At 59.2% G+C, this 57,671-nt stretch carries 45 protein-coding genes, 1 tRNA gene and 1 pseudogene (1 of these 47 running past the window's edge); 22 read left to right on the plus strand and 25 right to left on the minus strand.

The features are described from left to right. The 6 genes and pseudogenes from QBL02_RS13405 to QBL02_RS13430 all read right to left on the minus strand — a co-directional run. Nucleotides 1-826: pseudogene (locus QBL02_RS13405) on the minus strand (hypothetical protein); the annotation flags it as partial. Next, a complete protein-coding gene (locus QBL02_RS13410; protein ID WP_282726943.1) occupies nucleotides 823-1,575 on the minus strand; it encodes a hypothetical protein in 753 nt (250 codons plus the stop codon). The pseudogene QBL02_RS13405 and the gene QBL02_RS13410, both read right to left, overlap by 4 nt. Before the next feature lie 315 nt (nucleotides 1,576-1,890). Next, nucleotides 1,891-4,002, minus strand: coding sequence for a hypothetical protein (locus QBL02_RS13415; protein ID WP_282726944.1), 2,112 nt, complete (start codon nucleotides 4,000-4,002; stop codon nucleotides 1,891-1,893). Nucleotides 4,003-4,008: 6 nt separating this feature from the next. Further along, nucleotides 4,009-5,202, minus strand: a complete 1,194-nt coding sequence (metK, locus tag QBL02_RS13420) for a methionine adenosyltransferase (RefSeq protein WP_282726945.1) — start codon at nucleotides 5,200-5,202, stop codon at nucleotides 4,009-4,011. 174 nt (nucleotides 5,203-5,376) lie between these two features. Beyond that, on the minus strand, nucleotides 5,377-5,694 hold the full coding sequence (rpoZ, locus tag QBL02_RS13425; protein WP_282726946.1) for a DNA-directed RNA polymerase subunit omega: 318 nt from the start codon (nucleotides 5,692-5,694) through the stop codon (nucleotides 5,377-5,379). 106 nt (nucleotides 5,695-5,800) lie between these two features. After that, on the minus strand, nucleotides 5,801-6,448 hold the full coding sequence (locus tag QBL02_RS13430; protein ID WP_282726947.1) for a hypothetical protein: 648 nt from the start codon (nucleotides 6,446-6,448) through the stop codon (nucleotides 5,801-5,803). Nucleotides 6,449-6,555: 107 nt separating this feature from the next. Here QBL02_RS13430 and QBL02_RS13435 point away from each other — a divergent pair, with 107 nt between their 5' ends. The 4 genes from QBL02_RS13435 (at nucleotide 6,556) to holA (ending at nucleotide 11,959) form a co-directional block, all read left to right on the plus strand. After that, nucleotides 6,556-7,416, plus strand: a complete 861-nt coding sequence (locus QBL02_RS13435; protein WP_282726948.1) for an acyl-CoA thioesterase II — start codon at nucleotides 6,556-6,558, stop codon at nucleotides 7,414-7,416. Nucleotides 7,417-7,557: 141 nt separating this feature from the next. Continuing rightward, nucleotides 7,558-8,427: a ComEA family DNA-binding protein gene (locus QBL02_RS13440; RefSeq protein WP_282726949.1), complete on the plus strand. Its 870-nt coding sequence runs from the start codon at nucleotides 7,558-7,560 to the stop codon at nucleotides 8,425-8,427. Beyond that, entirely contained in the window at nucleotides 8,424-11,015 is a 2,592-nt protein-coding gene (locus QBL02_RS13445; RefSeq protein WP_282726950.1) for a ComEC/Rec2 family competence protein, read from the plus strand. The genes QBL02_RS13440 and QBL02_RS13445 overlap by 4 nt, the downstream gene beginning before the upstream one ends. After that, a complete protein-coding gene (gene holA, locus QBL02_RS13450) occupies nucleotides 10,940-11,959 on the plus strand; it encodes a DNA polymerase III subunit delta (protein ID WP_282726952.1) in 1,020 nt (339 codons plus the stop codon). Before QBL02_RS13445 ends, holA begins: the two co-directional genes overlap by 76 nt. 179 nt (nucleotides 11,960-12,138) lie before the next feature. Here the strand turns inward: holA and leuS are convergent, their stop codons facing one another. Further along, nucleotides 12,139-14,676: a leucine--tRNA ligase gene (gene leuS / locus QBL02_RS13455; RefSeq protein ID WP_282726953.1), complete on the minus strand. Its 2,538-nt coding sequence runs from the start codon at nucleotides 14,674-14,676 to the stop codon at nucleotides 12,139-12,141. A gap of 53 nt (nucleotides 14,677-14,729) precedes the next feature. After that, on the minus strand, nucleotides 14,730-16,049 hold the full coding sequence (locus QBL02_RS13460; RefSeq protein ID WP_282726954.1) for an anthranilate synthase component I family protein: 1,320 nt from the start codon (nucleotides 16,047-16,049) through the stop codon (nucleotides 14,730-14,732). Between the two features lie 102 nt (nucleotides 16,050-16,151). On the opposite strand from QBL02_RS13460, the gene QBL02_RS13465 reads away from it, so the two are divergent. From QBL02_RS13465 to QBL02_RS13475, 3 genes are all read left to right on the plus strand, one after another. After that, nucleotides 16,152-16,934, plus strand: coding sequence for an aminotransferase class IV (locus QBL02_RS13465; RefSeq protein ID WP_282726955.1), 783 nt, complete (start codon nucleotides 16,152-16,154; stop codon nucleotides 16,932-16,934). Nucleotides 16,935-17,022: 88 nt separating this feature from the next. Then, entirely contained in the window at nucleotides 17,023-18,012 is a 990-nt protein-coding gene (locus QBL02_RS13470; protein ID WP_282726956.1) for an SPFH domain-containing protein, read from the plus strand. 17 nt (nucleotides 18,013-18,029) lie between these two features. Beyond that, nucleotides 18,030-18,257, plus strand: a complete 228-nt coding sequence (locus QBL02_RS13475) for a hypothetical protein (protein ID WP_282726957.1) — start codon at nucleotides 18,030-18,032, stop codon at nucleotides 18,255-18,257. Between the two features lie 107 nt (nucleotides 18,258-18,364). Here QBL02_RS13475 and cydC read toward each other — a convergent pair whose 3' ends face one another. The 4 genes from cydC to QBL02_RS13495 are packed head-to-tail and all read right to left on the minus strand — an operon-like array spanning nucleotide 18,365 to nucleotide 24,216. Further along, nucleotides 18,365-20,026 carry a thiol reductant ABC exporter subunit CydC gene (cydC, locus tag QBL02_RS13480; protein ID WP_282726958.1) on the minus strand — a complete coding sequence of 554 codons (1,662 nt, stop codon included), beginning with the start codon at nucleotides 20,024-20,026 and terminating at the stop codon, nucleotides 18,365-18,367. Then, nucleotides 20,023-21,696, minus strand: coding sequence for a thiol reductant ABC exporter subunit CydD (gene cydD, locus QBL02_RS13485; RefSeq protein WP_282726959.1), 1,674 nt, complete (start codon nucleotides 21,694-21,696; stop codon nucleotides 20,023-20,025). The genes cydC and cydD overlap by 4 nt, the downstream gene beginning before the upstream one ends. Before the next feature lie 10 nt (nucleotides 21,697-21,706). Next, on the minus strand, nucleotides 21,707-22,753 hold the full coding sequence (gene cydB / locus QBL02_RS13490) for a cytochrome d ubiquinol oxidase subunit II (RefSeq protein ID WP_282726960.1): 1,047 nt from the start codon (nucleotides 22,751-22,753) through the stop codon (nucleotides 21,707-21,709). 11 nt (nucleotides 22,754-22,764) lie between these two features. Further along, entirely contained in the window at nucleotides 22,765-24,216 is a 1,452-nt protein-coding gene (locus tag QBL02_RS13495) for a cytochrome ubiquinol oxidase subunit I (RefSeq protein WP_282726961.1), read from the minus strand. A gap of 315 nt (nucleotides 24,217-24,531) precedes the next feature. Here QBL02_RS13495 and QBL02_RS13500 point away from each other — a divergent pair, with 315 nt between their 5' ends. Beyond that, on the plus strand, nucleotides 24,532-25,614 hold the full coding sequence (locus tag QBL02_RS13500) for a phosphatase domain-containing protein (protein WP_282726962.1): 1,083 nt from the start codon (nucleotides 24,532-24,534) through the stop codon (nucleotides 25,612-25,614). Between the two features lie 103 nt (nucleotides 25,615-25,717). On the opposite strand, the gene QBL02_RS13505 is transcribed toward QBL02_RS13500, so the two are convergent. After that, entirely contained in the window at nucleotides 25,718-26,278 is a 561-nt protein-coding gene (locus QBL02_RS13505) for a YceI family protein (protein ID WP_282726963.1), read from the minus strand. A gap of 253 nt (nucleotides 26,279-26,531) precedes the next feature. On the opposite strand from QBL02_RS13505, the gene QBL02_RS13510 reads away from it, so the two are divergent. The 7 genes from QBL02_RS13510 (at nucleotide 26,532) to QBL02_RS13540 (ending at nucleotide 33,875) form a co-directional block, all read left to right on the plus strand. Beyond that, the gene (locus QBL02_RS13510; protein WP_282726964.1) at nucleotides 26,532-27,395 is read left to right on the plus strand and encodes a MurR/RpiR family transcriptional regulator; all 864 of its coding nucleotides are present in this window, start codon (nucleotides 26,532-26,534) and stop codon (nucleotides 27,393-27,395) included. A gap of 152 nt (nucleotides 27,396-27,547) precedes the next feature. After that, the gene (locus tag QBL02_RS13515; protein WP_282726965.1) at nucleotides 27,548-28,726 is read left to right on the plus strand and encodes an ABC transporter ATP-binding protein; all 1,179 of its coding nucleotides are present in this window, start codon (nucleotides 27,548-27,550) and stop codon (nucleotides 28,724-28,726) included. Nucleotides 28,727-28,778: 52 nt separating this feature from the next. Next, nucleotides 28,779-30,131, plus strand: a complete 1,353-nt coding sequence (locus tag QBL02_RS13520) for an ABC transporter substrate-binding protein (protein ID WP_282726966.1) — start codon at nucleotides 28,779-28,781, stop codon at nucleotides 30,129-30,131. After that, a complete protein-coding gene (locus QBL02_RS13525) occupies nucleotides 30,131-30,871 on the plus strand; it encodes a tyrosine-protein phosphatase (protein WP_282726967.1) in 741 nt (246 codons plus the stop codon). The genes QBL02_RS13520 and QBL02_RS13525 overlap by 1 nt, the downstream gene beginning before the upstream one ends. A 120-nt stretch (nucleotides 30,872-30,991) precedes the next feature. Continuing rightward, nucleotides 30,992-31,906 (plus strand): metallophosphoesterase, encoded by a 915-nt coding sequence (locus QBL02_RS13530; protein WP_282726969.1) that lies wholly within the window; start codon nucleotides 30,992-30,994, stop codon nucleotides 31,904-31,906. A gap of 82 nt (nucleotides 31,907-31,988) precedes the next feature. Continuing rightward, the gene (locus QBL02_RS13535; RefSeq protein ID WP_282726970.1) at nucleotides 31,989-32,963 is read left to right on the plus strand and encodes a sugar ABC transporter permease; all 975 of its coding nucleotides are present in this window, start codon (nucleotides 31,989-31,991) and stop codon (nucleotides 32,961-32,963) included. Between the two features lie 9 nt (nucleotides 32,964-32,972). Further along, nucleotides 32,973-33,875, plus strand: coding sequence for a carbohydrate ABC transporter permease (locus QBL02_RS13540; protein ID WP_282726971.1), 903 nt, complete (start codon nucleotides 32,973-32,975; stop codon nucleotides 33,873-33,875). Between the two features lie 100 nt (nucleotides 33,876-33,975). Here QBL02_RS13540 and QBL02_RS13545 read toward each other — a convergent pair whose 3' ends face one another. The 3 genes from QBL02_RS13545 to QBL02_RS13555 all read right to left on the minus strand — a co-directional run bounded on the left by QBL02_RS13545 (nucleotide 33,976) and on the right by QBL02_RS13555 (nucleotide 36,182). Further along, nucleotides 33,976-34,980 (minus strand): DNA-formamidopyrimidine glycosylase family protein, encoded by a 1,005-nt coding sequence (locus QBL02_RS13545; RefSeq protein WP_282726972.1) that lies wholly within the window; start codon nucleotides 34,978-34,980, stop codon nucleotides 33,976-33,978. 2 nt (nucleotides 34,981-34,982) lie between these two features. Then, nucleotides 34,983-35,477, minus strand: a complete 495-nt coding sequence (locus QBL02_RS13550; RefSeq protein WP_282726973.1) for a ribose-5-phosphate isomerase — start codon at nucleotides 35,475-35,477, stop codon at nucleotides 34,983-34,985. A gap of 102 nt (nucleotides 35,478-35,579) precedes the next feature. Then, a complete protein-coding gene (locus tag QBL02_RS13555) occupies nucleotides 35,580-36,182 on the minus strand; it encodes a DsbA family protein (RefSeq protein WP_282726974.1) in 603 nt (200 codons plus the stop codon). Between the two features lie 204 nt (nucleotides 36,183-36,386). Between QBL02_RS13555 and pepN the strand changes: the two genes are divergently transcribed. From pepN to QBL02_RS13570, 3 genes are read left to right on the plus strand one after another with little or no spacing between them, the layout of a single operon-like run. Then, the gene (gene pepN / locus QBL02_RS13560) at nucleotides 36,387-38,969 is read left to right on the plus strand and encodes an aminopeptidase N (RefSeq protein WP_282726975.1); all 2,583 of its coding nucleotides are present in this window, start codon (nucleotides 36,387-36,389) and stop codon (nucleotides 38,967-38,969) included. Nucleotides 38,970-38,971: 2 nt separating this feature from the next. After that, complete coding sequence (locus tag QBL02_RS13565) at nucleotides 38,972-39,865, plus strand: mechanosensitive ion channel family protein (protein ID WP_282726976.1); 894 nt, start codon at nucleotides 38,972-38,974, stop codon at nucleotides 39,863-39,865. Beyond that, nucleotides 39,862-40,386, plus strand: a complete 525-nt coding sequence (locus QBL02_RS13570) for a globin (protein WP_349238646.1) — start codon at nucleotides 39,862-39,864, stop codon at nucleotides 40,384-40,386. Before QBL02_RS13565 ends, QBL02_RS13570 begins: the two co-directional genes overlap by 4 nt. Before the next feature lie 236 nt (nucleotides 40,387-40,622). Here QBL02_RS13570 and QBL02_RS13575 read toward each other — a convergent pair whose 3' ends face one another. From QBL02_RS13575 to QBL02_RS13590, 4 genes are all read right to left on the minus strand, one after another. After that, nucleotides 40,623-41,183 carry a pyridoxamine 5'-phosphate oxidase family protein gene (locus QBL02_RS13575; protein WP_282726977.1) on the minus strand — a complete coding sequence of 187 codons (561 nt, stop codon included), beginning with the start codon at nucleotides 41,181-41,183 and terminating at the stop codon, nucleotides 40,623-40,625. Nucleotides 41,184-41,228: 45 nt separating this feature from the next. Next, nucleotides 41,229-42,452, minus strand: coding sequence for an amidohydrolase family protein (locus QBL02_RS13580; protein WP_282726978.1), 1,224 nt, complete (start codon nucleotides 42,450-42,452; stop codon nucleotides 41,229-41,231). 136 nt (nucleotides 42,453-42,588) lie between these two features. Next, a complete protein-coding gene (locus QBL02_RS13585; protein WP_282726979.1) occupies nucleotides 42,589-45,807 on the minus strand; it encodes a hypothetical protein in 3,219 nt (1,072 codons plus the stop codon). Beyond that, entirely contained in the window at nucleotides 45,804-47,237 is a 1,434-nt protein-coding gene (locus tag QBL02_RS13590; protein ID WP_282726980.1) for an SWIM zinc finger family protein, read from the minus strand. The genes QBL02_RS13585 and QBL02_RS13590 overlap by 4 nt, the downstream gene beginning before the upstream one ends. 231 nt (nucleotides 47,238-47,468) lie before the next feature. On the opposite strand from QBL02_RS13590, the gene QBL02_RS13595 reads away from it, so the two are divergent. Further along, nucleotides 47,469-47,541 (plus strand) — tRNA-Arg (locus QBL02_RS13595). A gap of 33 nt (nucleotides 47,542-47,574) precedes the next feature. Here the strand turns inward: QBL02_RS13595 and QBL02_RS13600 are convergent. From QBL02_RS13600 to QBL02_RS13610, 3 genes are all read right to left on the minus strand, one after another. Continuing rightward, entirely contained in the window at nucleotides 47,575-50,043 is a 2,469-nt protein-coding gene (locus tag QBL02_RS13600) for a helix-turn-helix transcriptional regulator (RefSeq protein WP_282726981.1), read from the minus strand. A gap of 177 nt (nucleotides 50,044-50,220) precedes the next feature. Next, nucleotides 50,221-51,801 (minus strand): leucine-rich repeat domain-containing protein, encoded by a 1,581-nt coding sequence (locus QBL02_RS13605; protein ID WP_282726983.1) that lies wholly within the window; start codon nucleotides 51,799-51,801, stop codon nucleotides 50,221-50,223. 255 nt (nucleotides 51,802-52,056) lie between these two features. Beyond that, complete coding sequence (locus tag QBL02_RS13610; RefSeq protein WP_282726984.1) at nucleotides 52,057-53,619, minus strand: MFS transporter; 1,563 nt, start codon at nucleotides 53,617-53,619, stop codon at nucleotides 52,057-52,059. A 48-nt stretch (nucleotides 53,620-53,667) separates the two neighbouring features. On the opposite strand from QBL02_RS13610, the gene QBL02_RS13615 reads away from it, so the two are divergent. After that, a complete protein-coding gene (locus QBL02_RS13615) occupies nucleotides 53,668-54,279 on the plus strand; it encodes a TetR family transcriptional regulator (RefSeq protein WP_282726985.1) in 612 nt (203 codons plus the stop codon). A 64-nt stretch (nucleotides 54,280-54,343) separates the two neighbouring features. Further along, the gene (locus QBL02_RS13620; protein WP_282726986.1) at nucleotides 54,344-55,564 is read left to right on the plus strand and encodes an MFS transporter; all 1,221 of its coding nucleotides are present in this window, start codon (nucleotides 54,344-54,346) and stop codon (nucleotides 55,562-55,564) included. 123 nt (nucleotides 55,565-55,687) lie between these two features. Here QBL02_RS13620 and def read toward each other — a convergent pair whose 3' ends face one another. Both def and QBL02_RS13630 read right to left on the minus strand, forming a co-directional pair. Next, nucleotides 55,688-56,251 carry a peptide deformylase gene (gene def, locus QBL02_RS13625; protein WP_282726987.1) on the minus strand — a complete coding sequence of 188 codons (564 nt, stop codon included), beginning with the start codon at nucleotides 56,249-56,251 and terminating at the stop codon, nucleotides 55,688-55,690. A 5-nt stretch (nucleotides 56,252-56,256) separates the two neighbouring features. Then, a complete protein-coding gene (locus QBL02_RS13630; protein WP_282726988.1) occupies nucleotides 56,257-56,826 on the minus strand; it encodes a TetR/AcrR family transcriptional regulator in 570 nt (189 codons plus the stop codon). A 71-nt stretch (nucleotides 56,827-56,897) separates the two neighbouring features. Here QBL02_RS13630 and QBL02_RS13635 point away from each other — a divergent pair, with 71 nt between their 5' ends. After that, nucleotides 56,898-57,671, plus strand: the 5' end (the start) of a protein-coding gene (locus QBL02_RS13635; RefSeq protein ID WP_282726989.1) for an ABC transporter substrate-binding protein. 861 nt of this gene lie beyond the right edge of the window; 774 of the gene's 1,635 nt are visible here — the first part of the coding sequence; its start codon is at nucleotides 56,898-56,900; its stop codon lies beyond the right edge, outside the window.

The following is a 57,671-nucleotide window of genomic DNA, read 5'->3' on the forward strand; positions in this document are numbered from 1 at the left end:
TCACAATGAACTCAGAGAGGTGGTCTGATTCGGCACGCACCTTGCCGGTTGCTTCGTCGTAGTACGAGGGCAGCTCGACCCAGTCTTCTGCCGAGGACTCCCGGGTATACAGCTTCAGCGAAGTGAGCTCGATACCCGCGGCCGTCACTTCGTCTTCGTCGACGGCGAACCCGAGCGTGATACCCGGCGTCACCGAGGCCGCCTTCTCGACACCGTGTGGGTCTTTCTCGGTGACCACCTCGGCGGGGAATGCCGTCACTTCATTGCCGTCGGATGCCTGCGCGTCGATACTTATCGCGTCGCTGAAGGCGATGCCGTCAAGCTGCGCCTCGGCAGACGCCACCGCGTCGGGGCTCGCCTCACTCAATGTCAGCTGCAACTCGTCGCTGATCTTGTAGCCAGAGAACTCGGCACTGACGCCAACACTTCCGGCCTCGATATTGCCCCCGGTCGCTGGCGTCAGTGTGGCTTCGGCAAACGTTTCAGGCACGTCTTGATGCTCGATTACACGCCCGTGTTCGGCAAGGCCACGCCCCTGACTGTTGGCCAACGCCAACACGAGCGACCTGGTCGAACGTTTCGTACCTGCCACCTGCGCACTTTGCGCCACCGACACCGCTGCCACCTGTGGTCGTGATTCCAGCCGCCTCGGTTTCGAAGCGGCCTGCCTCGCCTCACGCACCACCCGCACGGAACGACTCTGCGCCGATGCCTGCTGTAACGCCTGCGCATTCGGCGGAGCCGCCGTCACCGCAACAGCCGTCACGAACAGCAGGGTGAGCACTCTTGCGGCAACACCCGCGGCCGCGGTCCTTCCCGGCCTCACGAGACCGGCATCTCTACAGAACGGGCAGCCCCCGTCATGTGCTCAACGATCCTACGCCGCCACAACAACCAGCCACCCGTGCCAAGCCCCGCAAATCCGAGCAGCAGCATCAGCCAAAACCACGGCTGACCCGTCAACGCAAGCAGCGACGGATCAACACGTTTCACACACGCCGCGAGCTGCGCCGCATCAGAAACCCCATCACCGTCATAATCCTCAAACCCAGTCGCACACGTACGCGTGCCACAGACCACAAACTCGACCCAGTCGGAGATCCTGTCGCCGTCAGCGTCTTCAAGACTGTTTGAACAGGTGTCAGTGCCACAGACCAGACGCTCGGCATAATCGGGAATCCCGTCACCATCACGGTCTTTCGTCGCACTCGCACAGGTACGCGTGCCACACGACAGAAACTCAACCCAGTCAGCAATCCCATCGTTATCAGCGTCCTCAAGCCCCGTCGCACACGTCTTACTGCCACAGATCGCAAGCTCAATGTCGTCGGGAATGGCATCGCCATCGGCATCGGATACCTGATCTTGACTGTGGAATGTTCGCGACAGCTCGATTGAGCTCGCCGTCAATCCCACGGCGGCGAAAGACTCCAACGAAGACTGGGGAGTTTGTTGGGTCGCCGCTTGTGCCTGAGTGGGGCCGACTAGCACAGCCGCACAGATCACGACAAGACTCAGTACGTGTGCGAAAACATTCTGGGGGCGCGAGAGCGCAACGAATCGACGTTGAGTCACGTGGGGCTTTCTGGAAAACGGGAAGTAGGTCTTGAAGACGCTCTCAACGCACCAGAAGAATCAGCTCACCCTGACTCACAAATGCCGCCATCAGAAGCGACTGTAAACGCCGCCACGCATCACTTCATACCCGAAGTGCATACACGTTATTCAGACGTTACAAAACCCGACTTTTTCAGCCAGTTAAACACTTCTGAACAGGAGTTTTCTTCACCGAGAACACGCCAATTTCACCGAACTTTGACCACACAAAACCGAAACATATCAAGAGTTTCACGCCCGTACGAAAGTAGCGTTTCCGCGGCAGAAATAACGCTAGCTATCGAAGACGCCGCGGTCATCAAATCGCAGACGTAGTGCTTCTGGATGTGCCCGGCCCGGAGCCCGCCCCGCGACCCGTGAAGAAGAACCCGCGGCGTCTGCCACGAGAGCACCGCGCAATCGCTTCGCTACCTCGGCACCCTGTGCATAGTCAAAACGCACAATTGCGCGGAGCAGCGCGGCACCGCGCTGACCATTTGGGCCCGGGCGTTCTTGAACGGGCGTAGGCCCAAGCGTGTCAACACCGGGCAACTGACCGAGTGCTTTGAGAGCCCGATCTACCTGCTGGCGGCCACCAGTAACGCTAGCGACACGAACCGCAGGCGGGTAACGCAGCTGATGACGGTCACGCAGCTCGCTGCGCAACCACTCGTCGATGCGCCCTGTTACAAAGGCTTGCACAACCGGGCCCGACCCGCTTGCAAGCACGCACCGGCCATCTGGCGCGGCGAGGGCGGCGGCATTTTGCCACCAGCGCATACAGTCCTCGGCGGCACGGAGCGATTCGATACTGAGCAGTCGATCAGCATCGAGTAGCACAACAGCGTGGTATCCCCCGGCCGCTATTGGTTCAGCCCCGCGTGTGGCGACCACAAGTGCAGGCCTCGAATCGACCCGTTCATGCGGGTGGGCACCGTCACTCAGAATGACTCTGGTGCCCGGAAACTGCTTTTGAAATTGCTCCACGGTGCGCTCAGAGCCGGCACCGCGTTGCGCGAGACGCGCACTATTGCATTCGGGGCAGCGCCAAGCACTGGCGTGTTCACCGCACCACCGGCATACCGCTCGGTGCATGCCTTGAAAACCGATCGGCCCACCACACGACTTGCACCGCGCCCGCTCACCACAGTCGTCACACACCGCAACCGGCGCATAACCGGGCACCGCAACCTGCACCAGGACTGGCCCCTTCGAAAGCCCCTCGCGAATGCTCCGCGCGGCGAACTCGGGCACTCGCCCAAAGTCGGCCTCAAGATTCTGCACCGCATCGGCCGTGATGATTCTCGTGCGCCGCGGGGGCACAGACTCAGCTTTCACATAGTTGATATCGATGAGTCGTTGCACCTCGGCGCTACGCGCATGGGCAGCAAACACAAGACCCACTCGGTCGACAGCACTATCGTCGCCCTGCTGGTCGGCGTTGGTGACACCCGTGTCGACCGCCGCAGCAGACTCGGCGTGCTCAATCGATGCGCGCACGAGCGCTGCGTCGCGCGCGTGCACATATGGCGCGAGAGGTTCAGAGAGCAACGGATCGCCGTCGTCCCAAAGCAGAATGGCGCCAAGACGATAGGCGGGCGCATAAATCGCCGAGCGGTTGCCGAGCACAATTCTGGGTTTTGCGTCGAGTGCACGCAAAAATGATGCGTATCGGGCGCTACCCGATTGCCGCGAATCGACCCGCACCACACCCGAGTGCCCAAGTGATGCGAGCGCATCGGCCAGCTGATCCACATCGCGATAATCAGGGGCGACGAGGATCGCGCTGCGCCCTTCGGCGTGTACGGCGAGGGCGAGCTTCGCCAACTGCACAGCCCAGCCGCCGACCCACTCGCCTGTGCTCAAACGTTCTGGCCCGTGCGACGAGGTAATTGCGAGGCGATCACCGTTCAGCAGCAGCTTGGCGGTTTCAGCTTCTTGCTCAGCAACTTCGGGAGCGAGGTCATCAGCACCGGGATCTGCGGCAGTGCCCGCCAAATGCTGCTTCTCTGCGCGCACCATTCGCTGGGGCAAAGCAAGTCTCAGAATGTCAGAAGCAGAGCCACCCGCGCGATCAGCGACTGCTCTGGCCACCCGCCAAAGCTGAGGCGTAAGTGCGGGTACCGGGCCGACGATGTCGGCAATCGGCTGTAATTCACCGCCAAAGTCGCTCCGTTCAGCGAATCCAACCACGTACCCGTGGCTGCGCCTATTTTGCGAACGAAACGGCACCCGCACGCGCTGGCCGACTCGCAGATCATCTGCGAGGTCGGCCGGCACGGCATAGTCGAAAAGATGGTCGAGCTGCGGTAACGCAGAATCGAGAAGCACCTGAGCGACTGGTCGCCCCTGCGCTGCTTCGGCGCGATCACTCAGATCCGTGTGCGCCGTCTCGACCGCACCCAAGAGTGCTTACAACCCGGCAGCTGCCCGAAGCAGCTCGACACGAGGGGTTGCCTCCCAAGTGAACTCAGGCAGGTTGCGGCCGAAGTGACCGTAGGCGCTCGTCTTTGCGTAGATCGGGCGAATCAGATCAAGGTCACGAATGATCGCTGCCGGGCGCAGGTCGAAGACCTCACGAACGGCCGCCTCGATACGTGCGAGCGGAATCGTCTCGGTGCCAAACGTCTCTACGTAGAGACCGACCGGGTGCGCGCGACCAATCGCGTAGGCAACCTGAAGCTCAGCGCGCTTCGCGAGGCCAGCGGCAACGACGTGCTTCGCTACCCAGCGCATCGCGTAAGCGGCCGAACGGTCGACCTTCGAAGGGTCTTTGCCGCTAAACGCACCGCCACCGTGACGGCTTGCGCCGCCATAGGTGTCAATGATGATCTTGCGGCCAGTGAGACCAGCGTCGCCCATTGGGCCGCCAACCACGAAGGGGCCTGCTGGGTTGATAAAGAGTTCGGCATCGCTGCTCACCAATTCGGTGCGCTCAAGCACCGGTCGAATCACTTCGCGCTCGATATCAGCACGCAGCTGATCCTGCGTAATGCGAGCCTCGTGCTGGGTCGAAAGCACAACTGCTTCGACGCTAACCGCGCGGTCGCCCTCGTAACCGATCGTGACCTGGGTTTTACCGTCTGGTCGAAGGTACGGCAGCACGCCTGATTTGCGTACCTCAGTGAGCTTTTCAGCCATGCGGTGCGAAAGCCAGCTTGGCAGCGGGTGCAGCTCTGGCGTTTCGTCGACCGCGTAGCCGAACATGATGCCCTGATCTCCGGCGCCCTGCAGGCTGAGTTCGTCGATTGCGCCCTCGCCCTCGCGCGCCTCAAGCGATCGCTCGACACCAGAAGCGATATCTGGCGACTGCTGTCCGATCGAAACCGAGACACCGCACGATGATGCGTCAAAGCCCATTTCGCTTGAGGTATAACCGACTTCGCGCACTGCTGCGCGCACAATCTCGGGGATCTCGACATAGCCTTCGGTGCGAATTTCGCCAGCTACGTGCACGAGACCAGTGGTGACGAGAGTTTCAACGGCAACACGGGCGCCGGGATCGATCGTCAGAAGTGCATCAAGAATCGAATCTGAGATGCGATCGCAAATCTTGTCTGGGTGACCCTCGGTTACAGACTCCGAGGTGAAAAATCGTCTTGTCATGATGGAATCAGCCTAGCCGAGACCACCGTCAAAGGCCTGCGGAAGGCAGGATATTACTCTCCGTTGAAGCGGTATTACAGGGGGTGTTTGCGCAATTGGCAAATAAAAAGGTACGCCGAGCAAAAAGCAACGTCTCGGCAGGTCAATACAGACCCGCCGAGACGTTGAAAGAAATTACTCGCCTGCTTCTGGCAGTTCGATAGCGTCGAGTGCTGCCTCAAGCGTGTTCTCTACCGACTGGTGCACGCGTGGCTTCATCTCAAGCTTGCCTTCGGCAATCTCGTGAAGAGCAGTCGAGAGCGGCTTGTCGTCAACAGAGGCGTCTACGAGTGGGCCAACGTTGTCGAAGAGGTTGCCGTCGTGCAGATCGGTGTAGTAATCATTGATCTGACGGGCACGCTGCGAAGCGAAGACCACGAGGGCGTACTTCGAATCAACCTTCTCGAGCAGGTCGTCGATAGGGGGGTCGATGATGCCATTCACCTGAGCCATGTGCTGCGTCTCCTTCTAGATAACCCCACTATTCTACCCCATTCGGTCTAGAACTTGGGCTTTACAGCCGAAGATAACGCAGCAAGTCCCCCGCGAACGCGCCGGATCAGCCGAAGAGACTGCGCACAAGCACCTGCCCGTGGGCGCTGTCGAGCCTCGTCCAAGTGAGCGTTTTGGCCATCTGCACGGTCTCCTGCTCACGCAAAAAGCCCATCGATTCCGCGGCGAAGGCAGCAGCAGCGGGCAACCCAGGCAGAATTTCCGCACCCCAGACGGCGCCGCGAATCTTACGCACAAGCGCATCACCAGGGTTATCGGGCAGCGCTTCGGCCACCCGCTCGATGCCCTGCTGCGCCACACCAGCAAGAGAGGCCCCATCGACAACGCCAGCGGGCTCCCACCCGCCAAGCGGAGGAAGCACCCCTGCCCAAGCGGCTGAAACGACCGAGTCTGGCAGATCCAGCGTTAACCCGATGATGCCCATGTGCGCGATTCGATCAAGCAGAGCCCGGCCAAGCACCGTAATATCGACAGGCTCAATCGGCTCATCGCGCAAAGAAAAAGCTCGCATGACCAGCACGACCGGCACGGTATCCATCAACCCCGCCGGCGCCTGAGTGCAACCAAAGACCGCGAGCACCGACCCACGAGAAACCAATCGAACCTCAGCCTGACCCGCCCGTTGCAGCCGTTCAAGAAAGACCTTCAAGTCATCTCGCGAAGCGTGGTCGACTAAATGTATCTGCTGAGTCACAACACTCACTTTAGGGCGTGTACTGTGCTCGTTCGCCGAGAGCCCAGCAATAGACTGTGCAGCACGGGAACTTCAGGGGCGAACGTCGCCGATGCCGAGGAGGACGCATGTCAGTAATGCCAGATCTCATCGAGATGCTTTCACTGCACGATAGCGAGGCGCGCACGCACTACGACATCTTCACAGGGCCAGCGCTGCCTACACCCCACGGACGGTCGTTTGGCGGTCAGGTGCTCGGTCAGGCATTGGCTGCCGCTGGCGAAACGGCTGCGCTGGATCGCACAATCCACTCGATGCATGGCTACTTTTTGAGGCCTGGCGACGCTGAACAACGCATGACTTTTGAGGTTGCTCGCCTGCACGATGGCGGTTCGTTCTCAACACGTCGTGTTCAGGCGTATCAAAACGGCGAGATTCTGATGTCGCTTATCGCGTCATTCCAGACTGATGAATCGGGCCTTGAGCACCAGAGCGATTACGATATAACGTCGATTCCTGACCCAGAGTCGCTGCCGACCGTGTGGGAAAAGTACGGTCATCTTGCCGACACCAGGGCCTCTTGGATGCTGAACCGGCCCTTTGACCTGCGCCACGTCGACAACGACATCACCGTGAGAGTCACTGAGCCAGGCAACACCATGCGCGTGTGGCTGCGCAGCCGCGACAACATCGAGGCCGGCCAGATGATTCACTCGGCAGCGCTCGCCTTTGCCAGTGATTATCTGCTCGCTGAGCCGATTCTGCGGCAGCACTCGATTCCCTGGGCCACTCCGGGCCTCCGCGTCGCAAGCCTTGACCATGCGATGTGGTTCCACCGCCCGTTCAAGGTGGATGAGTGGCTGCTCTATGTGCTTGAGACGCCCACTTCGCAGGGCGCTCGTGGGCTGACACACGGCAAGTTCTACAACCAAGCTGGGCAGTTGGTGGCAAGCGTGTCACAGGAGTGCATGATTCGCCCGCCCCAGTAGGGAAAGTTCGCGTCAACCTGGCGGCGGTCATGATTTTTTTGCTCGCAGCTCACAGCTAAGAAGTTCGCCTAATTTCTGCCGCAGTTGGTCGGGGCTGTGGATAGCGTCCCGAAATGAAACGCGGCTACCTAGTGTTGCCGCATGAGCACACAGTTTCACCCGCCAAACCCGGGGCCGGATCCACCCACAGCCGATCAAGCTTCACCTGATGCGCCAGGCCGATGGGCCGCACGGCTGCAAGAGATAGCCTCGGCTCAGGCTGCACAAGCGCCCGAGGCCATTCAGTGGCGAGACACACCCCCGATGTGGCAACGGATAAAACGAGCAATCTCGGTTCCTATCGCAGCTTCAGCCGTCGTGTTTCTGGCAATCCTGCTGTTCTCAATTGGCAGCGTGTGGTTGCAGCCTCATGGGGCCGATGCTTCGTCCAGCGACTCGCAATTGAGTCCCAAAAAGAGTGCTGGTGCCCTGGGCAACACTCCCGAGGGCACCGAGAATGGGAAAAACTCCCAGGGCAAGGATCAAAGCTCATCTGGCGAAAGCATTGTTGTGCACGTCATCGGCGAGGTAGCAAAACCCGGAGTGTATAAGTTACCTGTAGGCTCACGTGCCCTCGCGGCGATCGAAGCCGCAGGCGGAGCAAACGACACGGCAGTGCTTTCGGGGCTGAATCTGGCGCGCCCGCTCAACGACGGGGAACAACTTCTCGTGCCCAACAGTGAGCAAGCGGCACTTGCCCTCTCTCACGCAGCGAATGGCGCCTCAGGCGCGACCGGAGTTAGTCCTGGCGATTCCACTGGTTCGGGCACTGGCACGGGGAAACTCGTGAATCTGAACACAGCAGACGGAGGCGCACTTGAATCGCTGCCGCACATTGGGCCTGCACTTGCGCAAAGAATCATCGATTGGCGTGCCAGCAACGTCGCATTCAGAAGCGTTGATCAACTGCTTGAGGTGTCTGGCATCGGCGAAAAGACGTTTCAAGATCTCCGTGCATTCGTGACGGTATGAGCATGAGACCAGTTGGCGAGTGGCGACTGCTTGCTTCTGCTCTGATTACTTGGGCACTGTGCGCCTGGTCCCTACTCACCCCCGGCCGTGGCGCACTCGTAGCCGCGGCAGCACTACTCATTGGGCTCGCACTTCTCGCAGCTCTTTATCGAAACCTCAAACGCTGCAGATCGCTTCGCGAATCACGAACAAGCATCCTCGCGACAGTGTGCCTGCTCCCCTGCGCGAGTCTCGTTCTCATTGGCAGCCAAGTGCATATCAACGAACAGGCACGAGCCGATCCCACCTTCTTCACCGCCGCACACAACGGCACCGAGACGACATTCGACGCACAGATCGCAGGGTTTCCGCAGACCAAACGAAGCGAGTTTGGCGAGCGTTCTTGGGTTCGAATAGAAGCGATCGGCCAGCGCGGAAAAGTACCAATGCTGGTGTGGCTGAGTGACATAAACGTGTCAAAGACCTCGCTTGCGCCGGGTCTCCGAGCGACGATTACCGCCCGCCTCACCGCTCAGCCCCCAGAGTCGGCGGCGGCCTACACGGCGAACCCTACCGCGTTCGAAACAGTTTCTGCGCGCTCGCTACTGGCAGATCTGGGTGGCACCGCAGCAAGCCTTCGCCAAGGCATAATCGTGCTGGCAAAGAATCTCGATGGTGGTGAACTCCTACCCGGATTCGCTGTTGGCGACACGTCACTGGTGCCCGAAAGCCTCGACGATGCCATGTTGCAAAGTTCACTCAGCCACCTAACAGCAGTATCCGGCGGCAACACCGGTCTCGTTATCTCCGCACTCATTTGGGCAGTCGCAAGGCTTGGCGCCGGACTACGCGTTCGCACAATCACCGCTTTTCTCGGACTTGGCATGTTTGTTGCCATCGTCGGGCCAGACGCTTCGGTGCAGCGAGCCACGGCAATGGCAGCAGTGCTGCTCGCTGGATCATTCGGCGGGAATACGCGGGCGGCCCTACCCGCACTGGGCTTTGCCACTCTTTACCTGCTTGCGACTGACCCTTGGCAGGCGGTGCAAGCCGGGTTCGCGCTCTCGGTTGTTGCGACAGGTGGCATCTTGCTTCTTGCGCCGTCAATAGCAAAGTGGCTCAGACGCGCACTTCGTCTGCCCAAAGTACTCGCCCTCACTGTTTCAGTGGCTCTCTCAGCTCAGCTCGCTTGTGGGCCGTTTCTGCTCCTCTTGCAACCGGGCGTGCCCGCGGTCGGGGTGGTCGCAAATGTATTGGCAGCCCCTGCAGCGCCGCTAGCCACCGGCTTGGCGCTGCTCGCACTACTGCTTGGGCCGCTCTCAGCCCCCGTCGCCACCGCGACACTCTGGGCAGCCAGCGTTCCGGCACGTTGGATCGCCGCAGTTGCGACAGTGACATCAACACTGCCAGGCGGACGGTGGAGTTGGCCGGGCGGCTGGCCCGGGGCGCTTCTATTCGCCGGGGGCGAAGCAGCCGTCTCTCTCGCCTGGTTGTTTGCCACAGGAAAAATTGGCCTGCCAGGTGGTGCACGCGCAATTCAGCGTGCGCCCTGGGCCCAGAAAACCCCCGCGCCTTTCGTTATTCGAATGATCGTCGCGATGCTCGTAAGCAGTGCTGCCGCCACCGTCACAGTTTTCACCATTGCCGCCCCCATTGCGAACAAACTTGGCGTTCCGAAAAACTGGATTGTGGTCGCCTGTGATGTCGGCCAGGGCGACGCGATTCTTGTGCGCGATCTTGACCGACCCGAAGACATCGCGCTCATCGACACAGGCAAGAATGCAGATGCGCTACGAGATTGCCTCGACACATTTGAGGTGAAACGCATCGCACTTCTCATACTGACTCACGACGACCTCGATCACGCCGGTGCCTACCTTTCTGTACTGAACCGAGTAGACCACGCCATCATTTCGCCCGATATAGCAGGTGCGCAAAGCAAAGAACGTCAGCTACTCCGAGGACTCAATGAGGCCGGAGTGCCGTTTCGGGTAGTGAGGAACGGAGAGCAACGTCTCGGCGACGAACTCGGCCCAGATTGGGTGATCCTCTCCCCTGAAACCGAGCCGCCGCCAACATCAACGAATGCCGCGAGTATCACGATGCTTTTCCAGCTCGGGCCGGCGACCCTCCTCGCACTCGCAGACACAGGTCAAGAAGAACAGGCACGCTTGCTGCACCAAGAAAAGTTACGGGGCCACACAGTCGACATCGTAAAAGTCGCGCACCACGGCAGCCGCAATCAAGAACCAGCACTCTACAAATCGATTGCCGCAAGCTGGGGACTCATCTCAGTTGGCGCAAGTAACGGCTACGGCCACCCGACAGACGCGACCCTTTCGGCTCTGATCGAATCCGGCACGAAGCCACTTCGTACCGATCTGCACGGCAACATCGCCATCGTGCAACGAGCTGACGGGTCGCTCGAACCCTGGCTGAGCAGAGTAGACCCGCAGCCACCGGGCGTCGCGCTCACGCAGCCGCAAGCTGCGCTCCTCACAAGAATGTCGGTACAGGACAGTAGGCTTAAGGCGTGGCAGCGGCATCAAAAACTAGCAAAGCGAAAATCGCGAAGGTCGACTTCAATGAAGCGCGACCTGCCGCCGTAGTGTTAATCAGCGGGCCAGAACAGTTTCTGGCAGATCGCGCTGCTCGCACAATTCGCGAGGCACTACGCGAACGCGAAGCCGCTCTCGAGATTCACGATATTGACGCTGCAAGTTACGGCGCAGGTGAGCTTTTTACGGTGGCGAGCCCCTCGCTCTTCGCAGAGCCACGGCTGATTCGTGTAGAAGGCGTTGAAAAATCAAGCGACGCTTTTCTTGAAGACGCCAAACGCTACCTGAGCCAGCCCGCTGAAGACACCACCCTCGTGCTTCGGCACTCGAGCGGGCAGCGAGGCAAAGCGCTGCTCGATGCGGTACGCGGCGACACTGGTGCACAGCTTGGTGCGATCGAGGTCGTTTGTGCTGAAATAAAAAAAGACGCAGACCGATTGAGCTTTGCACAGGGCGAATTTCGACGTCTCGGCGCACAAATACCGGCGACCGCTCTCCGGTCCCTCGTCGCCGCGTACCAAGGCGGACTGGGTGAGCTCGCAGGAGCCATAGAACAGCTGGTCTCAGACGTTGGCAAACGCCTCACCGATTCAGACGTAGAGCGATCCACAGAAGGCCGCGTCGAAGCCGGCGCATTCAAGGTGGCTGATGCGGCAACCGCAGGCCGCGCAGCCGACGCACTCGTATTGCTGCGCCAGGCCCTCAGCACCGGTACCGATGCAATCCCAATGCTGGCCGCGCTCAACATGAAAGTGCGCGCAATGGCCCGGGTATACGGTGCGCGAGGCAGCGCTGGCGAACTGGCATCCACCTTCGGCATGGCACCTTGGCAAGTAGAGCGTGCACAGCGCGAAACCCGAGGCTGGACCGAAGGCGATCTCGCCCGGGCGATTGACATGGCCGCAGAGACCGAACTGGCCCTCAAAGGCGGCAGCCGCGATCCCATTTACGCGCTCGAACGCTACGTGCTCTTTGTCGCCAAGCGCGGCCGCTAAACTCTCTGCACCGCTCGCGAAAACACGTACACCGATCTGCTAGTTCACTGGGGCTAGCCGCTTGCTGGGGCTAACCGCTCGCAAACCATCTCGAAGTGCACGAGACCGCAAACTAAAGACGTGTGCCCCGCCTAATTCGACAGAATCAATAGGCGGGGCACACGATCGTGAGAAGCGAGTTACGGCTTCGTAGCGATGCTCACAATCTTCGGCACGCGCACGATCACATTCACGATCTGGCGATCACCGATTGCACGCTGCACCGACTGCGAGGCTCGGGCCGCGGCCTCTGCGTCAGCCTCGCTGACCGAGGCTGGCAGGGTGAGACGATCACGAACCTTGCCATCGACCTGAACGATCAGCGTAACCTCGTCTTCGACCAGCAGCGACTCGTCTGCTGACGGCCATACAGCGAGTGCAACAGTCGCCTCGTGGCCAAGCTTCGACCACATATCTTCAGCCGTGTACGGCGCAAAGAGCGAGAGGATCATCGCGATCGCCTCTGCAGATTCACGCACAGCGGGATCGGCTGCACCAGCACCGGCATCAATGGCCTTGCGGGTAACATTCACCTGATCCATCAGGCGCGCAACCACAACGTTGAACTTATAGTTCTCAACGAGCGTTGGCGCGTCAGCGAGAAGCTTGTGCGTGTGACGGCGAAGCCCCTGATCCCCCGCAGCAAAATCTACGCCAGGCTCGCTGGCAACGTCACCGGCAACGCGCCAAGCACGCGCCAAGAACTTTGCTGAACCCTGCACCGAGACATCGGCCCAGTCGATATCGTCCTCTGGCGGGCCAGCGAATGCGAGCGTCACGCGCAGCGCGTCGGCACCGTGCGCCTTGAGCTCCGAAGCGAACTCAACGAGGTTGCCCTTCGACTTCGACATCTTGGCACCGTCCTGCAGCACCATGCCCTGGTTGAGCAGTGCACTGAATGGCTCTTCGAAGTCGAGGTAACCAAGATCGTGCAGCACCTTCGTAATGAAGCGCGAGTAAAGCAAGTGCAAGATAGCGTGCTCAACGCCGCCGGCGTACTGGTCGATCGGACCCCAAGCATTCACGAGTTTCGGATCAAACGCCTGGGTGTCGTCGTTCGCAGACAGGAAGCGCAGGAAGTACCACGAGCTGTCGACGAAAGTGTCCATGGTGTCGGGGTCACGAGTCCAGGCTTGGCCCTCAGCATCCGTGACATTCGACCATTCAGTGGCAGCGCCGAGCGGCGACGAGCCCTTTGGCTTCAGGTCAAGCCCCTCAGAAGCAGGCAGGCGAACCGGCAGCTCTTCGTGAGCGACCGGGCGCATCTCGCCCTCATTCGATTCTTCCGCACCGTGCAGAATCGGAATCGGCGTACCCCAGTAGCGCTGGCGTGAAATCAGCCAGTCGCGCAGGCGGTAGGTCTTCGCTGCACGGCCAGTGCCGCGAGCTTCAAGCACCTCAATCGCCTTCGCGATCGCCTCGACCTTACCGAGCCCGTTCAGCTCTTCAGAGTTCACAAGCACGCCGTTGCCAGCGGTTGCCACACCCGAGACTGCAGGGTCTTCCAACACCGCGCCATCTTCATCGCGGACCTCAACCACAACCCGCACCGGCAGCTCGAATTTCAGCGCGAAGTCGAGGTCACGCTGATCGTGAGCAGGCACAGCCATAATCGCACCGTGGCCGTAATCTGCGAGCACGTAGTCAGATGCCCACACAGGGATACGTTCGCCGTTGACCGGGTTGATCGCGAAGTGATCGAGGAAAACACCGGTCTTCTCGCGATCAGCATTCTGGCGATCGATTTCGCTCTGCTTCTGTGTGGCAGTGAGGTATGCCTCGAAAGCCTCACGCACCTCAGGTGAGGAGCTCGCCGCGAGTTCTGCAGCGAGATCACTATCTGGCGCAACGACCATGAAGGTGGCGCCGTGCAGGGTATCCGGGCGAGTCGTGAAGACTGGCACCTTGGCGTCGCGACCCTCGATCTCGAACTCAACTTCTGCACCCTGCGAGCGACCGATCCAGTTGCGCTGCATGTTCAGCACCTTGGTTGGCCACTGGCCTTCAAGCTGATCGAGGTCGTCGAGCAAGCGATCCGCGTAATCGGTAATACGGAAGTACCACTGGGTCAGCTTCTTCTTGACGACCATGGCGCCCGAACGCTCCGAGGTGCCGTCTGAAAGCACCTGCTCGTTCGCGAGCACGGTCTGGTCTACTGGATCCCAGTTGACCCAGCTTGCCTTACGGTAGGCCAGGCCCTTCTCATACATCTTGAGGAACAGCCACTGATTCCACTTGTAGTATTCGGGGTCGCTCGTGTGCAGCACACGGCTCCAGTCGAAGCTTGGCGCGTAGAGGCGGAAGCTCGACTTCTGCTGGTCGATGTTCGCGTAGGTCCATTCGCGAGGATCGATCCCACGCTTAATAGCAGCGTTCTCAGCTGGCAGACCGAAGCTGTCCCAACCAATCGGGTGCAGCACGTCGTAGCCGCGACCGCGCCAGTAACGCGCAAGCACATCACCGAAGCAGAACGCCTCGGCGTGGCCCATGTGAAGGTCACCTGATGGGTACGGGAACATGTCGAGCACGTACTTCTTGGGGCGCTGATCGCTCAGATCATTCGCCACCTCGAAGGGCTTCATTTCATCCCAGACGGGCAACCAGCGATCCTGAATCGCTTGGAAGTCGTAAGCCGCCGCGTCGACACCTGTCTCAGCGTTTGCCTGCTGCTCGTTCACTCATACCTCGAAACATCAATAATCTTGCTCGCCAGTAGCGAGCACACACTTATTCAAGGATAGTCGTAATCAATCTGACGAAGTGCCGCGACGAGCGCTGCGGCTTTGAGTTCTTTTTCGTCGAGTTCGGCCTGAGGTGAGCTATCAATTGTGATGCCGCCACCCGCACCGATTCGAGCATGCTGCACGCCGTTTTCGAGTTGCCGCAATTCGACGCAGCGAATACTCATCGCGATTTCGGCGTCGCCATCGTCACCGAGCCAGCCAAAGCAGCCGGAATAGAGGCCGCGCGGTCCCTGCTCAAGGGTTGCAAGGATGCTCACGGCGCTGCGTTTTGGCGCTCCAGTCATCGATCCGCCCGGAAAACACGCTGCGATCGCATCGAGCGTTGAGAGCTCGGGCTTCAGTGTGCCGCGCACTGTACTGACTAGTTGGTGCACCATTGGGTGCTGCTCGACTCTCAAGAATCCTTCAGTGTGCACCGTTCCTGGTTCGCACACCCGGTTCAAATCGTTGCGCATCAGGTCGACGATCATGAGGTTCTCCGCGCGCTCTTTCGGGTCTTCCTCGAGGTCTCTCGCGAGGATCGCATCAAGTTCATCGGTCTTGCCGCGTGGGCGGGTGCCCTTGATCGGGCTCGTAGAAATAGTGCCACCACGCTTACTCAAAAACCGTTCGGGGCTCACGCTCACCAGTGACCGGCCCTCTGCGGCGATCACTCCCCCGCGGATTCCGCCACCCGAGCCTCGCAATTCGAGGTAGAGGCGTAGCGGATCGACCGTCGTGGTTTCGTATTCGGCAATATCGGTCAGGCAGAGCACATATGCGTCGCCCTCCGCAATGGCCGTTTTGCAGGCCAAGACGTCACTCAGGTATCGCTGATCGCTGCGCAGCCAGTTTGTACGCGTGCTCTCGGCTGGGCGATCCACCGAGTGAGAAAAACGAGAGTTTTCACGCAGCGACCCACCGTGGGTTTGAAGCCAGGCATCGATTTCTTCGTCATTCGCGGCGGTGAGGTACGCCTGATTGTTCGCGTGGTCGAGGGTGAGCGTGACGTCCGAGCGCAGCGCGAACGCGGGAGCCGCGTCGTCTTGATGGGGCTGCAAACCGAGCAGCGCGACGCCAAATTCGTAGCTGAGCGCTACCACCCAGCCGTTGCCACTGCGTTGCTGCTCGCCCAATGCATCAAGAAATTCGCTTTCTTGCCCTGCGCTCGCCTGCAGTACTGTGTCTGCCGCGCCGAGGTAGCTGAGGCCGTTATTTCCGTCTGGCTCTGGCGCTGATCCGTCGAGCCAATACCAGCCGCGGGCACGGGAGAGACTTCGCGCGACAGCTGCCGTGTCGCGCGGCCAGTCGATTGCGCGCACCACCACTCGTCAACTGTATCTCGCGGCGGCAGGGCACGAGTGCCGCAGCGGCAGCGCTCACCAGAATCAGTGCTTTGTGCTTGCGGCGAGGGCTGGAATGATGGATACATGCCAAATCAGCACGAGGGATCGGCGAAACTCTTGGCCGCCGATTCGTTTCGCGTGCGTCGAAATGCACAGAGCGGCGAAGCTGAGGTGCGTGGAGGCAGGGCGCATTTGCATCGTTTTGAGCTGGCCGTAAGAGAAGCTACTGAGCATTCTCCTTCGCTCGTGGCTTTGATAGATCGTTTTCTTGCCGACTCGGTACAACAGATTTCTGAGTTTGGCACCGGCTGGCCTCGGTTAGAGCTCTGGGGCACGGGTTCGGACTTGAGCGCTGACAATAATGGCGATCACTTTGAGTTGCGACTCGCTCTGCGCGCGCTTCCCACGCTCGGCGCGGGTGTGGGCCTGCGCACTGCGGTTGCTATCGGAGTGCAGCATCCGGAGCGCAAGGGGCCAAATATCGCCCGCTATGCCGAACTCAATCGCCATCTTGAGGCTGAAGCTCTTTTGCTCGATCAGCACGGTTACGTGCTTGAGGGCGCAACGACGAGCCTGCTCTGGTGGGAAGATGAGTTGCTTTGTGCAGCGCTGCCCGGTCAGCGCGTCGATTCGATTACTGAGGCGATTGTGTTGCGCTACGCGCAGACGCAGGGCACGCAGGTGGTGCACGCGAATGCTTTGCCCGGCGATCTGGCAGCGGCCGAGGTGTGGGCGGTGAACGCGTTGCACGGTATTCGTCCGGTTACGAGGTTGAATGAGAAGCCGTTGCGAGCACCTCGCGAGGATCGCCTTCGCGAGTACACCGCTGCGCTCGATCGCAGCTGGCGCCCGCTGCGCAAAAATTAGCTTCGGCTGAGGTCTGCTGAAAACTCGTTCTCGACGATTCTTGAAAAAGTGATATCGTTTTTATATCACCAATTCAGAGGAGAAGCTGATGACCACGAACCCGCCCTCAGCAGGAAGCCCAGCACCGACCGAACTTGAACCGGTCAGCACCGAACCAGTCGGCCACGACGGCATTCGCGTAGACATTTCAGAGCGCGACGCCTGGCATATGGGCTCTGGCATCGCGATCACAGTCTTTCTCGCGAGCATCGTCGGCTTCATCCTCGGCATTGGCCTCTGCATTCGCGGCGGCGTACTCCTAGACAACGGCTCCGGCGGCGCTGGCTTCGCAACCCTACTCATTGGCATTGTGCTCGCAGTAGCCTCATCGCTGGCCTGGGGCATGCTGACCATCGTGGCCCCCGGCCAGACCTCGGTTCGCCAATTCTTCGGCCGCTACGTCGGCACCGTTCGACGCGACGGCATCAGCCTCGTCGCGCCCTTCACCACCGGCAAAAAAATCTCGGTGCGAGTGCACAACTTCGAAACCAATGAACTCAAAGTCAACGACTCAGACGGCAACCCAATCCACATCGCCGCCATCGTCGTGTGGCAGGTAGCCGACACCGCAAAAGCCATGTTTGCCGTCGAAGCCTACAACGAGTTCATTGAGACTCAAGCCGAAGCCGCTCTACGTCACGTCGCCACCACGCACCCCTACGACCAGGCCGGCCCAGGCGAACAGTCGCTGCGCGGCAGCACCGACGTTGTCTCGGCAGAACTAGCCGACGAGGTTGCGGCTCGAGTCGCGCTCGCAGGCCTCGAGGTACTTGAAGTGCGAATCTCATCACTCGCCTACGCTCCCGAGATCGCCCAGGCAATGCTGCAGCGCCAGCAAGCCAGCGCAATCATCGCCGCCCGAGAGAAGATCGTTGAGGGCGCCGTCACGATGGTTGAGCAGGCACTTGGCCGCCTCGAAAACGAAGGCGTTGTCGTGCTCGACGACGAACGACGCGCCCAGATGGTATCGAACCTCCTACTCGTCCTCACCAGCGAGCAGCGCGCAACACCGGTTATCAACGCTGGATCGTTGTACTAAATCCGTACCGAAGCACCATGACCACTGAAAACTCAGAGCAAGGCTCAAGCCGCGGCAGCAGAAAACAACTGCTGCTACGACTCGACCCAGCTGTGCACGCGGCGGTCGCCAAATGGGCAGCCGACGATATTCGCTCGGTCAATGCACAAATCGAAGTAATACTGCGCAAAGCGCTCATCGATGCCGGCCGCGATCCGCGCCCGGCGCCCATGCGTGGCCGAGGTAGACCACCGAAAGAGTCATAGCGTCAACACCAAAACGAGAATCAGGACGGGCCAACGCCCGTCCTGATTCTCATTTCAAACGCCCCTGGATTCAAACCAGAGGCCACGCGCCTTCCACCTCAAACCAGCTAGAGAGCGAAACGAGAAACCGGCACACCCTCTGGCAGCTCAGTGTGCGTAATCAACACCACCGCCCGATCCCCCGGCAACGCACCAAGCAAATCAACCAGCAGACGATCGGCAACCTGACGATCAACTCCAGCCGTGGGCTCATCAAGAATCACCACCGGGAAATCGGCAAGGATCGCACGCGCAAGCGCGATCCGCTGCGCCTGACCCCCTGAGACGAGCGCACCCCGTTCACCAACTCGGGCGTCAAGACCGCCGCGCTCAAGAGCCCACTCGGCAAGCCCCACCCGATCGAGCACCGCAAGCAACTCATCGTCGCTCGCCGTATCGTGCGCAAATTTAAGGTTCTGACGCAGATCTGCATCAAAAAGATGCGGCTGCTGCTCGATCAAGCCAACCACAGAACGAATCGACGCCTCGGTGGTGTCGCGAGCCTCAACACCGCGGATCTTGTAGCTGCCCTGATGTTCGAGCAGTCGAACAAGTGCGAGAGCAAGCGTCGACTTACCCGCACCACTCTCGCCAGTAATCACAAGCGTCTCACCCGCACGAACATCAAAACTCACGCCGCTCACCGCCGGAGTGTGTGCACCAGGATGTCGCACCGAAAGCTCGCGCACAGAAAGGGACGGCACAGCCGGATCATCAGAGAACTCAGGTGCCACCCCAATAAAAGGTGCGGGAATCTCTGCGGGCAGCGGCGACTCCGTGAGGTCGGCCACTCGACGAGCACTCGCGAGAACCGTGCGCCTTGCGACAAGAGCAGCTGGCACCTGAGCGAAAACTTCAAACACAGCAGCCGGCACAATCACTGCGGCGGCGAAAAGCGGCGCAGAAAGCCCACCACCACCCGCCTGAAGCGAAGGAGACACCGCGAGCAGCACCAGCACAGACGTCACACCCGACGCAAGAGAAAGCAGTGCCGCGGTGAGTCCGGCAGAGCGCACCCTGGTTGATTGCGCATCGGCTAGGCGATTCTCAGCTTCGGAGATCCTCGCCCGCTGCAGCTCAAGACCACCAAACGCCGCAAGCACCTCAGCCGAAGCGAAACGCTCAAGCAGCGCATCCGAAAGGTCTCCGCGCGCCACGGCAAGCTTGCGATCACTCTCAGCAGAAACTCGGGCCGAAAGCCAAGCGCTCAGCGCACCGGCAACCACGAGCATAATCGCGAGGATCAACGCCGCTAGTGGCGCAATGATTGCAAGCACCACAAGACTCAGCAACACAACAATCATGCTGACAATAAACGGCTGCCGCACACGCAACGGCTCATCTTGCAGTTGATCGACATCGTCGACAAAAGCGGTGAGCACGTCGCCGCGGCGGCGCGACTCGATCGCGCCAGGCACACGCGGGATCAGCGCTTCAAAGGTCTCTGAACGAAGCACTGCAAGCTGCGAGAGCGCCGCGTCGTGGCTCGCAAGACGCTCCGCATAACGAAACGCTGCACGCCCAATCGCGAAAGCTCGCACACCGACAATCGCGAAAGTGAGGTGCAGAATCGGCGGCTGCTCACCCGACTTCACAATCAGCCACATGCTGAGGCCAAGCAAACCAACCACACAAAGGTCGGCAAACACGCCAAGCGTCAGCCCCAGAGTCGCCTGTTTTGTCGCGGGAACGGCACGTCGAATGACCCGTGTTATCTGATCAGAATTCACGCGGGCACTCCAATATTCACGACGCGGTCAGCACTGTCGATGAGCGCAGCACGGTGACTAATCAGCAGGACAGCCCGTCCGCTGGCAGCCTCCGCTTTCAGCACCTCGGCGATTCTCATTTCGCTTGCAGTGTCAAGAGCCGAACTTGGCTCGTCAAATACCAGGGCGCCGGCATCGGTGCGCCAACCGCGATACAGCGCACGCGCAATGGCAACCCGCTGCGCTTGACCCCCCGAGAGCCCCGCACCCTGCGCACCGAGCGAATAGTCAGCCAAGATGTTCTCAAGGCCCACCGTTTCGAGTGCGCGAGCAACCAAAGCATCGTCTATCGAACTATCGCCAAGTGCGACGTTTTCAGCAACGGTGCCCTGCAAGAGACCCGGCCGCTGCCCGGCCCACGAAACATCAACCGGCCTACTCACCATGCCCTGAGCTGGCGAGATGAACCCGAGCAAACTTGCCACAAGTGAACTCTTACCAGAGCCAGAAGGACCAACGAGCGCGACAACCTCACCCGACTGCACTTCAAAACTCATCGGCCCGACCGTGTGCGGGCCCCGCCTCAACTGAACTTCGTCGAACACGATACCGGCAGATACAGGCACACTCTGCACAGGCTGAGCCGTGCCGTTTTTCGCATCGGCAGCGGCAGAGTCAGCTGCCTCAGCGGGCTCGGCCTCGATCAATTCAAAGACCTGCTCAGCAGCGGCAAGCCCCTCAGTAGAAGCGTGGAAGGCCGTGCCAACAGCGCGGATCGGAATAAACGCCTCCGGGAGAAGAAGCAGCACAAACAAGCCAAGTGCAAGCGAGAACTCACCGGTGACGAGCCTCGTACCAACCGTGACCGCAACAAGGGCAATCGAAAAAGTACCCGCAAGGTCGAGCACAAAGCCAGAGAGGAAGGTGACTCGCAGCACCTGCATAGTTCGGCTGCGATATTCGCCAGTCTCACGACGGATGCGATTGACCTGGCGATCCTCGCGACGAAAAATTTTCAAGGTGCTGAGACCCTCAACCACGTCGAGGAACGAGCGTGAAAGATGCTGCAGCTGATCCCACTGTTTTTGCTGCACACCCTTGGTGGCCAGCCCGATCAAAATCATGAACACAGGGATCACCGGGAACACGATGACCACCACGAGACCGCTCACTGGGTCAGCCAAGAATACGGCGAGCACCAGCAGCGGTGTCGCGCACATCGTCAAAATGAGTTGCGGCAAATACCCCGAGAAATACCCGTCGAGGGCGTCGAGACCGCGCCCGAGCACAGTGGCCCCGCTCGCGTCAGAACGGGTGGCAAGCGCCTCGGGCGAACGCTGATCGATGGCGTCGAGAGCGGCGGCACGCAATTGCGCTTTCACCTGCACAGCGCCACGAGCAGCAAGCGCATCCATTGCCCATGAAGAGGCAGAACGCACAATCAGTGCGAGTACGGCAACAATAACCAGCCACGGCAGCATGTCTGCCGAGTAGGCGTGGTCTGAAATCTGTCCGGCCGCGCCGCCCTTGCCATCGAGCACAGGAAGCACCAGCACAGCGAGAGACTGTGCGATGCACCAGCACCAGGTAATGATGGCAAGGGTACGCAGTACACCGAAGAGCCCCCCGACGCCGAGTACGGTGCGTGCACCGCGAGCGTAACGCAGGAGTCTCGGGTCGAGGGGCTTCATCTGATCTATCTTATGACGCTACGGCCGCAACAGGCTCATCCGCGGGGATGTGCTCGCGCGAAAGGCGCTTTCGGAAGATCCAGTAGGTCCACGCTTGGTAAGCAAGCACGAGTGGCAAAGTAAACACGGCAACCCAAGTCATCAATTCGAGGGTTTTCTGAGAACTTGCTGCACCAGCGATGCTCATCGAGTACGCGGGATCGATAGTTGAGATCATCAGGTTCGGGAAGAGAGCCATGAAGATCGTGAGCAGTGCGAAGGCAATGGTCAGTGCGTTGAACGTAAACGCCCAACCTTCGCGACCCACCAGGTTGAATACGATGCCAGCGACCAGGGCAACTGCGGCGAGTACTGCGAGCAGCAGCACGATACCGAAGTTTGGATCGCCAACGCGCATCAGCACGGTCCAGACCAGGAACGCAGCGGCGACCACTACGGTCACAATGCCCACCTTGGTTGCCAGGGCGCGCGCACGGTCACGCATATCACCCATGGTTTTCAGCGCGATAAAGACGAGACCGTGTGTGAAGCAGAGCAGTGTGACAGCGAGACCACCGAGCAGACCGTAGGGATTCAGCAGGGTGAGCAGCGTACCTTCGTAGACCCAGCCACCGGTTTCGAGCGGCGCAATCGGTAGACCCTGCACCAGGTTCGCAAAAGCGGTACCCCAGAGCAGCGGTGGCAGCAGCGAGCCCCAGAAGATGAAGCGGTCAAACCAACCGGTCCACTTTGGTCCCTTGCCTTGGTGACGGTACTCGAACGAGACACCGCGCAAGATAAGGGCAACGAGGATCAGCAACAGTGCGAGGTAGAAACCAGAGAACATGGTGGCGTACCACTCTGGGAATGCTGCGAAGAGGCAGGCGCCAGCAACAATGAGCCAGGTCTCGTTCAGGTCCCATACCGGACCGATCGTGTTGATGATGAGTCGCCTATCGACGTTGTCTTTGCCGAGGAACGGTAACGCCATTCCTACGCCAAAGTCGAAGCCGTCAAGTACGAAGTAGCCGATCAGCAGTACGCCGACGACGAGGAACCAAACAATAGTGAGATCCATTTCAATTCCTCCTAATAGACCGTCGCGAGCTGGGTGTGATCAACGTCGTCACCTTCGCTGCCCTCGGGCGCATCAACCTCGGGCGGGCCGGCTTGGACTGCCTTAAGGATGAGCTTGAATTCAACAACTGCGAGGCCACCGTAGACCAGCGTGAATACGATGAGTGAGACCAGCACGGCCCAGCCTGGCACTCCAGGAGATACCGCGGATTCGGTCGTCATCACCCCGAATACGATCCATGGCTGGCGACCCATCTCGGTGAAGACCCAGCCCACGAGCGAGGCGATCATCGGAATTGGTGCGGTCCAGATTGCGACCTTCCACGCCCAAGCTGGCACGTCGCGGTTCTTGCGGGTGATCCAGAGACCAACGATCGAGACCAGAGTTGCGATAGCGCCAAGGCCGATCATCCAACGGAACGCCCAGTAGGTAACCCAAATAACAGGCATGAACATGCCATCAGTTGGGCAGGTGAGCATCGATGAGTCTGCACCGCAGTACAGTTCGGTGTACTCGGACTGCAGGTTTCGAATACCTTCAACCTCGCTTGTAAAGTCGCCGTTTGAAAGGAACGAGAGCAGGTACGGGATGCGGATCGAGAAAATCTCGTGGAAGCCGTCGGGTGTGCCGAGGCTGAAGATCGAGAACGAAGCATCTGCGCCTGACGCGTTTTCGTAGAGCGCTTCTGCCGCGGCCATCTTCATTGGCTGGGTCTGGGTCATTACCATGCCGAGCGAGTGACCGGTGAGGCCGACGCCCATGAATGCAAGGATGTTTGCCCAGAGACCAAAGCGAAGGCTGGAACGCATCTCATCAACGTACTGGTTACGCTTCAGGTGCCAAGCAGCTACCGCAACCATAACTGTTGCGCCAAACATGATGGACGCAAAGATGGTGTGCGGGAACTGCCAGAGAGCAACTGGGTTCGTAAGCACCGCCATAATGTCGGTGAGTTCAGCGCGTTGGGTGTCTGGGTTCAGTTCGTAGCCAACAGGGTTCTGCATGAACGCGTTTGCCGCGAGGATGAAGTATGCCGAGAGCATCGTTGCGATCGATGTCGCCCAGATGGTCGCGAGGTGGACCTTCTTTGGGAGCTTGTCCCAGCCGAAGATCCAAAGGCCGATGAAGGTCGCCTCTAGGAAGAATGCGATCAGGCCTTCCATAGCAAGCGGAGCACCGAAGATGTCGCCCACAAATCGTGAGTAGTTTGACCAGTTCATACCGAACTGGAACTCCTGCACGATACCGGTGACCACACCCATCGCGAAGTTGATGAGGAAGACCTTGCCGTAGAGCTTGGTCAGGCGAAGGTACTTCACCTTGCCGGTACGAACCCACGCTGTCTGCAGAATTGCGACCAGAAAGCTGAGCCCGATAGTAAGCGGGACAAACAGGAAGTGATATAGCGTCGTAAGCCCAAATTGCCAGCGGGCCAGCGTCAACGCATCTAAGAATTCGTTCACGAGTTCTCCAAAGGTGTCGGGCGCACGCCTATATCAGTACGCACTCCCATAAGAGCTCCGTTGAAGGCTGGTAATACCTTGCGGATCTACCGGTTTTTGCCGGTCAACAGCCATTTTATCTATTCTGTACGTTTGCCGCTAATATTTTTCGACGTGAAGTAAAACCTCATTCGCGCCGAAGTGAAACCTCACTCGTGCCGAAGTAAAACCTCACTGAATTCGCCATGCCGATCGCCCAATAGAAAATGTGGCTTCACTTTCCGCCACTCCACATAGGCAACAGTCGCAGAAAATCAACTCCCCTAGACTGGTCTGGTGACGGAAGCCAGAAGACCCGACAGTCGACCGAAGTTTGCGGCGCGACTCGATGACTGGGTCCACCGCTACCGGGAGCGCAGCGCAGTAAAGCGCGGGCGAACACCCGGCGTGATTCCCTATATCGGGTACGGCTCAACCGAGTGGGTGCGTGTGCTCGGCCGAGTGCTCTACATGCCAAGCTCTAACGGCACAAGCGGCACCGATCAAGACGACACTTCTTTTCAGCCCGTGGTCGCCCAAGTCTCCAGAGTTCGTGGCTGGCGCAGTTTCATGAGCGTGCACGTGCCCTACTACCCAGTTCGGGTGCTCATCGACGGCCATCCGGTAACGGAAGTTGCTTCAGATCGCGGCGGCGTGATTGATCACGTTATCCCAGTAAAGCTCGCTCCCGGCTGGCACACCATTAGCCTGCAGGCCAGCGGCGCAAGGTCAGAGCATTCCGTAGAAGCGCACTCACCTGTTTACGTGGTCGACCCAGAAGCGAACTTCGGGCTGATCAGCGACGTTGACGACACCATTTTGAACACAGCATTGCCAAAACCAATGGTCGCGGCTTGGAACAGCTTTGTCGTCGACGAGCACGCACGTACCTCAACGCCAGGGATGCCGGTGCTCTACGACCATCTGCTCGCAAAGCACCCCGGCGCGCCCGTCATCTATCTTTCGACAGGTGCCTGGAACGTGGCGCCCGCGCTAACTCGCTTCCTTGAGCGCAATCTGTACCCCATCGGTTCACTGCTCCTCACCGACTGGGGGCCAACAACTGATCGCTGGTTCCGCAGCGGAAAAGAGCACAAGACTCGCGAACTCGCGCGGCTTGCACGCGAATTTCCGCACATGAAGTGGGTCCTTGTCGGCGATGACGGCCAGCACGACGAAGAGCTCTATCAACGATTTGCGACTGCACATCCAGAGAATGTTGTGGCCGTAATGATTCGGCAGCTCTCAGTCGGGCAAGCAGTGCTCGCTGGCGGGCGCTCAAAAGCTCGATTGCATCGCAGTGTGAGCGGTGTGCCTTGGGTATACGGCCCCGACGGCGCTACTCTGCACAAAGAACTCCGGGCACTGGGCATTCTCTAGATCACCCTCATTGCGACGGCAACAAAAAGGGCGGTATCTCTACCGCCCTTTTTCTATTCACGATTTGACCCTCCGTGAGAACACAGAAGAACCGTTATGGCAATTAGCCTTCCTGAAGTGCAGCCTGCACGTCAAGAGTGATCGTAACGTCGGTGCCGAGCAGCAGGCCACCGGTCTCAAGTGGAGCGTTCCACTGCACGCCAAAGTCTTCGCGGTTCACCACGGTGGTTGCAGTGAAGCCCGCCTTGAAGTTGCCGTACGCGTCTGCACCAAAGCCACCGAACTCGAAGGCGAATGTAACTGGCTTGGTTACACCGCGCAGGGTCAGATCGCCGTCAACCGCGAAATCGCTGCCGTTCTGGCGAACGCCAGTGCTCTTGAAGGTGAATTCTGGGAATTCTTCCGCTGCGAAAAAGTCACCCGTGCGCAAGTGACCATCACGATCCGCCTGATTGGTGTTGATCGATGCGACCTCAACGGTCGCCTCGACGGTCGAGTCAAGTGGGTTTTCAGCGGTCACGATGGTGCCACCGAAGCGCTCGAACTTGCCCTTCACCTTGCTGATTGCAAGGTGGCGAACCGAGAAGCTCACCTCTGAGTGGGTCTGGTCGATCACCCAGGTGCCAGCACGGTAACCAGGAATCTGTTCTGCGGTAATAGTCATAAGTTTTATCCTTTGCGAAATGGCGGGGGTTCCATATTCAGCTTGACCGCAATGAAATTTCATTGAGGTTTCAACTAAATTCACTGTATCAGAAATTTACTTGAAGGTGAAAGTATTTCTTCGAATTACCTCAGTGTTCACTGAACGCTGGATCGCCGCGCGCCACAAACTAACCACACTCAAAAGCGCGACACGACACCTGAAACCACACCAGCACGTATCCATTCACTTGGGTGTGCTAAAAACATCGATCATGAACACCAATGTTGCGGCCCCACCCCTCGGCGGCACCCGCGCGCTTCTGCAATCACTGATTCCGTCACTCGTGCCGAGTGAACGCCGAGTAGCTCAAGCCTGCATTGATGATGCCGATCAGATCACCAACATGTCAGTTGCAGAACTCGCAAAACACACCGAAACTTCACCTGCCACAGTCGTGCGCGCCTGCAAGAGAATGGGCTTTCGGGGCTACCAGCACCTTCGCGAGCTCTTACTCCGAGATCAGGCAGCGGCCACCCCGAGCAACAACCGGCCAAGCTTCCAACACCCCGTGGCCAACCTCTTCACGCAGGCCATCGAAGAAATAGACGGTGCCCTCGGTTCTCTCGACCTGCTCGCCTTTGACGCAGCCGCAGAGTCGATTCGCAATTGCAACAGACTACTCATCGTCGGCAATGGCGCCTCACTCGCACCGGCCCAATCAATCGCACTGCACTTCCTCGTGAGCGGCAAGGTATGTGAAAGCCCTGCAGATATTGTCACTCAGCACGTCTCTGCAAAACTCCTCAAACCCGGTGATGTCTGCCTAGCAGTAAGCGACAGCGGAATGAATGCATTCACACTCCGCTCTGCGGCTTTGGCCACCGAAAACGGCGCGACGCTCGTGGCAATCACCAGCTTCGGCAAATCCGACCTCGCCGAGCTGGCCGACCACGCACTGATCGCCGGCGCTGGCGCACGCAGTTGGACAGAACGAACCGTGCCAGCAAACATTGTGCAGATGCTCCTGCTCACGGTACTGCACGCCGCAGCGCTCGATGAGCTCCCAGGCACACGCGCCGCTCGCGCCGACGCACTCGACGAGGTTCACAACATGGTGCTGCCCGAGCACGAATAGTCGCTCGATCCAGAATCGACACGATCAGTTCGTTCGCTTGATCCCGTCGATTCGCCCTCTCGATCCCAGCCGTTCACATTCTCGGCCCACCCTTGAATCGAACGTTTCCTGAAAATCCCGAATCAGGAAACCCGATTCCCTGGAGGTGGCCGATGGCCCGTCTCGTGCTCGAAGAGATCACCAGAAGTTTTGGCGACTTCATTGCAACCGATCACATTTCTCTCGACATCGAAGATGGTGATTTTCTCGTCCTGCTAGGCCCCTCGGGCTGCGGCAAAACCACCCTGCTTCGAATGATCGCTGGCCTACTTGAACCCACAAGCGGCAGCATCAGCATCGACGGCGAAGACGTGACCGCCCTCCCGGCACGCAAGCGCGACCTAGCAATGGTGTTTCAGAGCTACGCGCTCTATCCACACCTGTCGGTTGAAAAGAACCTCGCTTTCCCCCTCAAAATTCGCAAGACACCCAAAGCCGAAATCGCAAGCCGAGTTCGCGCCGCGGCAGAAGCGGTAGAAATTGCCCACCTTCTCGACCGCAAACCAAAAGAACTCTCCGGCGGCCAGCGACAGCGAGTAGCAGTAGCACGAGCACTCGTTCGAGAACCCAAGGCCTTTCTGATGGATGAGCCACTCTCAAACCTCGACGCAAAGCTGCGCACCGCAACCCGACGCGAACTCGCAGAACTTCACCGCAAGCTCGGTGCGACATTCATCTACGTCACCCATGACCAAGTTGAAGCGATGACCATGGCAACAAAGATCGCTCTCCTCAACAACGGCAGAGTCGAACAGTTTGGCACCCCAGCTGAACTGTATGACACACCAAGCTCTGTGTTCGCGGCCGGGTTCCTCGGCTCCCCCGCCATGAACCTGCTCGACGCCACACTCACCACCACAGACAGCAAAATTTCAGTCTTCGCTCCGGGCCTCGAAGCAGTGCTGTGGCACGGCACCACCGAAGAGCGAGAATGCGTCGTCGGCGTACGACCTGAACATCTTACGGTGCACGAGAGCGGCGTACCCGAAGCCGTACCAACTGCCGGCATCGCACTGCGCGGCACCGTGGAACTGGTTGAAAACCTCGGCCGAGAGCAACTTGTGCACTGTGTCATCGGAGAAGCACGCGTCACCGTTGCGTGCGACCGGGCCGCACAGTGGGTCGTTGCTCAGCAAGTCGTTCTCACTGCGCCAATCGAACGCGTGCACCTCTTTGACCGCGCAAGCGGTTACCGCCTCGAATGGCAGCCGGAAGCTGTTTCTGCGCCGCTTCCGCTGAGCGCTCTCGACGCCGAACTCAGCGCCGCGCAATCTGCGCCGACCACAGCCTAAATCCTCAGTTCTTCCTCTCCCCACACTCACCCCTTCCGAAAGGATCCCTCCCATGCGTCTCCGACGTAATGTAGCCGCCACCACGGCAGCCCTAGTAGCAGCCGCCACGCTCGTTTCTTGCGCCTCCGGCGCAGGCGGCGAGCAGACCGCCGCTTCGATCGTCCCTGAGCTCAGCAAGGATCAGGAAGTTGAAATCGTTTTCGAAAGCTACAACCTGATGCAGGCCGGAGCCTGGACAGATACCGTCAACCAGCTCCTCGAGGAGTTCCAGGCCGAACACCCAAACATTACGGTCAAGGCGCAGCCACCACAGGGCGACAGCACAAGCAATGTGTATGTCGGCAGCATTCAGACGCAGCTCCTCGCAGGCAAAGCACCTGATCTTGCACAGATCACCTTCGATTCACTCGACTTCGCAGTGAATCAGCTCGGCGCAAAGCCAATCTCTGATCTTGTCAGCAACGAAGAGCTTGAAGAAGCCTTCGGCGGCGAAAATCCAATGCACCCGAACGCAAAGGTGCTTGCCGATTGGAACGGTAAAACCGTGGGTATGCCCTACGTGTTCTCGACCCCTGTGCTTTTTTACAATGCAGACATGCTCGCACAAGCGGGGGTAACCAACCCTGACTTCAGCACCTGGGATTCAGTTGAAAAGATTGCAGCGCAGGTAAGCGCTCAAACCGGGAAGCCATCACTCGATATTGCGTGCGTTGCAAAGGGTGGTAACTGGTGCATGCAGGCACTCTTTAAGTCAAACGGCGCAGAGGTTCTTTCACAGGATCGCACAACCATCGAGTTTGGTTCAGCTGAAGCGCAGGCCACGGTGGAGCGATTTGCAGAGATGACAGAGGCCGGAGTGCTCCGCTCTGCATCGAGTACTTCGTCAATGGAAGGCCTACCAAAGGGCGACACCGCAATGGTGCTCACCACTTCCGCCCTACAAGGCATGTTCATGGCCGGCGCTTCGGCAGGCGGCTGGAAGCTCGACGCTGCCCCAATGCCCGCATTTCCTGGCAAAGAGGCAATGCCGGTGAACTCAGGTTCAGCCCTATTCGTGCTCAGCGATGATCCAGCGAAGCAACGTGCTTCCTGGGAACTCGCAAAGTTCCTTACCAGCGATCGCGCCTACGAACTGATTTCGAGCAAGATCGGCTACCTGCCGCTTCGCACCGGCCTAGTTGAGGAGGGCGGCTCGCTGCACGAGTGGGCCCAGGCGAATCCCCTAATCCAGCCAAACCTCGACCAGCTCGACCAGATGCAGCCCTGGGTCTCATACCCCGGCAACAACTTCGTTCAGGTCGACGATATTCTCGGCACCGCAATCGAAGAGGTCGTCTTCTACGGCAAACCCGCCGAAGAGACCATGACCGAAGCGCAGAAGCGCGCACAGGAGCTGATCAAGTAATGATTGCTGCAACCGCTTCTCAGCCGCTCCAGGTCGAGGGTACACACAACTTTCGAAGCGCAGGCGGATACGCCACATCAGAAAGCCTCATTCGAGCGAATGGGCTGTTCCGCTCAGATGCGCTGCACCGACTCAGTGAAGTTGGCCAACGTCAGCTTGCCGAACACGGCATTGTGCGCGTCATTGACCTGCGAGATCGAAACGAACTCGCGCACGCACCCAACGCAATCGGCGGTGTTACTACCGAATCTGTGCACCACCCCATCTTCGATGCCGACGGGTTACCCAGTGGATTCGGGCCAACCTCGATCAGCGAGGTGTATCGGTACATGGTTGAGGAGCGCACCGAGCGAATCGTGGGTGCCGTTCGACTCATCGCCGATGCTCCCGAAGGTGGCGTGCTTGTGCACTGCACCGCAGGCAAAGATCGCACCGGCATCGTCGTGGCATCGGCCCTCACCGCCGTCGGAGTCTCGCGTGAGCAGGTAATTGCCGACTACGCGTCGAGCGGCCAGAATCTCTCGGGTGAATGGGCCGAGCAGATGCTCGCCTCGGCGACCGAGCGGTTCGGTGAGCTCGATGAGAACACTCGTGAATTGATGGTGGCAAGCCCGGCTGCCGCTATCGACGAGACCTTGAATCTGATCGAGGATCGCTTCGGGAGTGTCGAGCAGATGCTACTCAGCAACGGTTTTGACGACGCCGCACTTCTGCGCTTGCAACACCGCCTCGTTGCCTGAAACAACACCTCGTTACCTGAACACCGCTTCGTCGCCTGACAACCGGCGGCAAGACAACCTCACTCTCTTTCTTTCAGCACGAAGTCGCAATCACGGCTTCAAACCCCAAAAGGAGCAGCCATGTCTGCATCATCATTTCCAGAGCCTCAGCATCCAGAAGCTGAGCACTTCATTCTTCACCTGAGCGACACCCACTTCGTAGGCGGCACCGATCTGCTTCACGGCGCGGTCGACAGCGACGCAAATCTGAAGCGGCTCTTCCGTGACTTTGCCGAAACCCAGGCACGACCCGAAGCCATAGTGTTCACCGGCGACCTCGCCGACACCGGTGACGCCGATGCTTACCGCAGGCTACGCGCGCTCGTCGAGCCGGCAGCCGCTGAGATTGGCGCTCAGGTGATCTGGGTCATGGGCAATCACGACACCCGCACCCCGTTTCGCAAAGAATTGCTCGACAGTGATGCTGGCGAGGAGAGCGTTGACATGGTCTACGACGTCAACGGACTCCGCGTAATTGCCCTCGATTCAACCGTGCCAGGCCAGCACTATGGTGAGATTAGCGAGGCCCAGTATGAGTGGCTGGCGGAGGTGCTTGACGCACCAGCGCCACACGGCAGCATCATTGCTCTGCACCACCCGCCAGTGCCGAGCCTGCTTGAGCCAATCTCTTTCGTTGAGCTTCGCGATCAGGCACGCTTTGGCGAAGCCATTCGGGGCACCGATGTTCGCGCAGTTCTTGGCGGGCACCTGCATTTCAATACCTTCAGCGAAATTGGCGGCGTTCCAGTATCGGTTGCTTCAGCTACCTGTTACACGCAGGATCTGAATGTCGCAAAGGGTGGAATGCGGGGCCAGAACGGGGCCCAGGGCTTCAACCTGGTGCACCTCTACGAAGACCGTGTAATGCATACCGTCGTGCCAATCGGAGAGTTCTCGACCGTCTACGAAATGACCTCGAAGCAGCTTGCCGCGTTCTCACGCATGAGCGAGGCCGAGGTTGCCGAGGCAATGGCGAAGCACAGCAAGAAGCACTAGCTCCCGTTTGGTGGTGGTCGCCCTCCCGGCGGCCGCCACCAGCGGGCACTCACCACTCCCACTTTGCAGATCGGAATGACGGTTGTTTACCGAAGTACTCCCGCAATCGAAGAGCGCACAAAACAGTGCCTCAGCGGCTCCGCCCGAAGACGAAAATAAGCTCACCCGCCGCAAGGCCCGCGGATTTCAGTTCGCACCCTACCTCTATGTGCTGCCGGCGGTGGCGCTCCTCATCGTCTGGACCTATGCGCCACTGTTGCAGACCGTGGAGCTTTCGTTCTACGACTGGAACATGCTGCCTACCCAGCCGAAGGTTCCGGTTGGCTTCGATAATTATGTTGAGGTCATCACCCTGCCCGAGCTGCAGCAGGCGCTCCTGAACACCGTGCTCTACATTGCCGGGTTCCTTTTGCTGTCAGTTGCACTGCCGGTCGTTTTCGCTCTGATTTCTCGACGCGTCGCAGGCAAAGCGAAGACCATCTACCAGGCGCTCATCTTTGTTCCGTTTCTGGTCACTCCGGTTGCAACGAGTGCGATTTGGCGCTGGCTCTTTGCTCCAGAGGGCGGCACCATTCCCGCGGTGGCACGTTTCTTCGGTGTCGAAATGGGCGACGTCTTTCGAGACCCGAACTCATCCATGCTTGCGGTAATGGTGATTGTTGGCTGGCAGATGCTCGGTTTTGGGGTACTTGTCGTGTCGGCAGGGTTGGCAGGGATCAGCCCTGACTACGCACACGCAGCTGGAGTTGATGGCGCGACCGAACGACAGATCACCTGGCGAATCACGCTGCCGCTTCTGTCGCCCTCGCTCGTGTTCCTCTCACTTATGACCATTCTGCTTTCTGCTCAGTGGACCTTCCCGATCATTGATCTTGCAACCCAGGGCGGGCCAAGCGGATCATCAACCAATATTTACTATTTGCTCTATCAATTTGGCTTCCGCAACTTCGATGCAGGATTGTCGTCAGCCGCAGGCGTGCTGTTCTTCATTGGTTTTGGCATCATCGCGTTCATCTTCGTAGAGCTCACCGAGAAGCTCAGCTTTCACGACAACTAAGGCTGCATCATGGCATTCACGCTTGTTTCTCAATACCAGCTCCCCAGTACGGGAGCGCATTCAAATCTCGATACCGCGGCGGCCACGCTAGCGAAAGCGCGAAGCAAACGACGCTTGGGCTTAATTCCCGCCCTCGTGTTACTCACGGTGCTTGCGATTATCTCGATCTTTCCGATCTATTGGATGTTCGTCACAGCGTTTCGACCGAGTGAAGAAATGCTTTCTACGAACCCATTGCCCGGGCCATTTAGTCTCGAAAACTTTGAGTACGTCTGGAACACCATCCCGATCCTTGGAATGCTCGGCAACACCTTCGCTATGGCTCTCGGCCTCGCGTTCGGACAATTGATGATCGCGATCCTCGCTTCATATGGCTTCTCAAGGTGGAACTTCAGGGGCCAGAAGATCCTCTTTCTCCTCTTTGTGGGCTCCTGGCTTGTTCCCTTTCAGGTCACGATGATTCCCAACTACGTGTTGATTTCACGGATGGGTCTATTGAACACGGTGCTCGGTGTCGTGGTACCGCAGCTCGCCGCTGCATTCGCGGTGATGATGCTGAAGCAGCACTTTGATTCATTTCCACGTGAGCTCTACGAAGCTTCCGATATGGACGGCCGCGGATCGTGGCGCACGCTGTGGGAGGTCGTCATCCCAAATCTTCGGCCTGCCCTCGCGGCACTTGGCATCATGCTCTTTATTAGCGCGTGGAACGAGTACCTGTGGCCATCTTTGATTCTGCGGCAGTCTGATGCACTGATTCAGGTTGGTATTCGCAGCTTCCTTGGTGCTGAAGGCAATAACTGGGGCGCAGTCATGGCGGCGAGTGCCCTCGCCTGTCTACCGATTTTCTTGATCTACATTTTCTTGCAGCGCTATGTCGTTGATGCGTTTGTGAGATCGGGTCTGAAGTAATCACAAACGTGAGCGGGGCGCTCAACCTTAAAATTCTGGTTGAGCGCCCCGCTCACGTTCACTACCTAGCACGCATTACCGATGGCGTCTTCGAAGCGGCCTAACTCTGGCAGCCAGCACACCAATACAGTTTGCGATTGCCCATTTCTTCGAGCGTAATATTCGTGCCACAGCGTTTGCAGGGTGTTCCCTCAAGTTTGTAGACCCAGTGCCGCTCATCACGATCACGCAGCGCCAGTTCGTAGGCTTTGCCCTCGAGACCGTCGATTGTGATCATTTGACCAACAGTGATCCCGACATCAAGCAAGTGCGCCCAATCGTCCCAAAGCACTTCAAGCGTTGAGCGCGAAATCGTGTTCGCCGGTGTGTGCGGATCAATCCCGGCACGAAAGAGCAGCTCAGCACGATACACATTGCCGATACCTGCAAGCACAGATTGATCCATCAGCACCAGGCCAATTGGCGTGCGCTTGGCGATGGCCCGGTCAATGAATCGATCACGCTCTGCCGTCGTGTTTGCATTCGCAGGGTCTGGCCCCAGCCGCTGCAGCACCTTATTGACGCCCTCCGGGGTCAACACTTCGCAGGCGGTCGGCCCGCGAAGGTCGGCGCACACGGTATCTGTCAGCAGGCGAACTCGCACCTGCCCGACCGGTTCCGGCGGAAACGCGCGATCGTCTTCGCTTTCTTTGTCGTGCTCAGCCATGCGCACGCGTGCGCGACGCGGCGCACCAATTGAGGCGACCGAATCCTCGCCCTCGTTATCGATCGGTGCAGCACCACTTGGCCGGGAGTGCTCCCCCGTTTGGCCAAGCTTCGAATGGCCGGGGGTGTAGCCATGAATTTGAATCGTTGGATCGACCCGCACATCACCCGCAAAATCCCAGGCGCCATAGATGCCAAGATGAACTCGCAGCCAATCGCGCTCCTCAAATTCAAGGAACATCTGTTTGCCGACTGCACGAGCATCGGTCATGATCTGACCGTTCAGTTGCTCCGCGCCCTCAGCAAAACGACCCTGCGGGCTCGTGATTTCGGCGCTTTTACCTACGAAGTTGGCAGCAAATTGCCGCGCAATTCGATGTACGGAATGCCCCTCAGGCATGGTTAGACGTCTGCTCCAACGTACTTGCCCTCAATTGCGCCGGTGCGCTCGTATTCACCAAGCTGTGAGATACGGCGAACGTGGCGCTCATCACCCGGGAAGGGGGTCGCGATAAAAAGATCGATGAAGCGGATCGCTTCGTCGACCGAATGCTGACGAGCGCCAATAGAGATGACGTTTGCATTGTTGTGCTCACGAGCGAGCTCGGCGGTTGAATCGTTCCAGACGAGTGCGGCGCGAATGCCCTCAACCTTGTTCGCAGCCATCTGCTCACCGTTACCCGAACCGCCAAAAACAACGCCGAGCGCCTGCACGCCGTTGGATTCGTCCTGTGCGACGCCAAGAGCAGCATTGATGCAGAACGATGGGTAGTCGTCGAGCGCATCGTATTCCTGTGGGCCGTGGTCGATCACCTCGTGCCCCTGCTCACGCAGATGCTGCTGCAACTGCTGGCTGAATTCGAGACCTGCGTGATCGGTAGCAACGTGAATGCGCATAATGCTCCCATCCTAGCTGCCCGCGTATGCTGCCGTGCCTTCCCGTCACCCTGCGGTCGCGAAGCAGATCGCAGGGTGACGGGAAGAGAGCCGCGGCGGAGCTTAGAACTGCGGGCCGACGGTGCGGCCGCGCTTGAGTTCGTAGAAGCCGGGAACGCTCGCGGCAGCGCGAATGCCGTCCCACAGCTGAAGCGCCAGATCCCCCGTTGGAGCGGGCGTCACTACTGGACCGAAGAACGCGACACCATCGATCGAAATAATCGGAACGCCCACATTTGGTCCGGCAATGTCGAGTGCGTGCGCGGTGTTTTCACGCAGAACGGCATCAAATCGTTCGTCGTCGGCAGCAAGATCGAGCTGACCGCTGAAATCTACCTCGCCGAGCGACTCGGTAATAATGGCATCCCAATCCTCACGGTCACCAGGATGAATTCGTGTGCCGAAAGCGGTGTAGAGCTTGCCGACCACATCTGGCCCATAGAGTTCTTCGGCGGCAACGGCAACGCGGCCCATACGCTGGCCCTGCTTCATGCCTTCGGCGTGATCGCCAGGGTCATTGCCTTCGTTAATGATTGCAAGGCTCACTGGATGCCAAGCAACCTCGAAACCGCGAACTTCCGCGACTTCAGAAATCCATCGGCTGGTCATCCAGCACCAAGGACAAATCGGGTCAAACCAGAACTCTACTTTTGGCTGTGCACTCATAGGGCCAGCCTAGACCGCGAATCTGCGCCACAGCTAGTGAGTTACGGGGCAAGACACCAAACGGCTCAGCCCAGGGCGAACAGGGCAATTGCGAGGGCAATATCGAGGCTCAGATCAGTTCTCAGGCATAAGGTTGATTCATCATCATTTCGCTGTGCGGCCGACACAATCGACCGCCGTCAACCTCTACACGATGGAGATGCAGTGCCAGGAACAAACCTCACCCGCGCCGAAGCCCAACAGCGCGCAGCAACGATCAGTACTCAGAGCTATGAAATCGCGCTCGACCTGACCCGCGGTGCAGAGCACTTCGGCGCCGAAACCACCGTTCGATTCACTGGCACCCCGGGCGCTGATACCTTTATCGACGTCATTGCAGCAGCAGTGCACAGTGTCACACTGAATGGCCGCTCGCTCGATCCTGCAGAGGTTTTTGCAGACTCACGCATCACGCTGCCCGGGCTTGAGGCCGACAACGTGCTGACAATCGTGAGCGATCAGATTTACATGAACACCGGTGAGGGCCTGCACCGCTTTGTTGATCCTGCTGATGGTGAGGTCTACCTCTACTCACAGTTCGAGGTGCCAGATTCGCGCCGCATGTACCCGGTGTTTGAGCAGCCTGATCTCAAGGCCACCTTCCAATTCACCGTTACCGCGCCAGCGCGTTGGCACGTGGTGAGCAACCAGTCGACTCCTGAACCGGTTGCTGCCGGTGAGGTTGAGAATGCGCTCGGCACCGGCACGACCGAGCAGGTAGCGACCTGGTCGTTCGCACCAACTCCAATCATGTCGAGCTACATCACCGCGCTGATCACCGGCCCCTACCGTGTAGTGCGAAGTGAACTCACCAATGCTGCTGGCCGTACCATTCCGCTCGGTGTGTTCTGCCGTGAATCGCTCGGCGAGTACCTCGATGCCGACTACATCTTTGAGAAGACCCGGCAGGGATTTGAGTTTTTCGAGCGCGAATTCGGTTACCCGTACCCATTCGAAAAGTACGATCAGTTGTTTGTACCCGAGTACAACATGGGCGCGATGGAGAACATTGGCGCAGTTACCTTCACCGAGTCGTACGTGTTCCGCAGCCAGGTGACCGACGCGATGCGCGAGCGCCGCGTGATCACCATTCTGCACGAGCTTGCACACATGTGGTTCGGCGATCTGGTCACCATGCGCTGGTGGAATGATCTCTGGTTGAACGAGTCGTTCGCCGAGTACATGTCGACCCTTGGCGTTGCCGAGGCAACCGAGTGGAGCGACTGCTGGACCACCTTTGTTGCCAGCGAAAAGTCGTGGGCCTACCGTCAGGATCAGCTGCCATCGACGCACCCCATCGTTGCCGAGATTCGTGACCTCGAAGACGTCATGGTGAACTTTGACGGAATTACCTACGCGAAGGGTGCCTCCGTATTGAAGCAACTCGTCGCGTGGGTTGGCCGCAAGCCCTTTATGCAGGGTGTACACGAGTACTTCATGAAGCATGAATACAGCAACACCGAGCTGACTGATCTGCTCACCGAGCTTGAGACTCAGAGCGGTCGCGACCTGAGTGACTGGTCGAAAAAATGGCTTGAGACCGCTGGCGTCAATACGCTTCGCCCGACTTTCGAGCTTGACGCCGAAGGTAACTACGCAAGTTTTGCTATCGATCAGACCGCGATCGAAGAGTACCCAACTTTGCGACCACACCGAATTGCTGTTGGTCTCTACGAACTGCGAGATGGCGCGCTCGTGCGTACCCAGCGCTTGGAGCTCGATGTTGATGGAGCGCGCACCGAGGTTGCTGAGCTTGTCGGGGTGAAACAGCCAGATCTGCTGCTGCTCAATGACGACGACCTGAGCTACACCAAGATTCGTCTTGACGATCGTTCCCTCGAGACCGCGGCGGCGCACCTCGGCGGTTTTGAGAGTTCGTTGGCGCGTTCGCTCGTCTGGGGCACCCTTTGGGACCAGACTCGCGACGCTGAGCTGCCAGCTTCGCGCTTTGTCGATATCGTGCTCGCGCACATTTCGACCGAAACGAACTCGACTGTGCTTCGCACCCTAATTGGCCAGCTGATTCTTTCAGCCTCAAGCTACGTGGTGCCGGAGCGTCGCGCAGAGACTCTCGAGCGTGTGGCAGACGGGTTCCTCGCGCTTGCGCTTGAGGCAGCTCCGGGCAGCGATCTTGAGTTCCAGTTCGTGAAGGCGTTCGCGCAGCTTGCTTCGACGCCGGATCAGCTCGACTCTGTGCTTGAGATTCTTGAAGAGCGTTCGGCGCTCAAGGGCCTCGACATCGACACCGATCTTGGTTGGGAATTGCTGATTTCACTTGCCGCAGGCGGCCGTGCCACCGCGGAGGAGATTGACGCGGCTCTGGCCGACGATCGCACCGCAAGCGGCAACCAGTCTGCTGCGCACGCCCGCGCGGCGTTGCCGACTGCTGCAGATAAGCAGCGCGCATGGGCTTCAGTCTTTGACGAGGCTGGCCTGCCGAACGCCATCGTTCGCGCCAGTGGTCTTGGCTTCTTGCGGGCGCACGATCCGGCGCTCTTGACTCCGTTCATTGCACCGTTCTTCGATTCGCTGCTGGGCATCTGGGAGAGCCGTAGTCACGCGATCGTTGAGGAGATTGTTGACGGCTTCTACCCGTCTCCGCTGGCCAACGAAGCGCTGCGCGCGGCTACCGCTGCTTGGCTTGAAGCGAACCCGAGCGCTGCCCCAGCGCTGCGCCGCATGATCGTTGAGCACCTTGCAGGTGTTGATCGCGCGCTCGCAGCTCAGGCAGCTGACGCGAAGGCCTAATGATGAGTGAGTTCCTGGGGGCTGTTGGGGCCTTTTTCGCCGAGTACCAGATCGTCTGGCGGATCCTCTTGGTGATTGGGCTTTGCCTCGTCGCCAATTGGATGCTGCGGGTGGTGCTTGGCCGCGCGGTGCGCGGTGTCGTGCGCGGCGTGAAAAAGGCGCAGGACGTAGACAGCACTCAGGAACTCGCCGCCGGCCCATACATTAATGCGCGTGCTGTGCAGCGCACCCGTACGCTGGGCACATTCGGCCGCAACATTATTAACTGGGGCACGGTTATTGCCGCGTTCTTCTTGATTTTGCTGCAGTTTAATGTCGACCCAGCAACGGTGATTACTTCGGCTGGTTTTATCGCGGCAGGCCTCGCCTTTGGTGCGCAAAACGTGGTGAAAGACATTCTGAACGGCCTGTTTATGGTCTCAGAGGACCAAATGGGGGTTGGTGACCTCGTAACGATCGGCGAGGTGACCGGCACTGTTGAAGACGTCGGTATCCGCGTGACGCAGGTGCGCGCGATGGACGGCACACTCTGGTTTGTACGCAATGGCGAAATCTTGACTCTGGGCAACGCTTCGCAGGGTTGGGGTCGCGCCATCATCGACATTACGGTGTCAAGCGACGAAGATCTTGCGCTGGTTGAGCGCACGGCTCTTGAGAGCGCGAGCGAGCTCTTGCGTTCGGCGCAGTTTGCGCGCAGGGTGACTGGCGAGCCAGAGATTCTGGGACTTGAGAGTGTGTATGGCGACCGGGCCACGCTGCGACTCACGGTGCGCACGAGGCCCGAGGCGCAGTATTCGGTGCAGCGCGAGTTGCGCGCACTGATCAGGAAGAACTTTGAAGAGCAGGGCATTCGCCTGGCGAATGAGTTGCCGCGAAATCTAGGGGGATCACTTTGACCGAGCAGGCTTCGCCACTTTCAGGGGCCGAGGATCGCCAGCGGCTCGCGGCACAGCAGCACGTAGCCGCTACGGCGGCCGCGGAGCAAAGCGCACCGGCACCAAATCTCACACTGCGCAGTGGCGAGCACGGCGCTGCCCTCAGCGACACGCTCTGGCAGCAGGTCGGCGGCACCCCCACTTTTGAATTGATCGTGCATCACTTTTATCAAGGTGTGCGAAATGATCCGCTTTTGGCCCCGATGTACCCTCAAGACGATTGGGAAGGCTCAGAGTGGCGATTGCGCGCTTTTCTTGAGCAGTACTGGGGTGGCCCTGGCACCTATTCAGAACAGCGCGGCCATCCTCGTCTTCGTATGCGGCACATGCCGTTTGCTGTGTCGCCGAAGGCAAAGGAACACTGGCTGATGCACATGCACGCGGCTCTTGACCAGGCGGCTCTGCCCCCGATGCATGACGTAGCTTTCCGAGATTACATCGAGCGTGCAGCGCTGGCTATGGTGAATACCTTCGACGAGTAGTAGTTGTCTGTGCCTTCGGTTGCATTTCATGCGCAGTCTCGGCTTTTTTGGCCATGCGTCTGAAGTTTGACCTGAGGTAACGAACAGATCACAATCACTGCTTTTCACCCCCGAAAGGGGGTAGCGTCAGGAGTGGTCTACGGTTCACTCAATGGCGAGAGCTCCGATAGATCACTTCACCCCTGACACTCCTCCACTGACTCCCGATTGGTGCCTCAGCAGCGGCGAGAGAACGTTCAACCAGCAGGGGTTTCTACCGGCGAGTGCGACCAGCCATCCTCCCCTAGCAAATAATCAATGCGGGTGTGCTGACGATCTTCCCTGGCCTGCATAAACTCGAACTCATCTGGCACAAGCGCATAACGCTGCCAATCCTCATTTGGCACACCGGCATAGCTCGGACGACCAGCCCAATCGGCCTGCGAAATCTCCTCGCTCAACGCAACCGCGTTACCAGTGATCCGCACCTGTCGACCGGTTTCACGCCAAAAGAACACAAACGAGATACGTGGATTCGCAGCAATCTCTTGACCCTTGCGAGAGCTTCGATGCGTTGAAAAATGATACCCATCGGCATCAATGTCTTTCACGATGAGTGTGCGACCCACCGGAGTGCCGTCAGCACGCGTCGTGAGCATAGTCATTGCATGCGGCTGACGCGCCCCACCAGCAATGGCCGCTTCGAGCCAATCCAGAAAAAGCTCGTGCGGAGAATCAGGCAAGTCTGATTCAAGCAGCACCGGAAGCTCAGCCGGAAAAGCGGGGAGTTCTCTGAGTCGTGATTCAAGCTCGCTCATACTTCTACCTTAGAAGCATGAGCGAGCCCAGCGCGATATGCCCGCTCAGAGTTCTCGTGAAACTCGCTGCGATCCAGCTTGGAAAACCCGCAGCACCCGATCAGCAAAACCATCGAAATCGAATGGATCGCCATCAACCACGATCACGTCAGCGCGCATGCCAACCTCAATACGACCACGGTCACCTAACCCAAGCAACTCAGCAGCAGAAATCGTGGCAGCCTCAATAACCTCGTGTGGCTCAAGGCCTGCCTCTTCCATCAGCGAAAGCTCAGCGAGGCTGTATTCATGCGGAAACACACCCGCATCAGTCCCCATAGCGATACGCACACCAGCGTTCACCGCCTTGCGCACATTCACCATGTGCTGAGTGACCGCATCGCTCGCTTTCTGCTTCACCGTCGGAGAAACCTTCGCGCCGCCATCAATAGCTCGCAGCAGCGCAACCGGCGCGATCAGGGTAGGCACGAGCCAGGTGCCACGCTCAAGCATTGCATCCCAGCACTCATCTGTCGCGTAGATACCGTGCTCAACTGAGCGGACGCCACCGCGAACAGCGTTCAACACGCCAGCCGGGCCCTGGGCGTGAGCCATGACACCAAGACCAGTCACGGCCGCTTCGCGCACGCACATCTCAATCTCATCCATAGCAAACTGGCTGTGGCGAGGATCATCAGACGGTGAGAGCACGCCACCCGTAGTGCAGATCTTGATCACATCGGCACCCGCGCGCTGAAGCTCACGAACACGGGTACGCATCTCTTCAGGCCCGTTCACAATACCGCTCGGGCGACCCGGCGTCGCCGGCATCAGCGAAAGGTCGACGCCACACGGACTCATACCGTCAGAATGCCCACCGGTCTGACCGAGGATCGTGACCGCGGTGAGCACCTGAGGGCCCTCAATAAGACCCGTTGCAAGCGCGTGCTTGAGCCCCTGATCAGCGCCGCCAGCATCACGAACCGTGGTGATCCCACGCTCAAGAGTCTCACGCAACACCTTCGTGGCCCGGTAATACGGAGTCGAATAAGGCTCATGCAAGCGCTGCATCTCGTCGACGCCATCAACCAGCAAATGCACATGGCTATCGATAAGCCCCGGCAGCACAGCCTTACCGTTGAGCTCCACAACCTCGTCAACGCGATCGTCACTCGGGTCGATCCGATCAGCAATCTCAAGAATGCCCTCTGCCGAGATCAGCAAATCTGCACGGCGCAGCTTCGAAGTTCCGACAAATAGATTTCCTCCACGAAGCAGTGTGGTGGTCACAGTGATTCCCCCTTTGGAATTTGACTTGCAGGTTCGCACATCGCCTTTTCTTGCGAGTGTACGCAACACTAATCGGTGGTTGATTGTGACGATTCACCGAACGCTCTACGCAAAACTGGTGGGTCGACCAAACTTGCTATCCAAGCGCCTCGATCAACACCTTCGCCTTACGCTTCACCGCAGCAGAACGAGTGGTGTCGCCAATTTCAACAAGACCCGCCCAGCCGGCTTCGCTCTCAAGCATCTGCCCCCGAGCAGCAGCAGCTCGCAGCACGGGAGCAAACTCAATCGCGATGTCGATGATCCGTACGAGCCAGCGCGGTGGTGTCGTACCGAGCGTGCTCGCGTGCGCAATCGACCGGGTCAACACCGGATAAAACGCCGATAGGAGCTCGGGATAACGTGAAAGCTGCCTCACCATCAGGTAGGGGTTAAAGTCGGCTTCGGCGAGCATCAGGCTCGTAGTATCGGCCATTCGAGTCGGCCCAAGCAGGCCGTTCTCAACCGCAGCACCGAAGTAGTACATCTCAGGGTCAGCTTGCTGCTGCGTGGCGAAAAACAGCACCATAAGTGAGCGCGAGAGCACGGGAGGCGCTTCGCGCCGGTAGCGCTCTGAGATCTCAACAAGCCGGCCAGACTCCGCATCAAATTCAAGCCACTTTTGGTCGCCAAGGCTCGCCCGGCCTTCCATCCCAAGACCATACGTCCACGAGCTCTCGAATTGGCACTCCGTACCATCACCCAGAGTAAGGTGCACCACCATTACACTGCCGCGCTTCGTTTGCACCGCCTCATATTTCAGGATCGCGCCATCATCAATAGACGCTGGATCGCCAGTCGCCTGCCAAGCCTCAGCGAACTCGGTATCGCTCATCTCTGCCGGCGTAGCCAGCACGCCCGGTGATCCAGCGTTGCCCCCAGGACTCGCGACCATTGCTGTTTCAGGCAAAATCGACACGAGGGCGCGAGCTGCAGCAACCGCCTTCGATGAGCCCGTTCGGGACGCAATCGCGCGCACGCCTGGCAATGCCATTGTGTCGCTGCCCGCGAGGCCCGCGTCAACCGCAAGCTGCACCTCAGGCAGCATCAACTGAAGCAGCTCAATCGCTTCAGTGACACCGGGCGCGATGCGGCTTTGTTCCGAACTGATCTGCACCACGTCTGCCACAAGCGGCCAGATAAGCGAAAGCATGCCGTTTTCGGCGAGTTCTTGCCAATTGCGCACTCGGGACGCGATTGACGAAATCGAACCGCCCCACACAAATTGTCGCGCGTCAGCAATTCCAGGCACGAGGGTGCCATGCTGCCAAGCCGCAATGGCCGCCTCAATGTCTCCGCTGCGCTCTTCAGAGAAGCTCAGCAGCGCAGAAGAAGGCACCACACCGTTTGGTGCCTTGCGATTTATCGCCGCTCCAGGCTGCCGCCACTCAAGTTCACTCTCTGCCCAATTCGGAAACTCGGTGATTGTGATGTTGCGGCCGATCCGTCGATCAGGAAGATCAGCGCTACCGCTCAACTCCGCAATCGAAGGCAGCTCTTTAGCGAACCCATCGCTATCAAAACCCGGGTGTTCGTAAGGCTTCGAGAGCACAGTACCCAGCACATCACCGACATTCCGCCGCAACACTGTACCGTCTTGCAACACAATACGGACCGGCGAGGCGGCAAGCTTCGCCCGAAGAGTCACATCGAGAGAGTCACGGTCAAGGCGCGACAGCATCAGCTGCAAGTCAGCTTCTGAAACCGCAGCGTCGGCTTCAACATAGCGGTCAAGTCGTGCAGCGAGGTCGGCTCCATCGACACGAAAATCTTGCCAGGTAGGAGTAGAAAGCAGAATCGGAACCTCACCGAGACGCAAAAAGACTGCGGCGGCGCGGGCTCGCACAACCGACTCAACGTGAGCGTTTTTGCCCGCCGAGGCCGGCTGATCCGCGCCAATCATAGTTTCTCCGCGCACCCATCCGCGCACCGGGTGCAGCACCGCTTCCCACCGCCTCGGTACACCGCGCAACGCCTCGCGGGCCGCGGCTGGGTCTTCGCGCGCGACCGCGTTGGCAGTCGCCAGGAAACGCTCACCAGCAAGCGTCAACGACTCATTGTTCGCGGCAAGCAGCTCAGAGGTGAGTGCAGTGAGTTCTTCTGCGCCGGATCGCCCCTCCGCAAGGCGCGGCACTGCGGCGAGCGCTGGGGTCGCCTGCCAAAGGCCGCGCGCACCGGGAACAGGTTCTTCTTTGAGGGCTTGTGCGTCGAGTTGCCACGTGTCTTTGAGCTGCGCTGCTAGGGCTGCGAGCTTCTTGTCTTTGGCGTTCAGTAGCGGTGCGAGTGTTTCGGCGATTATCGTTTTGGTCTCGTCGCCTGGTTGCGCTGCCTGCATTGCGGCGGTGAGGACGGCCGCTTTCGCTTTGGTGCTTTTTGCGTTGAGTCCGATCAGTATGACCTGGGCGGTGAGTTCGTCGTCTGTGGCGCTCAGCAGTGTGGGTGTGAAGAGGTGGATGAGTGCGTCTTCACCGAAGCTCAGTACCGAGGCAAGTACACTCGCGTGTTCGAGCAGGAACGCTTCGTCTGCAGCGAGGTCGTTCGTGAGCACCTCAGCGAATGTTTTGCGGTCTATGGGGCGCTGGGCTGCTTCCATCGCGTAGAGGGTGAGTTCTTGTGCTTCACTCTGTTCGAGGTAACCTGCATCGACTGTGTGTTTGATCAGCCCTGACCAGTCGCCCGAGGTGCTCACTCCGCCGCGCAGCACGGCCCGTAGGTGTTCGGCGAGGCGTGGTGTGATTTCTGTTAACGGGACTTGAGCGCTGCGCGCGAGTGCTTCGGCTTCGCGGCGAGCTATCGGGTCGAGATTTTGTTTTGGGGTGCTCACTTCGAACGCTGCGAAGCTTTGGATCGCCCAGTTTTGTAGGTAGTCGGTGTCTGTGGGCAGGGGCGCTTCTGGCAGTTGGTTGAGGGCGCTCGTGATGGCTGGAGTGTAGCGGGAGCCGGCGCGGCGCAGTGCGGTGAACTGTGTGAGGAACTCTGCACCGCGAGCGGCCAGCAGCTTGGCTTGCGACTCTACGGCGAGCGCGACCGGATAGACCTCGAATGCGCGGCGGGCTGGCACGCCGAGACGAATGGTGTAGACCCCGAGCAGGCAGGGGTCTACGTCTATGGTGCTCACCCATCCCCAGGAGTCTTCAGCTATTTCTGCGAAGTTGCCCCACTCCCCTTTGGCGAGGCCTGCCTTTGCGGTCTTCTGCTGGGCGTTGTCGCCTAGGGGCAACGCCATGAGGTCGTCTTCTCTGCTCGCTTCATGCCAGCCGAGTTCTTTGAAGATTGCGAGTGATTTATCGAGTGCCGTCAGTGCTTCGGGGCTCATGTCGGTTGTTGTCCTTCTGCGTGACGTTCGCGGCTGGGCCGGGTGAGCATGTTCGGTGCTGCGTTTGAGTCTGCGGCGCTCTGAGTGTGCTCGCTGAGTTCTACTGCGAGCGCGTGAGCACAGGGTCCTCGGCTGGTTCCGTGTCGCGCAAACCAGACGCAGGTGCAGCTGAGCCCCTGTGTCGTTTCTCGTACCATGTGTGTGCTGGAGCCGGCGTTGACGATCCAACGCTCATGATCTCGTTGCACGCCCCCAGGCTGCGTGAGGATACTGCGCGCTCGTACGAGCCTGGGGTTGTCTCGGTCAACCCGTTCTGGGTTATCGGGTAGCTCGCGATGAAAGTAAACCTGTTCGCGAAGGTCCCAGCCCACACGGCCCGAGGCGGCAAGCACCGCGAGCGCTTCTTGAGTGTCGCTCGGTGAGAGTGCGGCTGCGTTGCTGAGTGCCGCGACGTCAATGCGGGGGTCGAATGAGAGCAGTGCAGAGAGTGTGGCCGCGTGTTCTTGCACGTCGGGGGTCGCTAGCGAGGCGAGCAGCGCACCTTCGCCCGAATACCCGCGAGAAGCGTTTGGGGTGAGCGTGATCAGCATCCGGGCGTGCGGTAGCTCTAGTTCGAAAGCGGATCCCCCCTCATGCTGAGGAGTGTCGACCGTATTGGGTTCGCCTTTCGGCGAGGTGCCATACACGGTGAGCGCTTGCGCTTGGGTGAGGAGGCGCTTGAGTGCGGACAAACGGTTTAGCCCACTCACAAAGACTGCGTTGCCCTGTTTTCTTGTGGCGACTTTAATTCCGCTTGGGGTCTGTGTGAGCCAGCCGTCACGGCCAAGTCCGGTTGCTGGTGGCAGGGCTGCGATGAAGGCTCGAGCTTGGGCTGCGGGGACGGTGAACCTCGGTTCAAGTGCGGTGTGTAGTTCGGCGGCGTTGCCGAGTGCGCGCACCCAACGGTCTGGCATTCGTACTGGCCGCTCGCTGTGTGCATCGCTGGGTGTTGCTGCTAAGAGCCCGTCGTTGCCGACGTTGAGGTGAAAGAGTTCGGTGCTTGCCACGTTTGCGAGTACGCGGCGCATGTCTGGGCCGATATCGACGTTGGTGGTTCCGGTGGCAATTTCTCCCCCGTCGAGTCCTGTGCCGAGTAGATCGAAACGTGCGTAGACTCCGTTGTCTGCTGAGAATACTTCTGCACGCAGTCGGTCGCCGTGCGCGGTGAGCACGGGATCGCGCATCTCGCTGGGCACCGGTTGGAAATAGCGGGTGGCTGCAATGTCTGCGAGCGTGAGTAGGCCCTGCGCGACCACCCTTGGCGCAGTCGCAAACCCGTGAAAAAAGCTCGGTGTTTCGTCGAGGCCGTTTGGGGTGAGCGCTGGAGCGAGTGCAAGATCGAGGGCCGACTCCGAGCCGGTTGAAGCCAACGTGTACGCCCGAGCATTCATGAGAAAATCCTAGCAAGTGGCCATAATGTCCTCGCTGGGACGTTGGCCGGAATTCTGCAGAAGTTGAGCGCCGTTCGGGCTCGGTGGAGCTAGGCCATGACCGCAATCGGGCCTCAATAGTGCTTCAGTCGCGCTTCACCTCAGCGCGATCTGGGCGCACCTCGTGCGTATGCCAGATATACAGCGTGCTGAATTCGCCCAGCCCCAACGGACTGATACTCTTGAACCCGCGCCTCCGTAGCTCAGGGGATAGAGCAGCGGCCTTCTAATCCGCTGGTCGTAGGTTCGAATCCTACCGGGGGCACTTTTTCACACAATAACTCGGCGTAGCCCCGAACTACACCTGCTCGATCAAGTGCACCAGTTCGGCTCGGTTTTTCGCACCGAGCTTTTTCAGCGCGTTCGAGATGTGGTTTTCAACGGTGCGCCTACTGAGGCTCAACCGTTCCGCGATCTCAGGGTTCGACATGCTTGAGGCGAGCCGCGCAACTTCGAGTTCGCGTTTGCTTAGGAGTGCGCGCTGCTTTTCGATCACGAACTCTGGCTGGGGTACTTCTTCCTGCACCAGGGAGAAAAGCGCGGCACTCAATTCGTTGTTACTCTCGCGCTCCGCTCTGCGCGCAGCAGAAGCTACCAGCCGTGACAGTAGCGCGTGGTCGTGATGGTTTGGTGCTTCAGCAAGCACCGCCGTTGCAAGTTCAAGGTCGTTCGCCACCAGGGCATTGGCCAGCTTTATCGGACGGCGATACACCGTCTCGTCCGCGAAGGCTTCGGCTTCGGTGAGCGCGGCAACCACTGGCGCGCTGAATTCGAAGCTCAATACTGCGAAAGACATTTGAATCGCGCCAACGTTGTAACCGCGGTCGGTCCGAATTTTGATGGCTGCCGCCACTGCGATGTCTCTTTCCGGCGTGATCTTCTGCATTCCGGGTTCAGCCGACATCATGATCTCGATGATGTCCAAACCGATCCCCAAGAATGGGCCGGGGGCTGAAGACAGCTGTGCGGCTGTGCGCACGAGGTCATCTCGCAATGCCGCCTGTCCACGGAAGTGTGCCGACATGGCCTGCAGGTTCAGCATGGCCGCGTAGATCGGGGTCATGGTCAGTCGAGGCCTGCCAATCACCAGACCCTCTTCGATAGCATCATTCGCGGCATCGGTATCACCGAGATAAAAGTGAATGACTGCTGAAATGTAGGAGAGTGTCGCGAACATCGGTCGGTCAAAGGTGGCCCGTGCGACGTCACGCTCAGTGTGTACAAATTCGAGCGCCGAATCGGGGTTGCCCTTCAATAGTTCTTGCATGCCGAAGAGATATGCATAGAGATAGCGCAACTGTCCGTTGCGGTGCAGCTCATGAATTGCCTCGTCTGCTTCAGTGACCAGACCTCGCATCACTGCCCCCGACGCCCTCACAGCGACCGAGAACCCATATGGGTCATTTGCTACTTCAAAGTCTGATGGCGGAGCCCCGGCCCCGTTGAGTGCACCCATCAATTCCCAGATGGATTCTGCTGTACCGGAAAGGTGCGGTGAAAAGAGCGCAAGGGTGTCAAGGTGTTTGCGCGCGCCGACAGAGTCTTCTTCAACGACAAGGGTCCAGGCCACGAGTTGCACATAGAACTCGAACTCATCGGAGTTGGGGTCGCGCAGTGTTGCCCGGGTTTCGGTGACTACGCGCTCGATTCTCGAGGCCTCAGAGCTTAGTCCGAGTGCTTCACGCAGGTACTGGGAGGCGTCGGCTGCGGTTCGCGAAGCATTCCATGCGGCGTAGAGCGGCTTGAGTACTTGATCTGCGTGGTCCGAGAACGAGCGCGCGAGGAGCGCATGATCGCTGCTGTGTGGGTGAAACGGCGAGGCAGAATGTGAATCCTGTGAAGCCGAGTCTTCGGTGTACAGAATACGTTCAGGTGCCCCACGGAACCTGTCAGCAAAGATTGGTGGCCACACCTGCAGCCGGGTTTCGTTGACGCCTTCGGCAAGGGCCAAATATCCCTGTGATAGGCCGCGTTCAATCAACTCAAGCGAATGAGCCGAGACGAGCGATTCAAGCGATCTCGGACCTGACCAGCTCAGTGCTCGCATGAGTGAGCGCAATGCCGCATCGTCGTAGCCAAGCAGTGAATCGACAAAGGGAATCAGGTCATCTGACCAGAGAGATTGGCCTGCCAATCGCCAGATGCCTTCAACCTGGTGCAGGAGCCCACGGTCGCGAGCTCCCTCGATGATGGCTGCGGCGACGCCGACCACACCTCCCGATTTGGCATACACACGCACGACTGCGCCGGGGGCAATCGGGCCACCGAGCAGTTCACGCATCACCATGCCGGTGGCGGTGAGGTCAAGCGGAGGCAGACGGAGTACCCGCTCGGGCCACACTGCCGGGAAGTCTTCTTCTCTGCCGCATCCCTGCAAGACGCTCACCACTACTCGCAATGAGAGCCTGTTTCGAATCTCATGCAGTGCGCGCAAACTCACCGAGTCGGCCAAATGTACATCATCGATAAGCAGGATGCTTGCCGATGAGATCCTCTCGCAGATCTCGTCTATTGAATCGCCAAGGCCCCGATGTTTCCGGCCAAGGCCAATCGCTGCGCGCAACTCCTCAAGCACTCTGCCCGGTTGCAACTGCGCAAGGGAATCTCCCTGAGTCAGGATCACTTCAAAGCCTGAAGCCTCGGCGTCAACCGCGATCTGTCTGATGAGGGTACTTCTGCCACTTTGATGCGAACCTACGATTCGCAGGTTCCTTTCGTTGCGCAGCGTCTCGCGCGCAGCCATCAATTCTTCTCTGTACAGAAACATCCAGCAGTCCCCCGGTCAGCTTTGGCATGTTTGGCTTAAGTATGTGTCATAACGCTGGATCAACGCAGGATTTACGATCAAATAATTGTTCTTAAAATCTCACCTGTCGCGATTTTCAGGCAGACAAAAATCGTCGGCGACCCCGCTACCGGGTGCCGCCGACGATTTTCGAACTTACTAGTTCTGAGTGGCTCGCCGCCTTAGGTGCTGCGTTACCAACACAATCGCAGCGCCGAGCACGCTCAGCGTGAGGGCGACAACACCGAAGGCCCACGGCGAATCAGCACCGGTGTTCACCAGCGGTGGTGTCACTCCGCCGGTGGTCGGCGGGCCAGGTTTCACAGGAGGTTCCGGCTTTACGGTCTTTGCCCCCACGTGAATCGTGTATTCGCGATCGAGCGTATTGCCGTGGCGGTCGGTGGCACGCACGGTGAAACTGAAATCGCCTTGCTCGCTCGGTGTCCCGCTGAGCTGGCCTTTTTCCCCAAGGCTCAACCCTGGTACTTCCCCCACGAGCAGGCTGTAGCCAGCGCCGTTCGTGTCTTCAATAAACCCCGGTGTCGTACTAAATACAAAGTTATATAGGGCCTCAAGCGATCCGTCGCCGGGCGTTTGGTTCGTAAAGTCTGCTCGCGCCACCGAGTAGTCAACGGTGGCAGAGAATGCTGGGCCGTTTGGCACTACTGCCTGCGATAGGTAGACCTCAAGCTTCTGCGAGTCTTCGGCGATTCCGCTCCAAGTTGCGCCTTCTCCGTCGGCCGTCGGCGTGGCGAGATCGACCACACGTTGGCGCTCACCAAACGGCATCTTGAAGAGCGAGACCACATCACTTCTGGTGTATTCGCTCGCGCCGCTCGGCACCAGAGCTTCACCACCGGTAACGGTCTGCGCGTTGAACCCGACGGTTGAGATGTTTGGCCAGGTCTCGAGCATGGAGAGGTCGGTGACATGGTTTCGATTCACGTTGAGGAGACGAAGATTTTCTTTTCCACGCAACGGTTCGAGTGAAGAGATTTGGGCGCTCTGCGCACCGATTGTTGCGATCCGGGTGAGCGGTGTCAGTGGTTCAAGATCAGAAATTTCAGTGTTCTGAAAGTTCAGATCGTAGAGGCCAACGCTCTCGCGAATCGGATCAAGCGAAGTCACCTTGGTGTAGGCAAGCTGGAGCCAAAGCAGCGAGGTGTTTCCGCGCAGTGGTTCGAGTGTGTCAATCTCAGTCCAATTCACTTCAAGCCAGTTCAGTTCCGGCATATTCTGCAGTGGCGAGATATCTGAGATCGGGTTGCGGCTCACGGTGATCTGGCGCATCTGTGTGAGCCCACGAATCGGCTCCAACGACGAAATCTCGTTACCGTCGATGTACAGCAGATCTAGATTTGAAGCGTCTTCAAGACCACTGAGGTCGGTAATTCCAACGTTTTTTGCGGTGAGAGAACGCAGCTTGCGCAGGTCTCCCTTGGTGAGGCCGCTCGGCGACGTCTTCAGCGCTTTTGCAATCTCGCGCTTCAGTACCTCGTCGGGAATCACTGCCAGTTCAGAATCGTCTGGTTGAACGGCGCGCGGCAATGGGCGTACCGTGCCGTCAGGTGTGGTTTCGCCGAGTCCGCTGCTTGCGTCGACCGGAATATCGATAAGACCGACGGCTTCGGCTGGTGCGGCGGCGGCGCCAATCAGTGCCGGTGCCAACATTAGGGCACCGACCACCATGGCAGCTATACGGCTGCCTGGCCTGGTGGTCTCGGTCTCACTTCGCCTCATGCTTTTCGGCCTCATACCTCTTCAGCGCAATTCACCCGGCTGGCAAATTACTCGTATTGGTATACCAACACGGCAAATACCCGCTGGGTGCGAGGAGACAAGCCGCGGGAGGCTTTTGAAGAGCTTTGAGTGAGCAGATTGAGTTATTTAGGTGAGCGAGTTTTTACGTTGGATCGCCCGGCGAGAGCAGCGTTCTGCCCTGCGGGCGATCCAACGTTTTGGCCAGCGTAGCGCGGCCGCTAGAACGCAAGGTGTTTAGTGTTCAGCCTCGGTCACGTCGGTGCCCTTTGGCGTCAAGAAGAACACGAACGCGGCGACGGCCAGCATCATGAATCCGCCTGCGTAGCCAACCACCTGCAGCGAGCGGTTGAAGGCTTCTGCAGCGCTTTCGGCGAGCTGCGGCAGCCCCGCTTCGTTCGAGATGGCCATGGCCGCGCCAAGCGACTCTTTCGCGTCGCCGAGCAACCCCTGCTCGATCCCCTGCATTGCTGGGTCGACCGACAACTGGAATCGGTAGATCAGCGCCGAAATCGATCCGAGGATCGCTACGCCGATTGTCGCACCAAGCTCGTATGAGGTTTCTTCGAGAGCACCGGCGTTGCCTGCTTTTTCAACGGGCGAACCCATCATGATCATGGCCGAGCCGATGGCGAGTGATCCGGTGCCCGCGCCGACAAGGGTCATCGCGATTTCCACTCCGATCAGATCAAGGTTGTCTCCGAGCAGACCGATGTAGAGCATGCCGAAGCCTGCAAGTCCAAGACCGCCGGCGAGCACGGCTCGCGCGCCGATTGCTCGCGCCAGTGCAGGTGCTGCCATCGATGCGATTGCACCGGCGACGGCGACTGGCATCAGACGCACGCCGGCTTCAATGGGGCTGGCGCCGTCGATGAGCTGCAGCCACTGGGCGATCAGCAAGAGGGCTGCAACCATTGAGAAGGTGGTGCCGAGCGCGGCGACGATACCTGCAGAGAATGGCCGGCTCTTGAAGAGCGTGAGGTCGAGTAGCGGTGATTCGCTGCGCAGGCAGCGGCGAACGAACCAAGTCAGCAAGATGGCGGCACCGACTGTGGCAGCCCAGGCCTCTGGCACGGCAAAGCTTGCCTGCTTGCCAAATTGTTTGATTGCCCAGACCAGCAAGATCATGCCGCCGAAGGAGAGCAGCGCAGCGAGTGCGTCCCAGCGTCCGGGGTTGCTCACGCGCGATTCCGGCAGGAAGAAGAATCCGGCCAGCATGGCGGCAGCCATCAGTGGCACGTTCACGAGGAACGCTGCGTGCCAGGAGAAATGTTCAAGGAGGAAACCACCGACGAGGGGGCCGACTGCGGCGCCGAGTCCGGAGACAGCTGCCCAGATGCCGAGAGCGGTTGCGCGTTCTTTCGCGTCGGTGAAGATAATTCGAATCAGCGACAGAGTTGTTGGCATGATCATGGCACCGCCAACGCCGAGAAACGCGCGGATGGCGATCACTGATTCTGCCGTGGTGGCAAAGAGCACGAGCAATGACGCAACAGAGAAGATTGCATATCCGAGCATGAGCATGCGTTTGCGACCCCATCGGTCGGCAATGGCTGCCCAAGACACCAGTAGGCCTGCCAGTACGAGCGAGTAGATGTCGATGATCCACAGTTGCTGTTCGGCGGTGGGGTGTAGCTCGGCGGCGAGATCTGGCAGCGCAATGTTCAAGATGGTCATGTCCATCGTGATCACGAGCAAGCTGGCGGTGAGCACAGCGAGGGCTGCCCAGCGGCGGGCCTTTGAAAGTTGTGGGGCGCGCCCCACGGTGTTGGCGTTCATTTCTTCCTGCATCAGAATCATCAAAAATTAGTAACAGTACATTTGTACCATATGTATGATGGTGGCGATATGACTAGTGAGCAACAAACCGGAAAACCAGTCGCAAACGACGCGGTGCCAACCGGTCGCCATGATCCCGAGGGGCGCAGGCGGCAAATCGTGCATGCCGCCGCGGCACTGATTCCAGAAGTTGGCCTCGCCAAACTCACGCACCGCCGCGTAGCCGAGCGTGCCGGAGTCTCACTCGGCGCCACCACCCGCTACTTCGCCAACCTCGAAGAACTGCGCGTCGCAGCGCTCACCGAAATGTCAGAGGTGCTCGAACACGACCTCGCCACCACCCGCGAACGCTTTGAACGCGACGGAGTCTCCCCCGAAACACTTACCGACGACATCTGCGAATTTCTTGCCGAGCACGAACTTGTGCGCATCTCGATTGAGCTCGTCGTCGCAGCAAATGCTGACCCCACACTTCGCCCACTCGCAAACCTGTGGAGCGAAGGCATCGTCAAACTCCTTACCCCCTCACTCGGCGAGGCAGTAGCTAGAGGCATCGTCCTGATCATGGACGGCGCAACAATGAACGCCTCAGTCAACGAAACCCCGCTCTCGCGCGAACAACTCAGCAGCATCTTCGCCGCGATCTTGGCCGGCGCTGAGAAGCCCGAGCGCGCGAAATAACTCGGCAGCGTACAGCGTGGAACGCAGCACAGCCTTAGCGCCCGAAAGGGCCTAGACTCGTAAGGTGACAAAGCCCGCCAAAACAAAGCTTCCCTTCGAAGTCTGGGCATTGGTCGCCGGTGGATTCGCGGTCGCCCTTGGATACGGCGTGGTCGCGCCAGCAATCCCCCAGTTTGCTCTCGAATTTGGCGTCTCAAACTTTGCGGCATCGGCAATTGTCAGTGCATTCGCGCTGATGCGTCTGGTGAGCGCTCCGTTTGCAGGCTGGGCAGTTGCCAGAATGGGCGAACGCCGCACCTACACGATCGGCATTTTGATTGTCGCTGGATCAACCGGCGCCGCGGCTCTCGCCGCGAACTACACGCAGTTTGTCGCCTTGCGCGCTGCCGGCGGAATCGGCTCCACACTTTTCACCGTCGCCGCCACTGCACTGCTGGCAAAGGTCAGCCCCGTCGAATCACGTGGACGGGTGGCGAGCCTCAATGCCGCCGGCTTTTTGCTCGGTGGCCTCTTTGGCCCGGTGCTCGGTGGCGCGGTTGCCGCGTTCGGCTTGCGGGCTCCCTTCGTTTTCTACTTCCTCACCCTGGTGGCTGCCGCGATTATTGTGGCAATTGCCCTGCGCGGATCACACGCCGCGGGCAGCCCACAGGCGCGCGCCGGAACAGCTGGACAGAACGGTAGCAGCGGCGAAGAGGCAGAGCTCACACTTCGCCAGGCGTTCAGCATTCCTCAGTTTCGGGTACTGCTGTTTTCGGTCTTCAGCTTCGGCTGGTCATCGTTTGGCGTGCGCGTTTCTATCATTCCGCTGCTTGTCGCGGTAAGTTTTGGTGGCGACGCGACAATGGCCGCGTGGATTCTCGCCGCTTACGCGCTCGGCAACGCGGTGTTCATCTTCCCTGCGGGTCGCTGGAACGACAGCGTTGGGCGCAAACCAATGCTGATCATCGGCCTGATCGTGCTTACCGCGAGTTACGCAGTGATGGGTTTCGCGCCCTCACTTGTCGCGCTCGCGGTGGTCATGCTCTTTGCTGGCGCTGGATCGGCCCTCGCAAACCCGGGCCAACAGGCGGTGCTGGCCGATGTGCTGGCGCGCAGACGCGGCGGTAATGTCGTGGCCGCCTATTCGATGTCGAGCGACCTCGGCGGCGTGCTCGGTCCGGCGATTGCAGGCGCGATTGTTGATGCCGCAGGCTTTGGTTGGGCGTTTGCCCTCACCGCTGCACTCTTGGCGGCGGCCGGTGCCTTTTGGTGCTTCACCACTGACTCGCGAAAGATCACGGCTTAGTCGCCCTCTGACACTGTCGCACTGCGTGGCTCTTCCGTGATCCTGCGATCCACTAGGTGGCCGCAGAATCACGGAAGAGCCACAGTCGCAGGGCGGTAGAAGGCCGTGCGTAACGGAAAGGGCCTAGCCCTCGAGGTCGTCGATGCCGGGGGTCCAGCTCAGGCCGGGCTTGCCCCAACCGTTCTTGCGCTCAGCTTTCTGTGCGCCGCGGTTTTCGGGGTGCACCAGGCGATCAACATAGAGTAGCCCGTTCAGGTGATCAAATTCGTGCTGCATGATGCGCGCGAACCAGCCACTAGCTTCAAACTCAAACGGCTTTCCGTCGATGTCTTGGGCGCGTAGCAGCGCACGCGGTGAACGGCGAAGCGCGAAACGCTCGCCTGGGAACGAGAGGCAACCCTCGAGTTCCTCTTCACCTGGCAGACCAGGCTCAAGCGGCGCGATCCAGAGTTCTGGGTTGATTGCCACGCCTCGGTGCGGGGCTTCGTCTTGATCTTCGTACATCCACACAAAGATGCGCTTGCCGATGCCCACCTGGGGTGCGGCGAGGCCGACACCTGGCGCTGCCTCACAAGTTTCAAACATGTCATCGACGAGGGCACGCAGCGCGTCGTCGAATTCGGTTACGGGAGCCGCGTCAGTATGCAGTACGGGCTCACCACAGATCACGATTGGAAGAATTGCCATAACAATCAGTGTATTAGCGCGAGCGACAGCTGATCGCCAAAGCTACCTCTGGTGACTCCGGCGTCAACCCAACCAAGCAGTGCGCTCACGAGCATTGCGGTGGTCGCAGCTGCCTGGGACCGCAGCACGACTGGGGCTGGGCGATCCAGCGCGGAATATTGCTGTTCGAGATAGCGCTGAAACAGTGTGTTTAAGCCGAGCACTCGGCTCGCACCGCTTGCGGTGAGGTCTTCGGCGGCTTCAAGCAGTCGGTAGTTTTGCAGCGCCCACGGAATCTGCTGGCTGCTCAAGCCCTCGGCAAATTTCAACAGCGTTTCGCGAAGCTGCGGTGGATCGCCTGCCGCGAGAGCAGCTTCGAGGTGTGCGCGCAGTGAGGCGATCAGCGCGTCTGTCTCTAACCAAAACAGCTCAGCCTTTGACGAAAAGCAATTGAAGAAGGTGGCTCGGCTGAAGCCTGCGGTTCTCGCGATCTGTTCAACGGTGGTGTTGCGGTAGCCGCGGTGCTGGAACAGTTCGAATGCCGCTTCTTGGAGCAGTGCTTGTGATGCTCGTTTTGGCCTGCCTGCCGACGCCATTTGGGCCCCATTTCAGAAATATTCACCAACTGAATTATTAGACTGAGTCTAATAATATACGATGAGTTCTCGTGAGCCTACATAAGAAGAACCCGAAGTGGATCGCCCTCGCGGCCCTCGCCGCTGTCATCCTGCCGCTAGCCGCCTGCTCGGCTGGCCCGCAGTCCGGCGCGGGGCCTCGCGACACCCTCGTTTACGCGACCGGCGATGCCGAACCCGACTGCCTAGACCCCCACGTTGGCGGCAACTATCCGCAGGCGCTCCTGGCCACGCAAGTACTCGAATCGCTCGTCTCCCTAAACGAGAAGGGCGAGATCGTGCCCTGGCTTGCAAGCGAATGGAGCACCAGCGAAGACGGGCTCAGCTGGGATTTCACTCTCGACCCAGCCGCCACCTTCACCGATGGCACCCCGGTCGACGCAGCAGCAGTCAAGGCCAACATTGAACACCTGCAGAACCCAGACACCGGTTCCTCGACCGGATACCTGGCGGTGCAGCAAATCGAAAGTGTCGAGGTCGTCTCACCTGAACTCGCCAGGTTCCACCTCAGCCGCCCCGATGCCGCGCTCCTTGAATCCCTCGCACAGCCCTGGGTCGCGATCCAGTCGCCAGCGGGCATCGAAAGAGGCAAAGAAGCGAATTGCCTCGCCCCCATCGGCTCAGGCCCGTTTGTCGTGAGTAGCTGGACCAAGCAGGACCGCATTGTGCTTGAGCGCAACGCAGACTACGCAACTGCGCCAACTGGTTTTGAGGTCGCGGGTGACGACGCTCCCGCAGAGCTAATCTGGCGTTTCATTCCCGACGCCACCGCACGCTTCGCAGCCCTACAAAGCGGTGAGGTCGAC

The organism is Leucobacter sp. UT-8R-CII-1-4 (genome assembly GCF_030010235.1).
Classification (GTDB): domain Bacteria; phylum Actinomycetota; class Actinomycetes; order Actinomycetales; family Microbacteriaceae; genus Leucobacter.

Bases quoted from the DNA above. Each gene is read 5' to 3' on its own strand.
- metK (WP_282726945.1), bottom strand. From the start codon at position 5,202: ATGACAAGACGATTTTTCACCTCGGAGTCTGTAACCGAGGGTCACCCA.
- rpoZ (WP_282726946.1), bottom strand. From the start codon at position 5,694: ATGGCTCAGGTGAATGGCATCATCGACCCCCCTATCGACGACCTGCTC.
- QBL02_RS13435 (WP_282726948.1), top strand. From the start codon at position 6,556: ATGTCAGTAATGCCAGATCTCATCGAGATGCTTTCACTGCACGATAGC.
- QBL02_RS13440 (WP_282726949.1), top strand. From the start codon at position 7,558: ATGAGCACACAGTTTCACCCGCCAAACCCGGGGCCGGATCCACCCACA.
- QBL02_RS13445 (WP_282726950.1), top strand. From the start codon at position 8,424: ATGAGCATGAGACCAGTTGGCGAGTGGCGACTGCTTGCTTCTGCTCTG.
- QBL02_RS13465 (WP_282726955.1), top strand. From the start codon at position 16,152: ATGCCAAATCAGCACGAGGGATCGGCGAAACTCTTGGCCGCCGATTCG.
- QBL02_RS13470 (WP_282726956.1), top strand. From the start codon at position 17,023: ATGACCACGAACCCGCCCTCAGCAGGAAGCCCAGCACCGACCGAACTT.
- QBL02_RS13475 (WP_282726957.1), top strand. From the start codon at position 18,030: ATGACCACTGAAAACTCAGAGCAAGGCTCAAGCCGCGGCAGCAGAAAA.
- cydD (WP_282726959.1), bottom strand. From the start codon at position 21,696: ATGAAGCCCCTCGACCCGAGACTCCTGCGTTACGCTCGCGGTGCACGC.
- cydB (WP_282726960.1), bottom strand. From the start codon at position 22,753: ATGGATCTCACTATTGTTTGGTTCCTCGTCGTCGGCGTACTGCTGATC.
- QBL02_RS13505 (WP_282726963.1), bottom strand. From the start codon at position 26,278: ATGACTATTACCGCAGAACAGATTCCTGGTTACCGTGCTGGCACCTGG.
- QBL02_RS13510 (WP_282726964.1), top strand. From the start codon at position 26,532: ATGAACACCAATGTTGCGGCCCCACCCCTCGGCGGCACCCGCGCGCTT.
- QBL02_RS13515 (WP_282726965.1), top strand. From the start codon at position 27,548: ATGGCCCGTCTCGTGCTCGAAGAGATCACCAGAAGTTTTGGCGACTTC.
- QBL02_RS13520 (WP_282726966.1), top strand. From the start codon at position 28,779: ATGCGTCTCCGACGTAATGTAGCCGCCACCACGGCAGCCCTAGTAGCA.
- QBL02_RS13525 (WP_282726967.1), top strand. From the start codon at position 30,131: ATGATTGCTGCAACCGCTTCTCAGCCGCTCCAGGTCGAGGGTACACAC.
- QBL02_RS13530 (WP_282726969.1), top strand. From the start codon at position 30,992: ATGTCTGCATCATCATTTCCAGAGCCTCAGCATCCAGAAGCTGAGCAC.
- QBL02_RS13540 (WP_282726971.1), top strand. From the start codon at position 32,973: ATGGCATTCACGCTTGTTTCTCAATACCAGCTCCCCAGTACGGGAGCG.
- QBL02_RS13545 (WP_282726972.1), bottom strand. From the start codon at position 34,980: ATGCCTGAGGGGCATTCCGTACATCGAATTGCGCGGCAATTTGCTGCC.
- QBL02_RS13550 (WP_282726973.1), bottom strand. From the start codon at position 35,477: ATGCGCATTCACGTTGCTACCGATCACGCAGGTCTCGAATTCAGCCAG.
- QBL02_RS13555 (WP_282726974.1), bottom strand. From the start codon at position 36,182: ATGAGTGCACAGCCAAAAGTAGAGTTCTGGTTTGACCCGATTTGTCCT.
- QBL02_RS13565 (WP_282726976.1), top strand. From the start codon at position 38,972: ATGAGTGAGTTCCTGGGGGCTGTTGGGGCCTTTTTCGCCGAGTACCAG.
- QBL02_RS13575 (WP_282726977.1), bottom strand. From the start codon at position 41,183: ATGAGCGAGCTTGAATCACGACTCAGAGAACTCCCCGCTTTTCCGGCT.
- QBL02_RS13585 (WP_282726979.1), bottom strand. From the start codon at position 45,807: ATGAGCCCCGAAGCACTGACGGCACTCGATAAATCACTCGCAATCTTC.
- QBL02_RS13590 (WP_282726980.1), bottom strand. From the start codon at position 47,237: ATGAATGCTCGGGCGTACACGTTGGCTTCAACCGGCTCGGAGTCGGCC.
- QBL02_RS13600 (WP_282726981.1), bottom strand. From the start codon at position 50,043: ATGTTTCTGTACAGAGAAGAATTGATGGCTGCGCGCGAGACGCTGCGC.
- QBL02_RS13605 (WP_282726983.1), bottom strand. From the start codon at position 51,801: ATGAGGCGAAGTGAGACCGAGACCACCAGGCCAGGCAGCCGTATAGCT.
- QBL02_RS13610 (WP_282726984.1), bottom strand. From the start codon at position 53,619: ATGATTCTGATGCAGGAAGAAATGAACGCCAACACCGTGGGGCGCGCC.
- QBL02_RS13615 (WP_282726985.1), top strand. From the start codon at position 53,668: ATGACTAGTGAGCAACAAACCGGAAAACCAGTCGCAAACGACGCGGTG.
- def (WP_282726987.1), bottom strand. From the start codon at position 56,251: ATGGCAATTCTTCCAATCGTGATCTGTGGTGAGCCCGTACTGCATACT.
- QBL02_RS13630 (WP_282726988.1), bottom strand. From the start codon at position 56,826: ATGGCGTCGGCAGGCAGGCCAAAACGAGCATCACAAGCACTGCTCCAA.